The sequence below is a fragment of the Parvularcula oceani genome (assembly GCF_000733125.1).
GTDB classification, from domain to species: Bacteria; Pseudomonadota; Alphaproteobacteria; order Caulobacterales; family Parvularculaceae; genus Parvularcula; species Parvularcula oceani.
The window spans coordinates 1-57,671 of record NZ_JPHU01000013.1 but is presented as its reverse complement, the minus strand read 5'-3'; the positions used below and the strand labels follow the sequence as shown (position 1 = coordinate 57,671).

General features: G+C 69.2%; 44 protein-coding genes, 1 tRNA gene and 2 pseudogenes (1 of these 47 running past the window's edge). 25 read left to right on the top strand and 22 right to left on the bottom strand.

What is annotated here, in order from left to right; translation table 11 throughout:
• The 5 genes from IE88_RS0113095 to IE88_RS17520 form a co-directional block, all read left to right on the top strand.
• Positions 1 to 2,822 carry the 3' portion of an alpha-1,4-glucan--maltose-1-phosphate maltosyltransferase gene (locus IE88_RS0113095; RefSeq protein ID WP_202900506.1) on the top strand. Its footprint begins 469 nt before the window's first position, so 2,822 of the gene's 3,291 nt are visible here — the last part of the coding sequence; its start codon lies beyond the left edge, outside the window; the stop codon is at positions 2,820 to 2,822.
• Positions 2,819 to 6,037: a maltose alpha-D-glucosyltransferase gene (gene treS, locus IE88_RS0113090; RefSeq protein ID WP_031555188.1), complete on the top strand. Its 3,219-nt coding sequence runs from the start codon at positions 2,819 to 2,821 to the stop codon at positions 6,035 to 6,037. The genes IE88_RS0113095 and treS overlap by 4 nt, the downstream gene beginning before the upstream one ends.
• Positions 6,038 to 6,078: 41 nt before the next feature.
• Positions 6,079 to 8,244 carry a 1,4-alpha-glucan branching protein GlgB gene (glgB, locus tag IE88_RS0113085; RefSeq protein WP_031555186.1) on the top strand — a complete coding sequence of 722 codons (2,166 nt, stop codon included), beginning with the start codon at positions 6,079 to 6,081 and terminating at the stop codon, positions 8,242 to 8,244.
• A gap of 91 nt (positions 8,245 to 8,335) precedes the next feature.
• Positions 8,336 to 11,164, top strand: coding sequence for a S8 family peptidase (locus IE88_RS0113080; protein ID WP_031555184.1), 2,829 nt, complete (start codon positions 8,336 to 8,338; stop codon positions 11,162 to 11,164).
• 102 nt (positions 11,165 to 11,266) lie between these two features.
• Positions 11,267 to 13,720: an ATP-binding protein gene (locus IE88_RS17520; protein ID WP_051882187.1), complete on the top strand. Its 2,454-nt coding sequence runs from the start codon at positions 11,267 to 11,269 to the stop codon at positions 13,718 to 13,720.
• A gap of 30 nt (positions 13,721 to 13,750) precedes the next feature.
• Here IE88_RS17520 and IE88_RS0113070 read toward each other — a convergent pair whose 3' ends face one another.
• The 5 genes from IE88_RS0113070 to IE88_RS0113050 all read right to left on the bottom strand — a co-directional run bounded on the left by IE88_RS0113070 (position 13,751) and on the right by IE88_RS0113050 (position 19,188).
• Positions 13,751 to 14,740 (bottom strand): ParB/RepB/Spo0J family partition protein, encoded by a 990-nt coding sequence (locus IE88_RS0113070; protein WP_051882185.1) that lies wholly within the window; start codon positions 14,738 to 14,740, stop codon positions 13,751 to 13,753.
• A 79-nt stretch (positions 14,741 to 14,819) separates the two neighbouring features.
• Complete coding sequence (locus IE88_RS0113065; RefSeq protein WP_031555180.1) at positions 14,820 to 16,043, bottom strand: AAA family ATPase; 1,224 nt, start codon at positions 16,041 to 16,043, stop codon at positions 14,820 to 14,822.
• Positions 16,044 to 16,275: 232 nt separating this feature from the next.
• A complete protein-coding gene (locus IE88_RS0113060) occupies positions 16,276 to 16,638 on the bottom strand; it encodes a response regulator (RefSeq protein WP_031555179.1) in 363 nt (120 codons plus the stop codon).
• The gene (locus IE88_RS17515) at positions 16,628 to 18,034 is read right to left on the bottom strand and encodes a sensor histidine kinase (protein ID WP_051882183.1); all 1,407 of its coding nucleotides are present in this window, start codon (positions 18,032 to 18,034) and stop codon (positions 16,628 to 16,630) included. The genes IE88_RS0113060 and IE88_RS17515 overlap by 11 nt, the downstream gene beginning before the upstream one ends.
• Before the next feature lie 167 nt (positions 18,035 to 18,201).
• A complete protein-coding gene (locus tag IE88_RS0113050; RefSeq protein WP_031555175.1) occupies positions 18,202 to 19,188 on the bottom strand; it encodes an LLM class flavin-dependent oxidoreductase in 987 nt (328 codons plus the stop codon).
• Between the two features lie 745 nt (positions 19,189 to 19,933).
• Between IE88_RS0113050 and IE88_RS0113045 the strand changes: the two genes are divergently transcribed.
• The 7 genes from IE88_RS0113045 (at position 19,934) to ftsZ (ending at position 26,888) form a co-directional block, all read left to right on the top strand.
• On the top strand, positions 19,934 to 21,049 hold the full coding sequence (locus tag IE88_RS0113045; protein ID WP_081871670.1) for a replication initiator protein A: 1,116 nt from the start codon (positions 19,934 to 19,936) through the stop codon (positions 21,047 to 21,049).
• Between the two features lie 106 nt (positions 21,050 to 21,155).
• A complete protein-coding gene (locus IE88_RS0113040; protein ID WP_051882181.1) occupies positions 21,156 to 22,142 on the top strand; it encodes a PAS domain S-box protein in 987 nt (328 codons plus the stop codon).
• 138 nt (positions 22,143 to 22,280) lie between these two features.
• Positions 22,281 to 23,441, top strand: coding sequence for a bifunctional 2-methylcitrate synthase/citrate synthase (locus IE88_RS0113035; RefSeq protein WP_031555169.1), 1,161 nt, complete (start codon positions 22,281 to 22,283; stop codon positions 23,439 to 23,441).
• Between the two features lie 106 nt (positions 23,442 to 23,547).
• Positions 23,548 to 24,069, top strand: coding sequence for a hypothetical protein (locus tag IE88_RS0113030; protein ID WP_031555167.1), 522 nt, complete (start codon positions 23,548 to 23,550; stop codon positions 24,067 to 24,069).
• Positions 24,069 to 24,380, top strand: coding sequence for a PRC-barrel domain-containing protein (locus IE88_RS0113025; RefSeq protein ID WP_031555166.1), 312 nt, complete (start codon positions 24,069 to 24,071; stop codon positions 24,378 to 24,380). Before IE88_RS0113030 ends, IE88_RS0113025 begins: the two co-directional genes overlap by 1 nt.
• Positions 24,381 to 24,640: 260 nt before the next feature.
• Positions 24,641 to 25,267 carry an EF-hand domain-containing protein gene (locus tag IE88_RS0113020; protein WP_031555164.1) on the top strand — a complete coding sequence of 209 codons (627 nt, stop codon included), beginning with the start codon at positions 24,641 to 24,643 and terminating at the stop codon, positions 25,265 to 25,267.
• Positions 25,268 to 25,439: 172 nt separating this feature from the next.
• The gene (gene ftsZ, locus IE88_RS0113015) at positions 25,440 to 26,888 is read left to right on the top strand and encodes a cell division protein FtsZ (protein WP_031555162.1); all 1,449 of its coding nucleotides are present in this window, start codon (positions 25,440 to 25,442) and stop codon (positions 26,886 to 26,888) included.
• A gap of 309 nt (positions 26,889 to 27,197) precedes the next feature.
• Here the strand turns inward: ftsZ and IE88_RS0113010 are convergent, their stop codons facing one another.
• From IE88_RS0113010 to tpiA, 6 genes are all read right to left on the bottom strand, one after another.
• The gene (locus IE88_RS0113010) at positions 27,198 to 27,620 is read right to left on the bottom strand and encodes a VOC family protein (protein ID WP_031555160.1); all 423 of its coding nucleotides are present in this window, start codon (positions 27,618 to 27,620) and stop codon (positions 27,198 to 27,200) included.
• A gap of 159 nt (positions 27,621 to 27,779) precedes the next feature.
• Positions 27,780 to 30,485 (bottom strand): cation-translocating P-type ATPase, encoded by a 2,706-nt coding sequence (locus IE88_RS0113005; RefSeq protein ID WP_051882179.1) that lies wholly within the window; start codon positions 30,483 to 30,485, stop codon positions 27,780 to 27,782.
• 104 nt (positions 30,486 to 30,589) lie between these two features.
• Positions 30,590 to 30,665, bottom strand: a tRNA-Val gene (locus tag IE88_RS0113000).
• A gap of 42 nt (positions 30,666 to 30,707) precedes the next feature.
• A complete protein-coding gene (gene secG / locus IE88_RS17510) occupies positions 30,708 to 31,160 on the bottom strand; it encodes a preprotein translocase subunit SecG (RefSeq protein WP_051882176.1) in 453 nt (150 codons plus the stop codon).
• 108 nt (positions 31,161 to 31,268) lie between these two features.
• Positions 31,269 to 32,387 (bottom strand): PAS domain-containing protein, encoded by a 1,119-nt coding sequence (locus IE88_RS0112990; protein ID WP_051882175.1) that lies wholly within the window; start codon positions 32,385 to 32,387, stop codon positions 31,269 to 31,271.
• Between the two features lie 167 nt (positions 32,388 to 32,554).
• Positions 32,555 to 33,265, bottom strand: a complete 711-nt coding sequence (gene tpiA, locus IE88_RS0112985; protein WP_031555152.1) for a triose-phosphate isomerase — start codon at positions 33,263 to 33,265, stop codon at positions 32,555 to 32,557.
• A gap of 85 nt (positions 33,266 to 33,350) precedes the next feature.
• Between tpiA and IE88_RS16720 the strand changes: the two genes are divergently transcribed.
• The 4 genes from IE88_RS16720 to IE88_RS0112965 all read left to right on the top strand — a co-directional run bounded on the left by IE88_RS16720 (position 33,351) and on the right by IE88_RS0112965 (position 39,470).
• Positions 33,351 to 35,216 (top strand): peptidylprolyl isomerase, encoded by a 1,866-nt coding sequence (locus tag IE88_RS16720; RefSeq protein ID WP_036767272.1) that lies wholly within the window; start codon positions 33,351 to 33,353, stop codon positions 35,214 to 35,216.
• On the top strand, positions 35,209 to 36,732 hold the full coding sequence (gene trpE, locus IE88_RS0112975; protein ID WP_031555150.1) for an anthranilate synthase component I: 1,524 nt from the start codon (positions 35,209 to 35,211) through the stop codon (positions 36,730 to 36,732). Before IE88_RS16720 ends, trpE begins: the two co-directional genes overlap by 8 nt.
• Positions 36,733 to 36,906: 174 nt before the next feature.
• Positions 36,907 to 38,304 (top strand): PRC-barrel domain-containing protein, encoded by a 1,398-nt coding sequence (locus tag IE88_RS0112970; RefSeq protein WP_031555148.1) that lies wholly within the window; start codon positions 36,907 to 36,909, stop codon positions 38,302 to 38,304.
• A gap of 179 nt (positions 38,305 to 38,483) precedes the next feature.
• Positions 38,484 to 39,470, top strand: coding sequence for a lipid A deacylase LpxR family protein (locus IE88_RS0112965; protein WP_051882174.1), 987 nt, complete (start codon positions 38,484 to 38,486; stop codon positions 39,468 to 39,470).
• Here the strand turns inward: IE88_RS0112965 and IE88_RS0112960 are convergent.
• The 4 genes from IE88_RS0112960 to IE88_RS0112945 are packed head-to-tail and all read right to left on the bottom strand — an operon-like array spanning position 39,454 to position 44,055.
• Positions 39,454 to 40,977: a class I adenylate-forming enzyme family protein gene (locus IE88_RS0112960; protein ID WP_031555144.1), complete on the bottom strand. Its 1,524-nt coding sequence runs from the start codon at positions 40,975 to 40,977 to the stop codon at positions 39,454 to 39,456. The genes IE88_RS0112965 and IE88_RS0112960 overlap by 17 nt on opposite strands.
• Positions 40,974 to 41,786, bottom strand: a complete 813-nt coding sequence (locus IE88_RS0112955; protein WP_031555142.1) for a crotonase/enoyl-CoA hydratase family protein — start codon at positions 41,784 to 41,786, stop codon at positions 40,974 to 40,976. Before IE88_RS0112955 ends, IE88_RS0112960 begins: the two co-directional genes overlap by 4 nt.
• A gap of 53 nt (positions 41,787 to 41,839) precedes the next feature.
• Positions 41,840 to 42,217, bottom strand: coding sequence for a response regulator (locus tag IE88_RS0112950; protein WP_031555140.1), 378 nt, complete (start codon positions 42,215 to 42,217; stop codon positions 41,840 to 41,842).
• Positions 42,214 to 44,055, bottom strand: a complete 1,842-nt coding sequence (locus IE88_RS0112945; RefSeq protein WP_081871667.1) for a PAS domain-containing sensor histidine kinase — start codon at positions 44,053 to 44,055, stop codon at positions 42,214 to 42,216. The genes IE88_RS0112950 and IE88_RS0112945 overlap by 4 nt, the downstream gene beginning before the upstream one ends.
• A gap of 119 nt (positions 44,056 to 44,174) precedes the next feature.
• On the opposite strand from IE88_RS0112945, the gene IE88_RS18980 reads away from it, so the two are divergent.
• Complete coding sequence (locus IE88_RS18980; protein WP_081871666.1) at positions 44,175 to 44,930, top strand: DUF998 domain-containing protein; 756 nt, start codon at positions 44,175 to 44,177, stop codon at positions 44,928 to 44,930.
• 348 nt (positions 44,931 to 45,278) lie between these two features.
• Here the strand turns inward: IE88_RS18980 and IE88_RS16715 are convergent.
• The 6 genes and pseudogenes from IE88_RS16715 to IE88_RS16710 all read right to left on the bottom strand — a co-directional run.
• A pseudogene (locus tag IE88_RS16715) lies at positions 45,279 to 46,544 on the bottom strand (acyl-CoA dehydrogenase family protein); the annotation flags it as partial.
• A gap of 82 nt (positions 46,545 to 46,626) precedes the next feature.
• Positions 46,627 to 47,079: a Mut7-C RNAse domain-containing protein gene (locus IE88_RS0112930; protein ID WP_031555135.1), complete on the bottom strand. Its 453-nt coding sequence runs from the start codon at positions 47,077 to 47,079 to the stop codon at positions 46,627 to 46,629.
• Between the two features lie 6 nt (positions 47,080 to 47,085).
• On the bottom strand, positions 47,086 to 48,294 hold the full coding sequence (locus IE88_RS0112925; RefSeq protein WP_031555133.1) for a molybdopterin molybdotransferase MoeA: 1,209 nt from the start codon (positions 48,292 to 48,294) through the stop codon (positions 47,086 to 47,088).
• Between the two features lie 26 nt (positions 48,295 to 48,320).
• Complete coding sequence (locus IE88_RS0112920) at positions 48,321 to 50,525, bottom strand: xanthine dehydrogenase family protein molybdopterin-binding subunit (protein WP_051882170.1); 2,205 nt, start codon at positions 50,523 to 50,525, stop codon at positions 48,321 to 48,323.
• 11 nt (positions 50,526 to 50,536) lie between these two features.
• A complete protein-coding gene (locus IE88_RS0112915) occupies positions 50,537 to 51,532 on the bottom strand; it encodes an FAD binding domain-containing protein (protein ID WP_031555131.1) in 996 nt (331 codons plus the stop codon).
• Between the two features lies 1 nt (position 51,533).
• A complete protein-coding gene (locus tag IE88_RS16710; RefSeq protein WP_031555130.1) occupies positions 51,534 to 52,130 on the bottom strand; it encodes a (2Fe-2S)-binding protein in 597 nt (198 codons plus the stop codon).
• Positions 52,131 to 52,277: 147 nt separating this feature from the next.
• Between IE88_RS16710 and IE88_RS0112905 the strand changes: the two genes are divergently transcribed.
• The 8 genes from IE88_RS0112905 to moaC all read left to right on the top strand — a co-directional run bounded on the left by IE88_RS0112905 (position 52,278) and on the right by moaC (position 57,444).
• Entirely contained in the window at positions 52,278 to 53,195 is a 918-nt protein-coding gene (locus tag IE88_RS0112905; protein ID WP_031555128.1) for an XdhC family protein, read from the top strand.
• Positions 53,192 to 53,767, top strand: coding sequence for an NTP transferase domain-containing protein (locus IE88_RS17505; protein ID WP_051882167.1), 576 nt, complete (start codon positions 53,192 to 53,194; stop codon positions 53,765 to 53,767). Before IE88_RS0112905 ends, IE88_RS17505 begins: the two co-directional genes overlap by 4 nt.
• The gene (locus tag IE88_RS0112895) at positions 53,764 to 54,546 is read left to right on the top strand and encodes a sulfite exporter TauE/SafE family protein (protein ID WP_031555123.1); all 783 of its coding nucleotides are present in this window, start codon (positions 53,764 to 53,766) and stop codon (positions 54,544 to 54,546) included. Before IE88_RS17505 ends, IE88_RS0112895 begins: the two co-directional genes overlap by 4 nt.
• Positions 54,547 to 54,650: 104 nt before the next feature.
• Positions 54,651 to 55,715, top strand: coding sequence for a GTP 3',8-cyclase MoaA (gene moaA / locus IE88_RS0112890; protein ID WP_031555121.1), 1,065 nt, complete (start codon positions 54,651 to 54,653; stop codon positions 55,713 to 55,715).
• Positions 55,716 to 55,717: 2 nt separating this feature from the next.
• Positions 55,718 to 55,963, top strand: coding sequence for a MoaD/ThiS family protein (locus tag IE88_RS0112885; RefSeq protein WP_031555119.1), 246 nt, complete (start codon positions 55,718 to 55,720; stop codon positions 55,961 to 55,963).
• A 1-nt stretch (position 55,964) separates the two neighbouring features.
• A complete protein-coding gene (locus tag IE88_RS0112880; protein WP_031555117.1) occupies positions 55,965 to 56,435 on the top strand; it encodes a molybdenum cofactor biosynthesis protein MoaE in 471 nt (156 codons plus the stop codon).
• Positions 56,432 to 56,965 (top strand): molybdenum cofactor biosynthesis protein B, encoded by a 534-nt coding sequence (gene moaB / locus IE88_RS0112875; protein ID WP_031555115.1) that lies wholly within the window; start codon positions 56,432 to 56,434, stop codon positions 56,963 to 56,965. Before IE88_RS0112880 ends, moaB begins: the two co-directional genes overlap by 4 nt.
• Positions 56,962 to 57,444: a cyclic pyranopterin monophosphate synthase MoaC gene (gene moaC / locus IE88_RS0112870; RefSeq protein WP_031555114.1), complete on the top strand. Its 483-nt coding sequence runs from the start codon at positions 56,962 to 56,964 to the stop codon at positions 57,442 to 57,444. Before moaB ends, moaC begins: the two co-directional genes overlap by 4 nt.
• A gap of 10 nt (positions 57,445 to 57,454) precedes the next feature.
• Here moaC and IE88_RS18415 read toward each other — a convergent pair.
• A pseudogene (locus IE88_RS18415) lies at positions 57,455 to 57,671 on the bottom strand (PAS domain S-box protein); the annotation flags it as partial.

Genomic DNA, 57,671 nt, shown 5'->3' with positions numbered 1-57,671 from the left:
ATCCGCGCCAGCCGGGCAATCGCGACGTGCGCCGCGTGCTGGCCGAGCGGCCCGAACTGCACGAGGCGCTGGCGCAGTGGATCGCCGGCCGCGCGGCCCCCCTCTTCGAAGCGGGCGCAGCCGGCGTGCGCATCCCCGACCTCCAGCACGGATCGCCCTCGCTGTGGCAGGCGGTCGTGTCGGCCCTGCGCGCGAAGAAGGACGATGCCTGCATCATCGGCGACGGCCTCGGCGGCGCCTTCGCCGCGACGCAGGCCGCCGATGGCGCTGGCTTCGACTATCTTCTGGATTCCGGCGCATGGTGGGACGGCCGCGCCAGCTGGTTCCTCGACCAGCGCGACACCCTGTCGACCAGGACGATCGGCTTTCCCGAAGCGCCCGAAGGCGACGATCTCGCCGGGCGGGCCGGCAGCGAGGACCTTGCCGGCATGGCTGCGCGAAGAACGGCGCGGGCGATCCTGTCATCGGAGGCCGTGCTGGTCCCGCAGCGCCTGATCGAGAAGGCGGCGGAGGGCTTTGCGGACGCGCTGCGGAGCCTTCTCGCCCTGCGGGCGCAGACGGCATGGCTGGACGAGAAAGGCCCGCTCCTGCGCGCGGGCGCGGACGGCGCGCTCCTGCGCACCGACACCGATCCGCGCTTCGCCGGCCAGGCGCTCGCCCTCGCCAACCCCTCCCAGGAGGGGGACGTGCTGACAGTGGCCAGCGCCCGCTTCGACGCCTTCGAGCCGGCCTCGGGCACGGGGCTCCTTCGCGGCGAGACCCGCACCACGAAAAACGACAAGGCGCCACCCGACAGGGCCGCCGCCAAGACGCTCGAAGTCTTGGCCCATGCGCGCGTGGCGGTCGAGAGCATCCATCCGGTGATCGATGGCGGGCGCTTCCCGGCCAAGCGCATCGTCGGGGACCGACTGGTCGTCGGCGCCGACATCTTCGCGGACGGCCATGACATTCTGGCCGCGGACATTCTCCTGACCGAGCATGGCGACAAGCAGCCTTCGCGCCATCCCATGGCGAAGGGCGTCAATGACCGCTGGTCGGGCGAGGCCGTGCTGCACCGCATGGGCCGCGCCCGCTTCGAGATCGAAGCCTGGCGCGACCTCTATGCGAGCTGGCTTTCCGAGGTTCAGAAGAAGCAGGGCGCGGGGCAGAACATCGCGCTCGAGGCGATGGAGGGGCGGAGCATCGTCCTGCGCTCGCTCGACCATGCCAAGGCGAACAAGCTCGACGCGGAGGAAAAGCGTCTCGCCCAGGCGGTGACCGACGGCCTCGAGGAGGCCGGCGATGCGACCGATGCGCTGATGGCCGTCCTGACCATGCCCGGCCTCAAGGAGCTCATCCGCCGCCATGGCGAGCGCAATGGCGCGACCCGTTCGGACGCTTTCGAGGTGGTCGTCGACCGCCGGCAGGCGCGTTTCTCGTCATGGTACGAGATGTTTCCGCGCAGCCAGTCGGGCAGTGCGGATCGCCACGGCAATTTCGACGACGTCATCGCCAAGCTGCCTTACGTGAAGGATCTCGGCTACGACGTCCTCTATTTCCCGCCGATCCACCCGATCGGGCGGACCAACATGAAGGGCAAGAACAACACGCTGACGCCCGACGAGCACGATGTGGGCAGCCCCTATGCCATCGGCTCTGAGGCGGGCGGCCATGACGCGATTCACCCCGAACTCGGCACGCTCGAGGATTTCGACCGGCTGGTGAAGGCCGCGGCCGAGCACGGCCTGGAGATCGCGCTCGATTTCGCGATCCAGTGCAGCCCCGACCACCCCTGGCTCAAGGAGCATCCCGAGTGGTTCGACTGGCGGCCAGACGGCACGATCAAATACGCCGAGAACCCGCCCAAGAAATACGAGGACATCGTCAACGTCCACTTCTACCGCGATGCCCTGCCGAGCCTTTGGTACGCGCTGCGCGACGTGGTCCTGTTCTGGTGCGAGCGGGGGGTGCGGATCTTCCGCGTCGACAATCCGCATACCAAGCCCTATCCGTTCTGGGAATGGATGATCGCCGAAGTGAAGGCGCGCTTCCCCGACGCCCTCTTCCTGTCGGAGGCCTTCACCCGGCCCAAGGTGATGAAGCGCCTCGCCAAGCTCGGCTTCACGCAGAGCTATACCTATTACACCTGGCGGAACACCAAGCACGAGCTGACCGAATATGTCCGTGAGCTGACGGAAACGGACACGCGCGAGGTGATGAACCCGAACTTCTTCGTCAATACGCCGGACATCAATCCGATCCCGCTCCAGACGAACAACCGGGCCGCGCATATCGCGCGAACCTGGCTCGCAGGGACGCTCGCCAGCTCCTACGGCCTCTATAACGGCATCGAGATCGTCGAGAGCACGGTCCTGCCCGGCAAGGAGGAATATCTCGATTCCGAGAAATACGAGATCCGCGTCTGGGACATGGACCGTCCGGGGCACATCAAGGACGACATCCGCCTCCTGAACCGGCTGCGCATGCGCCATCCCGCGCTTCAGGACCATGTCACCGTGCGCTTCCTGACGGCGTGGAACGACCAGGTGATCTGGTTCGCAAAGCGCACGCCGGATTTGTCCGACTATCTCCTGTTCGCGGTCACCTTCGACTATGAGCGCGAGCGGCGCGCCTCCTGCGAGCTGCCCTTGTGGGAGTTCGGCCTGCCCGATGACGGCTCGATCGCCGCGCGCGACCTCGTCAGCGGGAACGATTTCACCTGGCACGGCAAGATGCAGGACATCACGCTGGGGCCCGACCGGCCCTATGCAGCCTTCCAGCTGTTCGGACCGAGAAAAGACGACGCGCCGGCGCTGTATAATGATTTGAGGGGTGAGGAATGATCGATCGCACGCAAACCGACTGGTACAAGGACGCGATCATCTACCAGACGCATGTGAAGGCCTATGCCGATTCCAACAATGACGGGATCGGCGACTTCCGCGGCCTGACCTCCAAGCTCGACTATATTCAGGAGCTCGGCGCGACGGCGATCTGGCTTCTGCCCTTCTACCCCTCGCCTCTGCGCGATGACGGCTATGACATCGCCGACTATTCGGGCGTCAATCCGTCCTACGGCAATGTCGAGGATCTGCGCGAGTTCATCGAGGCGGCGCATGAGCGGGGCCTGCGGGTCATCACCGAGCTCGTCATCAACCACACTTCGGACCAGCACGAATGGTTCCAGAGGGCGCGGCGCGCCCCCAAGGGCAGCCCCGAGCGCGACTGGTATGTGTGGTCGGACGATCCGCACAAATTCCCCGAGACGCGGATCATCTTCCTCGACACCGAGCCCTCCAACTGGAGCTGGGACCCGGTGGCCCAGCAATATTACTGGCACCGCTTCTTCCACCACCAGCCGGACCTCAATTTCGACAATCCGGAAGTGCTCAAGGCGGTCATCGACACGATGCATTACTGGCTCGAAGCCGGGGTGGACGGCCTTCGGCTCGACGCGATCCCCTATCTCATCGAGCGGGAGGGCACGAACAACGAGAACCTTCCCGAGACCCACGACATCCTCAAGAAGATCCGCGCGGAGGTCGATGCCCGCTGGCCCGACCGCATGCTGCTGGCCGAAGCCAATCAGTGGCCGGAGGATACGGCGGAATATTTCGGCGATGGCGACGAGTGCCACATGGCGTTCCACTTCCCCCTCATGCCGCGCATGTACATGGCCGTGGCGCAGGAGGACCGCCACCCGATCACCGACATCATGCGCCAGACCCCGCAGATCCCCGAAGGGACGCAATGGGCGATCTTCCTGCGCAATCACGACGAGCTGACGCTCGAAATGGTGACCTCGCAGGAGCGGGACTATCTGTGGCGCACCTATGCCGAGGACGAGCGGGCCCGGATCAATCTGGGGATCCGCAGGCGGCTCGCCCCGCTCCTGGGGAATGACCGCCGCAAGATCGAGCTGATGAACGGGCTCCTTCTCTCCATGCCCGGAACGCCGGTCCTCTATTACGGCGACGAGATCGGCATGGGAGACAACATCTATATGGGCGACCGCGACGGCGTCAGGACGCCCATGCAATGGTCGCCAGACCGCAATGGCGGCTTCTCCCGCGCCGATCCGCAAAGGCTCTACAGCCAGCCGATCCGCGATGCGATCTACGGCTACGAGGCGGTGAACGTCGAGGCGCAGTCGGCGAACCCCGCGAGCCTTCTCAACTGGACCCGCCGCGCCCTCGCCATCCGCAAGAACCTCAAGGCCTTCAGCCGGGGGACCCTGCGGTTCCTGATGCCGCGCAACCGGCGCGTCCTCGCTTATCTGCGCGAGCATGACGGCGAGACGATCCTCTGCGTCGTCAACCTGTCGAGCCGCGCCCAGTCGGTGGAACTCGACCTTCAGGAATTCGAGCATGCCGTGCCGGTGGAACTCGCCGGGCGCTCCGCTTTCCCGCCGGTCGGCCAGCTTCCCTATCTTCTCACCATGCCGGGCTACGGCTTCTACTGGTTCCGGCTGACAGAGGAGGCCGAGATGCCCTCATGGCACGAAGCCCTGCCAGAGCAGATTCCCGATCTCGCCACCGCCGTCCTGCGCAAGGGCGAGGCCCGTCTCGATCAGGGCGCGGCGCGCCAGACGCTGGAGGGCGACAGCCTCCGGGCCTTCCTGCCCAATCAGCGCTGGTTCGCGACCAAGAGCGAGACGATCGACAGCGTGCGCATCCACGAGATCGGCGCCATCGGCGGCGGCAAGGAGCCCGTTCACCTGCTGACGGCAGACGTGGCGGCGGGCGACAGCCAGACGCGCTATTTCGTGCCGCTGACCGCGCCCGACGACGAGAGCGGCGGACCCATCCCGGCCTATTGGGTGGCGAAGCTGCGGCGCACGGCCGAGGTCATGCCGCTTTACGACGCGCTGTCCGATGACAGCCTCGCATGCGCCGCGCTCGACGCCATGCGCGAGGAGGCCACGGCCGGGCGCGTGCAGTTCCGCAAGACGCGGCGCCTCGACGAGGCGGAGCTGGCCGAGGACGCCGAGGTGCGCCGCCTGCTCGGCGAGCAGAGCAATTCCTCGGTGATGATGGGCCGCACGGCGATCCTCAAGGGCATCCGCCAGCTTCATTCGGGCATCCACCCCGAGGTCGAGGTGAGCCGCTTCCTCACCGAAGTGGCAGGTTATGAGCACAGCCCCGCGCTTCTGGGCTGGGCCGAGATCGCTGGCGACACGCCGGACGACAGCACGGCGCTCATGGTGCTGCATGCCTTCGTCGAGAACCAGGGCGATGCCTGGACCCGCTTCACGGACAATCTCGTCCGGCGGCTCGAGGCCGAGCATGTCGGCGAGGACGGCGTCAGGAACGAGGCGGACTTCCCGCCTCCGCCCGTGCACGACCCCTTCCGCACGCTGGGCCGCAGGATCGGCGAGCTTCATGCGGCCTTCCGCACCGAGACCGACGATCCCGCCTTCGCGCCCGAACAGGTGACGAAGGACGACCTCGCCCATTGGCGCGACGGGGCCAGGGCCTTCGCCGAGCAGGCGCTGGCGGCCGGACGGGACGAGGACATGGGCGCCCTGCGGGCCCGCAGGGACGACATCTTCCGCGTCATCGACGCCGTCGCCGCGATGGAGCCGAAGGGCGTGAAAACGCGCGTCCACGGCGACCTGCATCTCGGCCAGGTCCTCGTCGCGCAGGACGATTTCTACGTCCTCGACTTCGAGGGGGAGCCGCGGCGGGCGCTGGCCGACCGCCGGCGCAAGACCTCGCCCCTGCGCGATGTCGCTGGCATGATCCGCAGCTTCGACTATGCCGCCGCCTTCGCCGCCCGCCGGGCGATCGAAGCGGGCCTCGTCGATGCGGGCGAGGCGCAGGCCGAGGCGCTGCGCTGGCGCGACGAGGCGGGCATGGGCTTCCTCAAGGGCTATTACGCGGCCGTCGAAGCGGCGGGCGTGCGCGAGCCGGACCATGCCTATGAGCACGCGCTCCTGCGCTTCTTCACGCTCGAAAAGGCGCTCTACGAGGTCGGCTACGAGGCGGATAACCGCCCCGACTGGCTGCCGATCCCCGCGGGCGGCGTTCTGAGCATTCTCGACGGAGAGGAGGGCTGAGGCCCTCCCCTCCTCCATTCGATCTCGAAAGGAGCCTCCCCATGGACGCTTCCGGTTCCCCACTCGACCCGGCCTTCCAGGCCCTCGCTTCGGCCACGCATGGCGATCCCTTCGCGATTCTCGGACCGCATGACGGGGTGGTGAGGGTCTTCCTGCCCCAGGCGCAGCGCGCCTTCCTTCTGATGCAGGGCCGCGAGACGGAGATGGCGCGCATTCACGGCGAGGGCGTCTTCGAGGCCCCGCATAACGGTCTGCGCGAGAGCTACCGCATCGCCTGGGAAGCGGGCGGGCAGCGCCATGAGATAGAAGACCCCTACCGCTTCGGCCCGCTCCTCGGTGAGTTCGACGTCTACCTTCTGGCCGAGGGCCGCCATCAGCGCGCCTATGAGGTGATGGGCGCGCATCCGCGAAAGCACGAAGGCGTGGACGGCGTGAGCTTCGCCGTCTGGGCGCCGGGCGCGGCCCGCGTTTCGGTCGTCGGCGCCTTCAATGACTGGGATGGCCGTCGCCACCCGATGCGCGCGCGCCGCGAATGCGGCGTTTGGGAGATCTTCGTGCCCGGCCTCGAAGAGGGCGTGCCCTATAAATACGAGATCCTCTCGGGCGATCACCGCCTCCTGCCGCTCAAGGCCGACCCTTACGCCTTCTCGATGGAGATGCGGCCCAATACCGCCTCCATCGTGCACGAGCCGCCGGCGCTGGCGCCCGATGCGAACTGGACCCGCGAGCGGGCGGCCCGCGCCGCGATCGACGCGCCGGTCTCGGTCTATGAGGTGCATCTGGGTTCTTGGATGCGCGGCGACGGCAATGCCTATCTGACCTATGACGAGCTGGCCGAGCGCCTGATCCCTTACGCGACCGAGATGGGCTTCACCCATCTCGAATTCCTGCCGGTTTCCGAGCATCCCTTCGACGGCTCCTGGGGCTATCAGCCGATCGGCCTTTACGCGCCGACTTCGCGCCACGGCGATCCGGATGCGTTCGGGCGCCTCGTCGAGGCCTGCCACGAGGCGGGGATCGGGGTGATCCTCGACTGGGTGCCGGGGCACTTTCCGACGGATGTGCACGGCCTCGGCGAGTTCGACGGCACGCATCTCTACGAGCATGCGGACCCGCGCCAGGGCTTCCATCAGGACTGGAACACGCTGATCTACAATTTCGGGCGCACGGAGGTCGCGAACTTCCTGACGACCAACGCCCTGTTCTGGTTCGACCGCTACCGGATCGACGGCATCCGCGTCGATGCCGTCGCCTCCATGCTCTATCTCGACTATTCGCGCGAGGCGGATCAGTGGGTGCCGAACAAATATGGCGGCCGCGAGAACCTCGAAGCGATCGAGTTCCTGCAGTCGACCAATTTCGCCGGCCACGCCAATTTCGGCGGCATCATCACCATCGCGGAGGAATCGACCGCCTGGCCCGGCGTGTCCCAGCCCACCGAGGAAGGAGGCCTCGGCTTCGACTACAAATGGAACATGGGCTGGATGCACGACACGCTGCAATTCATGCAGACCGATCCGCTCTACCGGAAGCATCACCACGACCAGATGACCTTCGGCCTGGTCTATGCCTTCTCCGAGAAGTTCGTCCTGCCGCTCAGCCATGACGAAGTCGTGCACGGCAAGGGCTCGCTGCTCGGCAAGATGCCCGGCGACCGCTGGCAGAAATTCGCCAATCTGCGCGCCTATTTCGGCTTCATGTGGGGGCATCCCGGCAAGAAGCTTCTCTTCATGGGCGGCGAGTTCGGGCAGGAGCGCGAGTGGAACCACGACCAGTCGCTCGACTGGCACCTGCTCGACGCGCCCGAGCACAGGGGGCTGCAAAAGCTCGTTTCAGACCTCAACGCGGTCTACCGGAAATATCCCGGCCTTCATCAGCGGGACACGAAGCCCGAGGGCTTCCAGTGGATCGTTGGCGACGACCGCGACAATTCCGTCTTCGCCTTCCTGCGCCACGGGGAGAGCGGCACCGATCCGGTGCTCGTCATTTCGAACATGACGCCCAATGTCGTGCAGGACTACGCGCTCGGCGTGCCCTGCGGCGGGCGCTGGCGCCGCATCCTGTCGACCGACGATGCGGGCTATGGCGGCTCGAATGTCGGAGAGGCGGAGGCCGAGGCGGTCCCCGAGGAGCGCCACGGCCAGAACCAGTCCTTGAAGATCACGCTGCCGCCGCTGGCGACGATCTTCCTGACACCGGAGGCATAAGCTTACCCGCCGTTAACCACGTTCGTTTGCGGCGGGTAAACATGAATTGGGTTTCATGATCCTCGACTGTTTATCGAGGATCGCCAATCCAATGAAATCTGTTCTCTCCACCGGGGTCGCCGCTCTTGCGCTGCTGTCGGCGTCCGCCGGCGCTCAAGAGGCCCTGGTCGCCTATCCGGCCGCGGATATGGGGCCCGTCGGCAATAGCAGCAATTTTGCCATCGAGGCCGAGTGGGGCGATATCGAACCGTTCTGGGGGGACATCGAGCCTTTCTGGGGCGATATCGAGCCGTTCTGGGGAGACATTGATCCCTTCGGCACCGTCGACCCGCGCTGGGGGGACATCGATCCCTTCTGGGGCGATATCGAGCCCTTCTGGGGAGACATCGATCCGTTCGGCACTGTCGACCCGCGCTGGGGGGACATCGATCCTTTCTGGGGTGATATCGAGCCCTTCTGGGGAGATATCGAACCGTTCTGGGGCGATATCGAACCCTTTTGGGACGGCACCATGGACCGCGTCTTCACCGATGACGAGGTGAGTCTGGCCGCCGGAAAGCTCGGCGAGCTCTTCGACAGAGCCGAGGGCGTCTTCGGCCAGGCGATCGAGGTGCGGACGGGCTCGGCCTATCAGGACGCCTTCGTCGACCCGCTCCTGGCCCGCTACGGCATCGACCTTTCGGAGCCTGCGACGCTCGGCGCCCTCTCCCCGCGCGCGCGCAGCCGCTTCTTCCTCGATTTCTACGACGGCCTGATGAACTATTCCGGCCGGGACCGCTTCGACTGGTGGATGGGGATGGTCGGCTGGTCGCCGCGCCTCGCCCAGGAACAGAACAGCGGGCACAGGCCGGTGATCGGCCTCATCGACAGCACGATCGGCGCGGGCGCCAGCACGCTGGGCCGCGTGACCTATTCTGGCGGCTATGTCGACGATCTCGACAATGTCGCGACCGGCCACGGCACCGCCGTCGCCTCGCTGATCGCCGCCCCGCATGACTGGCAGGGCACGATGGGCATGGTCCCGAATGCCGACCTCGCCGTCTGGAATCCCTATGACGAGACCGGCACCACGAATTGGTGGGACGTCACGCGCGGCCTGCGCAAGCTGCGCCGCGAAGGCGCCCATGTGGTGAACCTGTCGCTGGGCGTCGAGGACCAGGTCCTCGACCAGGACTGGGCCTACGCGCTCAGCCCGCAAATGCGCTATGACGACCTCGTCGTGGTCAAGGCCGCGGGCAATGACGGCGCTCTCGGCAAGAGCAGCTTCTGGTGGAACAGCGGCGCCAATGACGGCCTGCTCCTCGTGGGCAGCGTCAATGCCGCCGGAGAGATCTCCGACTTCTCCAACCGCCCCGGAACGGCGTGCATGACCGGCTTCTTCGGCTGCCGCCCGGGCGAGCGGCTGATGGATCATTTCCTCGTCGCGCCGGGCGAGCTCATCCTGACCGATGACGGCGCGGGCGGCACGCGGCGCCTCAGCGGCACCTCCATGGCCGCGCCGCTGGTCACCGGCACGGTCGCCCTCCTCCAGTCGCGCTGGCCGTGGCTGGAGAACCACGCGGCCACCACGGCGCAGATCGTGCTGCGCAGCGCGACCGATCTCGGCGCGCCCGGCGTGGACCCGGTCTATGGCTGGGGCCTCTTGAACGTCGAGGCGGCGCAATCGCCGCTCAGCTTCGATGCCCTCACCTTCCGCACCCGGCCGCGGGGCGGCCGGACGATCGGGACGCAGTCCCTGCGCGATGCCCTGATCACGGACGGCCTTCTCGCGCGGCTGGCGGATTCCGAGGATGCGGTCCTCTATGCCTATGAGAGCGTGGGCGACACCTTCCGCGACTTCGCGATTCCCCTTTCGACGCGGGTGAGCGGCACGCAGGTGACGACCGCAGGCGGGCGGCAGCCCGTGCAGTCCCATCTTTACCGCCGCCTCGAGGACTGGGCGATGGGCGCGGGCTTCGCAGAGGCGCCGGTCACGCTGACGGAGGAGCGGCCGGGCTATTCGCTGGCCCTGACCTCCGGTGTGGACGCCCAGGGCCAGCAGACCGGCAGCGTCACGCTGACGAGCGAGGGGGGCCTCGGCTTCACCCTGGGCGCGGGCGCGAATGCGCCGGGCTCGCTGCTCTTCGATGCGGCGCGCGACGTCAGCGGGCAGGCCGGCAGCGTCATGCCGGTCGCAGGCTTCGCCTCGGGCGGCACCTATGCGGCCGCCTCGATGCCGGCGGGCGCGCTCGGCGCCCTCAGCTTCGCGGTCAGCGCCAATGATCCGCATGAAGGCCGCTTCGGCTTCGATGACGATCCGACGCGCGATACATTCGCGGTGGAAGGCTATGAGGCGCGGGCGACCAGCCTGTCCCTGAGCCGGCCGCTTCTGGGCGGCGCGTTCGGCCTGTCCTATCAGCGCCTCGACGAGGCCAACGGCGTTCTGGGCACCCAAGGGGCCGGCGCGCTGTCGCTGTCGGGCGGCGCGGTGACCCGGGCGGTGACGGCGGAATTCGCAGCGCCGGAAATCCGCGGCATCACCTTCGGCCTCACGGCCACGGCGGGCATGACCCGGGCCGAGGCGCAGAGCGGCGTTCTCGCCCTCGCCGAGGAAGGCGTCCAGAGCCGGGCCTTCGCGCTGCGCGCCAGCACCGGGACCCTGCTGCGGCCCGGCGACCGCCTGACCCTGACGGCGAGCCAGCCTCTGAGCGTGACCGCCGGCGCGGTGACCCTCTCCTCCTACGAGGTGACGGACCGGCAGACCGGCGAGCGCGCCTTCGTGGACAGGACCTTGGAGCTCGGCGGCGCGGTCCCGCTGCTGATCGAGGCGGATTACGCGCTTCCCCTCCTGCCCGGCAGAGTGAACCTGTCGGCCGTGACGGCCTATGAGGCCGAGCGCGAGGAAGGCCAGCTCGGCCTGTCCCTGTCAGCGAAATTCTGAACGCCTCGTGCGGCGGGGAGGACCTCCCCGCCGCATTCTCTTGAGAATACTTCAACGCATTGGTTGTAAGCCCGGGGTTCGACCCGTTTCAGGCAGGGAAGAATGATCGGCCTTCTGCAAAGAACGACCCGAAGAGCGGTTCTCGTCTTCGCGCTGCTTGCGGCCCTTCCCGCCGCCGCGGCCGAGATCGGCGCGCAGGTCGAGGAGGCGAAGGCCTCCATGATGAAGGATCCGGCCCATTCCCTGCTGCTCGCGGAGGAGCTCAACGCGACGCCCGGCCTGACGGCTGTCGAGGAAGCGACCATTCTCTGGCTGCGCGCCGAGGCGCTTTTCCGCATGAACCGGGCCTCGGAGGCAGAGGCCTTCGCGGCGCGCGGCCTCGACCTCCTGGACGATTTCCTCGCGCCCAAGCTGCGCGGCGACCTCCTGCTGACCCAGGGCCGGATCGCCCGGCAGGCCGGCGAGGTGGCCGATGCGCTCGCTTACTATCACGAGGCCTACGACCTCTACGACCAGGCCGGCGAGACCCGCAGCCAGGCCGTCGTGCTGCAGACGATCGGCTCGCTCTACAACGGCGCCCATGCCTATGCCCGCGCCCTCGACTACTATGCGCGGGCCGAAAAGGCGCATCAGGGCGACCCGATGCTCACCCTCTCCTCCCTCAACAATCAGGCCAATGCGCTGAAGGCGCTGGGCCGCCATGGCCGCGCTCTGGCCATGTTCCGCCGGGCCCTGGCCATGGCGGAGGCGCTCGATAGCGAATTCCTGCAGGCGCGCGTCCTGACCAATATCGCATCGGTCCAGACGGCGGCCGGCGTCTATTCGGATGCCGCGACGAGCATCGAGAACGCTCTCGCCATCGCGGAACGCGCCGACATGCCGGGCTGGTCGGACTTCCTCTACGGGGTGCGGGCCCAGCTTTCGGCGGCGGCCGGGGACGAGGCCGAGGCGCTCGCCGATCTCAGGCGGGTCTTCGCCGGCAAGGACCTGTCGGAGACGCCGCCGCGCTATCTCGAATTCCATGCGCTCGGCAGCCGTCTTCTCGAGGACATCGACCCGGCCGCGGCCTATGACCACCTCGAAGCCTTCGTGCGGCTCGACACGGCGGCGCGGGACGCCGCGGCCTCCGCAAATCTGGCGCTGAGCGCCGCCGAATTCGACTTCGCCAGCCAGGCGCTCGAGATCCAGCGGCTGGAGACCGCGGGCCTGCGCGACCGGCTGGCAAGGGCGGAGGCCGAACGCCAGCAGCAGCGCATCAAGGTGATCGCTCTTTCCGCAAGCCTCGGCGTCCTCCTGCTGACGGGCCTGATCGTCATCCGCGTCCAGCGCGGCCATCACAGCCGCCTCGAGGCGGTGAACGCCGAGCTGTCGGCGAGCCATGAGGAACTGACCGAGACCAATGCCGCGCTGATGGCGGCCAATGAAGCGAAGATGCGCTTCCTCGCCGCCACCAGCCACGAAATCCGCACGCCGCTCAACGGAATCATCGGCATGACCGAGGTCGTGCTGCGCGACATGCCGCCCGCCGATCCGAACCGTCCGCGCATCCGCATCGCGAACGAGGCGGGGGAGAGCCTTCTCGCCATCGTCAACGACCTCCTCGACATGGCGAAGATCGAGCGGAACGAGACCGAGATCCTTCCCGCCGAAACGGATCTGACGGCGATGTTCGAAAGCCTCCTAGGGCTCTGGGAGCGGCCCGCCGAGGACCGGGGCATCGGCCTCTATGCCGAGGTGGAGGACTGCCCCGCCAGCGCCGTCATCGACGAGAAGCACGTCCGCCAGATCGTCAACAACCTGCTGAACAACGCGATCAAGTTCACCGAGGAAGGCAGCGTCCGCCTCTCTGCCCATTGCCGCGACGAGCGGCTCGTCATCGCCGTCCAGGACACCGGGATCGGCATCGACGAGGCCGATCAGGAGCGGATCTTCGAGATGTTCGAGCAGGCGTCGAGCGGGGCGAGCCGCCGCTATGGCGGAACCGGCCTCGGCCTTGCGATCTGCCGGCGCCTGGCGCGGCTGATGGGCGGCGAGATCGCCGTCGAGAGCGTGCCCGGCGAAGGCTCGACCTTCTCCCTCGCCCTGCCGCTGGTGGATGCGCGGCGTCCTGCCGTGCAGCCGCCGCTGCCCGCCCGCCCCCTCTCGCCGCGGAGCCTCCAGGATCTGCGCGTGCTGGTGGCGGAGGACAATGAGGTCAACCAGATGGTCGTCCGCGCCTATCTGGCCAAGCATGTCGCCTCCATCGCCATCGTTTCGGACGGGCAGGAGGCAGTGGATGCCGTGCGGACGGGAGAATACGATCTCGTCCTCATGGACAAGCAGATGCCGCGCCTCGACGGGCTCGAAGCGACCCGCGAGATCCGCGCCATGGACGGGCCTCTCGGCGAGGTCCCGATCATCGCGGTGACGGCGGATGCCTTCCAGGGCGCCAAGGACGAGATGCTGGCCGCCGGCTGCGACGGCTTCGTCGCCAAGCCCCTGTCCGAGGTCCATATCGTCGAAGCGATCGAGACGGTGCTGGCCGCGCGGCGGTCGGTGGAGCGCCACGTCGCCTGAGCCGCGCCCGCGGGGCGGAGGCGCCCGCGATCAGGCGCCGAGTTCGTCCCGCAGCTCCGCCATCAGGAGTTCGAGCGCGGCGAGGCGGTCTCTGGGGATGGTCACGACGACGCTGCGCGCCCGGTCCTCGACCCGGAACAGCACCTTGCCGCTCTCATCTTTGCGCGTGCGGGCGGCCGAGGCCTCGCCCTCTCCCGACGCCGCGCGCTTGAGCCTGGAGAGCACCGCGCGGGGCTCGAGCGGCGCCTGCCCCCGCGCCCGGCGCTCCTCCTGCTCGCCCGCGAGGCGCTCCGCCTCGGCGATGAGGCGCGATTTCGCCGCCGGCTCCGAGAGCAGTGGGTAGAGTTCGGATGCGTGCTTGATCCCGAGCGAGCGGACATCGCCATAGGCCGACACCACGGCATCGGGCAGCTCCGCGATCCGCACGAAGCGTGAGAGCCAGGTCCGGTCGACGCCGATCCGCTCGGCCATCAGCTTGCGGTTGCCGCCATAGAAATCCGTCAGCGCGCGGGCATAGTCGGCGGAGCGCTCATAGTCGGAGATGTCCTCCCGGTCCCGGTTCTCGGCGTCGGAGACCCGGAAGGCCTCCTCGTCCGACATGTCCCGCACATCGACCAGGTAGCGGATATCCGAATGCTCTTCGGCGCGCAGATGGCTGACGGCGAAATGGCGCCGGGCGCCGCAGATGACCTCGAAATCATGGTCGGGGTCGTTCGCGACCGGGCGCACGATGGCGGGCATTTCCTGGCGGCCGAGCGCCTTCATGCTGTCGATCAGGCTGGCGCAGTTCTGCGCGTTCAGGAGGTCGTAGATGCGGTTATGCCGCGCCCACATGCGGCAGCGCGCCGGGTCGACGAGGCGGATCTTGCCGTTCTGCAGGCGGCCGCTTTCGAGGTCCTGGAGCAGGCCTTCGCGCGTCGCGGCATAGGCGCGCTTCTTGGGCTGCGGCGCGGCCTCTCCGCCTTCGAGTTGCGCTGCGATGGCGTCGGCGAGAGCGAGGGAGCGTTTGCGAGGCGGCATGAGCGGAGTCCTTTTTGGGGGTGTGCACCGGTGCACGCGGTCTGGCGGGGGTGTGCACGGGTGCACACCCTTTCGTCTCTCAGGCGATTCCTTCGGCGCGCAGGGACTGGCGATGGCTGGGCCAGGTGCGGCGGATGAGGATTTCGAGGTCGCGCATGACGGCGTCGAGATTGTTGCGGCAGCGCTTATGGGTCTGCGTCCTGGCGCCCGAATGCTCGTAGACGGTGCGCATCTCGACCGAAGCGGTGTCGAATTCCGCCGAATCGAGCAGCGCCGTCGGCAGGATGTCCCGCCCGAAGCCGCGCCCCATGACCTCGCGCATCGCCTCATGCGCGCCCTTGCTCTCCACCACCTTGGTGGCGAGGAGGCTGACGAATGCATAGGAGACGTCGAGCCCGAGCGTCTCGACCAGGCTCTCGACCACCTCTTCGAGCATGGAGAGATAGGCGGCGGTCGAGGCGAAATCGATCGAACTCGGCGGAGTCGGGATCAGGATGGCATTGGCCGCCTGAAGCACCGAAAGGGAGATCATGCCGAGCGCGGGCGGCGGGTCGATCACCACCACGTCATAGCCCTCGGCGATCTCCCGCAGGCCGGTCTTCATGCGCGACAGCATGGCGACATTGCCCTTCACCTGCTGGGAGAGAATGTACTCCGCCGAGTAGAGCCCCAGATTGGCCGGGATCAGGTCGAGCCCGTCCCAATGCGTGCCCCGCGCGGCGTAATGCAGGCCATCGGCGCGGTCGCCGATCAGATAGGGCAGCAGCGTGTCCTCGACCTCGATGTCCCGGTCGGGGTTGAAGCCGAACAGCGTCGTGGTGGAGGCCTGGCTGTCCGCATCGACGATCAGGACACGATAGCCTTGTTCCGCGAGGTGCTGCGCAGTGTGCGCGGCGATGGTGGATTTGCCGACGCCGCCCTTGAAGTTCTGCACGGCGAGCAGGACCGGCTCGTCGCTCGCCGACCGCCAGGGCCTGCGCCCGAAATGGTCCCGCATCCGGTTCACATCGGCCAGGGAATAGCCGAGGCGCTGCCCCGAGGGCCGGAATTCCGGCTCCGGTAGCTGTCCGGCGGCCTCGGCGCGCCGGATGGCGTCGACCGACTTGCCGATCATCGCCGCGACATCGGTCAGCTTGTAGCGCCGGCCGCCATTCGCCTGCTCCCGCTCGCCCGCGAGGGTCCGCATGGAGCCGATGATCGTGTCCGCCACCCTTGCGAGTCGGCGGATCTGCTCGAGCGAGTTCTCGGGAGAGGGCGCTGCGCTGTCGGGGGAGACATCTTCTGGGCGGATAGTCGCGGACATGGGGCGCTCCTCGCAGCGTTCACACGCCATTAACCAAGGCAGAAGTTAAGTCCGCGTTAACGATTCGCGGCGCTTCGGTCCAGTATGACCGGTATAACCGCAGCATAGAGCGCCTAAGATTTCCACATTCAGGAGTGGATTGTTTCACGTGAAGCGCTCCGGCATGGAATGCGCCCTCGCCGGCCCGACGCTTTCCGCCTTCAACCATCGTCTTGGCGGCGGGTGGCCGCCGCTATGAGAACGCTTCGACGAGATCGTCGAGGCGGATCGGCTTGATCAGGATGCGATAGGGATTGTCTTCCCTGATCCTCGCCATGGTGGGCGGCTCGTTCGACCCCGTCACGAAGATGATCTTCATCTGCGGATAATGATCGTGAGCGGCCTGCGCCACCTCGACGCCGTCGCGCTTTCCCTGGAGGCGCACATCCATCAGGACATGGGTGGGACGCGACTCCTCGATCAGCGCCGTCGCGGCTTCGGCCTTCGCCGCGGTTCCCAGCACCTCGACCCCGATCTGGCGGCACAGCCGCGCCAGGTCCTGCGCGATCAGGAACTCGTCCTCGACGATTACGACCGTCCTGGCCTCAGCCATCATAGGTTCTGTCCTCGAATGTAGCGGATGGAATGGTGATCAGGACCCGCGTGCCCTGTTCGGCGCGGACATCCATCTGCCCGTCGAGCTGGGCGACGAGCCCCTCGATGAGCTGGGTGCCGATCCCGCCGCCGGAGCCGGGCTCGTAGCCGACACCGTCATCGGCGACGAGCAGCACCCCTTCGCCGCCAGGCTTGCGGGAGAAGCCGACCCGCACCTCGCCGGCGGCGGTGCCGGGGAAGGCGTGCTTGAGCGCATTGGTGACGAGTTCGTTGACGAGGAGGCCCAGCGTCACGGTCGTCTCGACATGCAGGCGCCCGCGCTCCGCCTCGACCGCAATGGGCGGCCGCTCGCCGTTTTCCGCATGCGCGCCCGCGATATTGCCGCAGAGCTCGCGAAGGAAATCCTGAACATCGACCTCGGATGGCACGCGGGCCGACAGGAGCAGGCGGTGGACGATCCCCAGCGCCTCGACCCGCTGGACCGTGGCGTCGATCGTGCGCTGGGCGGTCGCGTCTTCGGTCTGGTCCCGGCCCAGGCGCAGGAGCGCGGTGGTCATCTGCAGATTGTTCTTCACCCGGTGATAGACCTCGCGCAGCAGGAGCTCCCGGTCTGCGAGCGCGGCGTGCAGGTCTCCCTCGATCCTGTTCTGCACGAAGGCGCTTCGCAGAACGGCGACGGAGAGCAGGACGATCATGACGATCGCCAGCACGCTCAGCCGGAAATTCGCGCTGAAGGCGCCGAGCCCCGTCGCCCAGAGCGCGAGGAGGCAGAGGAGGAAAGGCAGGATCAGCGTGCCGGGCAGGAGGCGCCTAGCAGAAGCGCTGCCGCCGCCATCGCCCGCCAGCACCTGGATCCAGCCATGGTCCGGGACCGAAAGAAGAAGCGCGAGGAAAAGGGCCGCGAAGGCCAGCGCCGTATGGACCGCCATCGCGGTGAACAGGGAGACTTCGTAAAGCGCGGCCGCATCGAAGGCGTAGCCCGTCAGCGCGATGCAGGCGAGAACGAGCCCCGTCGTCGCGGCGATCGTGAAGGCGAGATCCTCGCGTCCTTCCGGGGGTCGCGGGCGCATGACGCAGAAGCTCGCCAGCAGGAAGCAGAAGGCGGTCGCGGTCGCCGTGCCCGCATTGGGGTAATCCCCGCTCGCCGACAGAACCAGGCCCTCGAGCCCGCTCGTATGCAGGACGGTGCTGACGGCGAGATTGAGCAGCGCCAGCGTGAAGACGAGCAGCCCCGCCGCCCGCCGAAGCCTCGTTCCCGTCTCGGGGCGGGCCTGGCGCAGGCACAGGACGCCCCCCAGAAGCACGAAGGACAGAGCGGTCGTGGGCACCATGGCCGCGAAATCGGGCCGGACCCGCCGCAGCGCGTCGCTGCCGAACGTCCAGCCGCCCAGCAGCACGAGAGCGCCGATCCCCGCCGACAGCCCGCCAGCGCCAATGCGGCTCGGCGCAAATGCATCTCGGTCCTCGGACTTATCGAAGCCATGGCCGCTTTCCCGTCAGGTGAAGATCGCCTTTGTCCTCGCTTGAAGCTAAACTGGATGCAACATAAGTAAAATCGGCGCCCCTACAGGGACCGCAGAGCCTCGGCCGCGATGCTGAAGGAGCGCTTGCGGGCGGCCGGGTCGTGAATGCTGCTCGAAAGGATCAGCTCCTCGGGCCTGTAGCGGGCGATCAGCGCCGCGAGCTGGTCGTGCACCTCCTCCTTGGAGCCTGTGGCGGACACCGAGAGCGCCTTTCGCACCGATGACAGCACCTCCGGCGCGGCCTTGCGCTCGAAATCCCCGTCCGGGCGGGGGAGGGGGCCCGGATGCCCCGAGACGAGATTGGCGAAGGCCTGCTCGGCGGAGCTGCGCAGATAGCGCGCCTCTTCGGCCGTCTCCGCGGCGAAGACGTTCACCGCCAGCATGAAGCGTGGCGCCTCGGCAGACTCCGATGGCGTGAAGCTCTGCCGGTAGACGTCGAGCGCCGCGCCCAGCGCTCCCGGCGCGAAGTGGGAGGCGAAGGCGTAGGGAAGTCCCAGATGCGCGGCGAGCTGCGCGCCGTAGAGGCTCGAGCCGAGGATCCAGAGCGGCACGCGGCTGCCCGATCCCGGCACGGCGCGGATCGCCTGGCCCGGTTCGGCAGGGGCGAGAAGGTGAAGCAGCTCCTGGACGTCCTGCGGGAAGCGGTCATTCGCCGTCTGGCCGCGCCGCAGGGCGCGCAGGGTCGCCATGTCGCCGCCGGGCGCCCGGCCGAGGCCCAGATCCACTCTGTCCCCGTAAAGCGCGTGCAGCGTGCCGAACTGCTCGGCGACGGCGAGCGGGCTGTGATTGGGCAGCATGACGCCGCCCGCGCCGATGCGGATCCGCGTGGTCTTCGCGCCGATATGCGAAAGCGCCACGGCGGTCGCGGCGCTGGCCACGCCGGTCATGTTGTGGTGCTCGGCCATCCAGAAGCGGGCATAGCCTTCCGCCTCGGCATGGGCGGCGAGTTCGGCGGACGCGGCGAGCGCCTGCGCGGCGTCGCCGCCTTCTGCGATGGGCGCGAGATCGAGGACGGAAAAGGGAATCATGGCGCGGCTTCCTGCGGCTCCGGGCTTTCGCAGATAGGAAGCCTGCGCCAGGGACCAAGCGCGGCAGTGAGCGGGCGATTCCGGCGCGTCCCGCCAGCGCTTCCTTTCCTCTTGTGGAAAACCGCGCTCGTGCAATCGCGGACAGCGTTTTCCGGCGCTTCGTGCGATGACGGATGGCCGCTCGTGTCTACACGGACAGGCACTTCGTGGCATCGCGGATGCCGCTTCGTGACAACGCGGACGGCGTCCGCGAAATTCAGTCGCGATTCCAGCGGCTTCCGCTGCCGTTAACGACTCTAACCCTTCTAACCAGGAATCTAATCCCCGCTGCGCGGGCGGGGGTTACCCTTCGGGGGATGTGAGGGAAGGATGCGGGACCATTCGTGCTTTGAAGGACCGAATCGGCGGGGCGGCCGGAACCGTTCCCGGTGCAAAACGAACGCCGCGATTCGGGGTTGATCGAATCGCGGACTCGGTCAGTCCCCGAAAGCACGACCGAGTCGCGCCTCCGGGGCAGGGCGGCTCGCCGATTCGTCCCCGATTGCACGAATCACCGCTCGTCTGCCTCGAAATGGGGGAAACTAAGGACTCCGCGAGCCTCTCAGAGGTGCATAGGCTCGTGCTTACGGGGACGGATCCCCGAAAGCACGACTCCGACGACTCGACTCCGGCCCCGCTTGAGTCAGTTTGGGTCGTTAACGAACCGGTCCCTCGTGTTTACGGGGACGAAGACGGAGACGGCCCGATGCAGCTCGCCTTGCCCGAACTCGACAGCCCGCTGCACGGCAAGGTGAAGGGCGAACGGTCCGTCATGGCCTTTCCCTTCTTCGCCCTGTCCAAGGGACGGCGCATGCAGCCGATCACCTATCAGGACGAGCATGTCACGATCGAGGTGAGGCCGTCGCAGACCGGCTGCGCGACGATCTACGACAAGGAGATCCTGCTCTATATCGCCAGCCTCCTCGTCGCGCAGATGCGCCGCTGCGAGACGCCCTCGCAGGAATACGCCTTCACCGCGCATGATTTCCTGCGGGTGATCGGGGGGAACCGCTCGGCGCGCAGCTATAGCCGCATCCAGGGCGCGCTGGAGCGCCTCCAGGGCACGCAGATCAAGACCAATATCGAGGCCGGCGGCGAGGGCGAGGACGGCTATTTCTCCTGGGTCTCCGAGGCCAAGATGTCCTATTCCAAGGACGCGAACGGCAAGAAGCGCCTGACCGCGGTCAAGGTCCGCCTGTGCGACTGGCTCTACCGGGCGCTGATCAAGGATCAGAAGATCCTGACCTACGACCTCTCCTATTTCTCGCTCAGCCCGATCGAGCGGCGCCTCTACGAGATCGCGCGCGTGCATTGCGGCCAGCAGCGCTTCTTCCATGTCGGCCTCGAAAAGCTTCAGCGCAAAGTCGGTTCCGAGGACCGCACCGCGAAGTTCAAGGCGGCGCTGCGCGATGTCTGCGACCGGCAGTCGATCCCGGAATACGACGTGCAGATCGTCGAGGTGCCCGATTGCGACGGCGCGCGGCTGATCCAGTCCGAGGGCTTCAAGCCGCAGATCACCAAGCGCACGCCCATCGTCCTCTTCACGCCCAAGGGCCGCCCGGCGCGGGGCGCCTCGCGCGCCGAGGTTCTGCCGCCGCCGGCCTCCCTGCCCGAAGCGCGGGTGGCGCGGGAGTCCGATTTCCTCGTCTCGCCGGAGACACTGACCAAGGCGGGCCGCATGTTTCCCGGGCATGACAAGTATTTCGTGCTCGAGGAATGGAAGCGCTGGGGCGCCGACAAGGAGCCGCCGCGCAATGCGGATGCGGCCTTCCTCGCCTTCTTCACCACCTATGCGCGGAACAATCCGCTGGCCTCGGCCTGAAGACGAAGAAGAAGCCTTCCCTCCCGATCACGAATAGTTCAAGCTGCCTTTCGGGCATGAAGGGGGTGTGGGGCCGGGCGCTTCCTTCCATGAAGGGGAGGCGGGGATGCTGTCCGACCGGCGCATCCAGGACGAGGCCGATGTGCGGCGCGTTCTGCAATCAGCCATGGATCAGGCGCATGAAGCCATGATCCTGACCGAATACGCGCCGCTCGACGAGCCGGGACCGCGGATCCAGTGGGTCAGCCGGGGGTTCGAGGACATGACCGGCTACGCGGCCGAAGAGGTGATCGGGAAGACGCCCCGTATCCTGCACGGCCCCGGCACCGAACGCGCCGTTCTGGACCGGGTGCGGGCAGCGCTCGAGCGGGGCGAGCCGGTGAATGCGCAGACGACCAACTACAAGGCCGACGGCACGCCCTTCCAGCTCGAATGGTCGATCACGCCGGTCACCGACGCCGGCGGCAGGCCCACCCATTGGCTGTCCGTGCAGCGCGACGTCACCGAGCGGGAGGAGGCGCTGGCGCAGGTCCGCCTCCTGCGCGACGAGCTGAGCCACAGGCTCAAGAACATCTTCGCGATTCTCACCTCGCTTCTCGCCCAGCTTCCGCGGGACGGCCTGACCGCCGACGAATTCGCCGAGCGCTTGAACGAGCGCCTGCAGGCCATGGCGCGCGCCCATGACGTCGTGTTCGGCGACGGCCAGAAGGGGGCGCCCATGGACGAACTCGCCCATGCCGTGATCGATCCCCTGATTTGCGAGGGCCGGTTCACTGCCCAGGGCCCGCATGTCGCGCTTCCCGCGCACAGGGCGGTGTCGATGGCGCTGATGCTGCACGAGCTTGGCACGAACGCGGCCAAATACGGCGCGCTGTCCGGGCCGCGCGGCCGGGTGGTCCTCAGCTGGGCCTGCGAGAATGGCTGCCTGACCTTCGAATGGCGCGAGAGCGGCGGCCCGCCCGTCTCGCCGCCTGGCCGCAGGGGCTTCGGCTCGCAGCTGATCGAGCCGCTCCTGCGGATGGGCAGCCGGGAGGATGCGGGCCTCTTTTTCGAGGAGGAGGGCGTCGTCTGCCGCGGCGGGATGATGGTCTGAGGGCTCCGCCTCGGGTCCGGACGGCGGCCCCGCTTCCACCGTCCCTGTCCGCAGGCTGCGCTTCTGCCCGCTGAGCGGCTTCTTTCCTCTTGCCGCTCCTGCGTGGTAGCTCGCGCGCAACAAGGGAAAGGAAACGACATGGCAGACAGTGACGTCCGCTACGGGCTGGCCGGGGTTCTGGCCGACGACACGGCGATCTCTAAGGTGGTGCCGGAGACGAACTCGCTGACCTATCGGGGCTATGCGGTGCAGGACCTCGCCACCCGCGGCAGCTTCGAGGAGACGGCCTATCTGATCTGGAACGGCGAGCTGCCGACCAAGGCGCAGCTCGAGGAGTTCCGCAGGAAAGAGCGCGAGGAGCGCGGGATCTCCGACGACCTCAAAAACGTCATCGCCTCCTTCAACAAGGACGCGCACCCCATGGACATGGTGCGCACCTCGCTGAGCTATCAGGGCCAGGAAGACCGCGAGGCCGATCTGGGCTCCGGCATGTCGAAAGACGGGTTCGACGAGGAAGCGCTTCGGCGCATCGCGCTCAGGATGTATGCGCGCCTTCCCGAAATGGTCGCGGCCGAATACCGCCACCGCCAGGGCGCGCAGGCCATTCCGGCCGACCCCGCCCTCACATGGTCGGAGAACTTCTTCCACATGTGCTTCGGCGAGGTGCCGGCGCCCGAAGTCGTCAAATGCTTCGATGTGTCGATGGTCCTCTATGCCGAGCACAGCTTCAACGCCTCGACCTTCACCGCCCGGGTGATCGCCTCGACGACCTCCGACATCTACTCGGCCTGCGTCGGCGGGATCGGCGCGCTCAAGGGGCCGCTGCATGGCGGCGCCAACGAGGCGGTGATGCACATGCTCAAGGAGGTCGGCGAGCCGGACAAGGCGCGCGACTGGATGCTCACCGCGCTCAAGGAGAAGCGCAAGATCATGGGCTTCGGCCACAGGGTCTATCGCTCGGGCGACAGCCGGGTGCCGACCATGACCGACTATTTCAAGAAGATGGTCGATACGGTCGACACGGACGAGGCGCGCAAATACTGGGAGATGTCGCGCATCCTCGACGACACCATGGTCGAGGCGAAGGGCATCTATCCCAATCTCGATTTCCCCGCGGGGCCGGCCTATTACCTGATGGGCTTCCCGATCCCGATGTTCACGCCGCTCTTCGTCCTCAGCCGGATCACGGGCTGGACGGCGCATGTGATCGAGCAGCTTTCAAACAACAAGCTGATCCGCCCGCTCTCGGCCTATAACGGCGAGAGCCAGCGCGATTTCCTGCCCATCGAAGAGCGGTGATATCCGCGCTGAGCAGCGGGAATCTTCCGGCGGACGGAACAATTCCCGCGCTCAGCGGTTCCTCTCTGGAGGCGGCAATTCGCCGCGAGAACGAGAGGAACGCTTCATGGCTGAAATCCCCGTAACCAAGAAGTCGGGAGTCCCCTGGTGGGTCTGGGCGATCGTGGCGGCGATCGTGCTGATCCTGCTGTTCTGGTGGCTTGGCGGTGACGACGACGAGGTCGCCGAACTCGAAACGGTCGACAGCGACGCCATCGTGGTCGCGGATGTCGATGCGGGCCCGATCACCGACATCACCACCATCGAGACGGCCACCGATCCCACGACCCTCGCCGGCCGCTCGGTCGAGCTGACGGCCGTCGATGTCGGCCCCGTGGTCGGCGACCGCACCTTCACCGTGATGGACGATGCGGGCGGCGAACTCTTCGTCGTGCTCGATCAGGTGCCGACGCCGGGCACGCCGACGGAAGGCCGCTATGACATCAACCCCGACCAGGTGATCGACATCTCCGGCACGCTGCGCGAGGTCCGCAACGGCATGATCGACGGCGAACGCATCGAAGACATGCCCCGGGGCACGCAAGTCTATCTCTGGGCGCAGACCGCAGACATCGAGGAGCGTTCGTAATGGCTGAAGTTCACGACCATTCCCATCTCAGGAAGTTCTCCGAGCTGTCCGGCTGGAAGCTCGAGGAAGGGCATCAGGACATCCGCAACATGCCGCTCGTCGCGCCCGACGGCGCCTCGCTCGGCCGGATCGACGACCTTCTGGTGGACGAGGGCGCGGAACGCGTCGCCGCCGTCCGCCTCGAAGACGGCCGCACGGTCGCTGTCGAGCCGCTGGAAATCCAGGACGACCGCGTGATCGACCATGGCGCGGGCCATGTGCACGCGGCGGATGCGCGGACCTATAACGCCAAGACGGTCCGCACCGCCTGAACCACCGCGCCATCGCGGTTCAGCAGGACGGCCCCCGCTTTGCGGGGGCCGTTTCCGTTTGGCCTTCAAGAGCAGTTCTCTTTTCCAGAATGCAATGTTTCTGACAGGAAATTGTATAATCGAATAGTTGAAGAACAGATCGCGGCATCTTCGCCGCAAACATGGCGGACAAATCGTAAATACCGCCATCTTTCGCCAAGACGTCTTCCTACCTCATTGTCGAGCCCCGAAACGGGCGAGCCGAATGGAGGAGTTTCGAGATGAAGACGCTTGCCATGACCACCGCCGCCGCACTGGCCCTGTCCGCCGCCGCCTTCGCGCAGGAACAGCCGGCGCAGGAGGCCCCCTCCGTCCAGCCGGTCGCACCCGCCACCGTGGATGCGGGCGATATTCCCTCCGTCGATGCGCGCGCCGCGCAGGCCGGCATCCTTTCGGAGAACGGCACGCCGGTCGACCCGACCATCCCGGCTGAGATCGCCGAGACGCCGGAAACGCGAAGGGCCGAGGCGAGCCTCGGCGAGGAGGCCGCTCTTTTCGAGGCCCGCAACGAATTCGCCGAGGCGGACAAGGATGGCGACGAGCAGCTGACCCGAGAGGAATTCGTCACCGCGATGGAAACGACTGTCGGCGCCGAGGGAGAGGCGGCGAGCGAGGAGGCGCAGGCTCAGGGTGAAGAGCCTGCGCCCCGAAGCGACCTCGATGCTTCTGACTATCTCGTCGCGAAATTCGCGATGATCGCGGGGGATGACGGGACGCTCACCCTCGAAGAGCTCGAGGACGCCCGCCGCACCGATTTCGCCGATGCGGACCGGAACGGGGACGAGGTGCTCGAAGGCGAAGAGGTGACCGAATACGCTCAGCGCAAGGCGGGCCGCGACACCTATTGAGTCCTTGGCGCCTCGTCCGGACCGGCCCCCCGGGATCCTTGTCCCGGGGGCTTTTTTTGCCCGGGCGTCCGAAAAAAGCGCGATTGGTTAACGGCGTTAACGCTGCGCTAACCTCTGTGTCCGATGTTTTAACCCTGACACCTGCCCAACACGCGAACCTCGAAGGATCGTCATGCCGCTCAACCTGACAGCCGACCCCGCAGACCTCAGCCCGCGCATCACCGTGATCGGTGTGGGCGGCGCCGGCGGCAATGCCGTCAACAACATGATCGAAGCCTCGCTCGAAGGCGTCGAATTCGTCTGCGCCAACACCGACGCCCAGGCCGTGGCGCTGAACCGCGCGGGCCACAAGCTCCAGCTCGGCACCGGCGTGACGCAAGGGCTCGGCGCCGGCTCGCGGCCCCAGATCGGCGAGGCCGCCGCGGAAGAATCGATCGACGAGGTCATGAGCCTGATCGAGGGCTCGAACATGCTCTTCATCACCGCCGGCATGGGCGGCGGCACGGGCACGGGCGCCGCGCCGGTGATCGCCAAGGCCGCGCGCGAGCTCGGCATCCTGACGGTCGGCGTCGTCACCAAGCCCTTCCACTTCGAAGGCGCGCGCCGCATGCGCATCGCCGAGGAAGGCATCGAGGAGCTGCAGCGCCATGTCGATACGCTGCTGATCATCCCCAACCAGAACCTGTTCCGCCTCGCCGACGAGAACACCACCTTCCAGGACGCCTTCGGCATGGCCGACGAGGTGCTGCATGCGGGCGTGCGCGGCATCACCGACCTGATGATCGTTCCGGGCCTGATCAATCTCGACTTCGCCGATGTCCGCGCGGTCATGTCCGAAATGGGCAAGGCCATGATGGGTACGGGCGAGGCGTCGGGCGACGACCGCGCCAGCGCCGCCGCCGCCGCCGCGATCTCCAACCCGCTCCTGGACGAGACCTCCATGCAGGGCGCCAAGGGCGTGCTGATCAACATCACGGGCGGCCTCGACATGAAGCTGTTCGAAGTCGACGAGGCGGCCAACCGCATCCGCTCCGAAGTCGACCCGGACGCCAACATCATCGTCGGCTCGACCTTCAACCAGGAGCTCCAGGGCACGATGCGCGTCTCGGTCGTCGCGACCGGCATCGAGCGCTCGGCCGAAGAGGGCGCGGCGCCCGGCATTCCCGGCGGCCGTCCGGCCGTGATCCGCGAGATCGCGCAGCCGGCAGCCGAGACGCCTGCTCCGGCCCCCGCCGAAGAGCCCGCGCCGCAGCCCGTCGCCGAAGCGCCGGTCCAGGCCGAGCCCGAAGCGGAAGTTCCGGCGCCCGCCGCCTTCGCCCCGCAACCGGCCGAGAATCCCGTCGGCGACGTCCATGACCGCATCCGCCGCATGCTGACCGAGGACGACGCGACCCCGATCCGCAAGGACCTCAAGCCCGCGCAGCAAAGGGCGAACCCCTTCCGCACCGGCCGCCAGGGCAGCCCGCTCGACGCCGCGGTCGGCGCGCTGAAGGACGCCTTCGCCAACCGGACCCCGGCGCCGCAGACCGCCGCCCCGTCCCGCCCCCGCGCCGACAAGAACGTCTTCGGCGAGGGCAGCGACGACCTCGAAATCCCCGCCTTCCTGCGCCGTCACAATTAAGACGCGAAGGGGCGCTCTAGCCCCTTCCGGGCAGAGCGGAGAGACCCGGTGCTGGGCAGGCGCCGGGTCTCTTTCTTTTTTGGCTGACGCCTGCGGCGACGGCGCGGAGCGCCGGCTCGCTCCTGGACGTCGCTCGCTCCGCGGGAGCGGGGTGCGCGGGTGGCGGGCGCGTAGCGGGTGTAGGGTGGATCGTGATCCACCATGCGTCGGTACGGTTGGCGCTGCTGCGCGAGGGCAGGCAGTCTCCACGTCACCGATGTCCGGAGGGGTGGAGACTCTGCTGCCGGGTGAGGGCGGTGCCGCAGCCGCTCAGTTCGCCGAGGCCGTCGCGAACATCCAGCGATAGCCCGAGGGGTCCGCGACCTCGTAGCTGCGGTCGCCCCAGAACTGATCCTTCGGCGGACCGCCAACCTTCGCCCCTGCGGCCTTGGCGGTCTCGTAATGCGCATCGACGTCGGGCACATAGACATAGAAGGTCAGGGGCCAGACGCCTCCCATCGCTCCTGGCGCCTTCTCGCCGCCTTCCGTCACACCTTCGGGCGCGGCCATGAAGATGACCTGCTCCTGATGGGTCCACTCCGTGTGCACGATCCCCTTCTCCTCGTCCTCCATCTTGCCCGTCAGGGAGAAGCCGAAGGCGTCGCGGTAGAACGCGATGCTCTCCTGCATGTCCGCGACGGTGAGATAGGCGGAGAACCAGGCGGCCTGGTCGGGTTTGATGGTCGTGGTCATGACAGGGCCTCCGGCTGCTGGGCCCGATGATATCGCGGGCCGCGATCCGGACGTGAGTCCTTACAACAGACAGAGTGCAGGCGACGGGTCCGCCAGCAATTCGGACCGTGTGGAGCAAGGGGCGGAGATCGTGGCGCGACGGTGATCCCCTTCCGCCTCCTACGCCCCCGGAATGCGGAACCGCCGGAAGAGCGCCTTTTCGAGCTCGAGGACGGTGAACAGCACTGCGCCGATGCCGATGATGGCCGCGCCCTCGGCGAGGCCGACCGGCCTCGTGTCGAAGACGGCCTGGAGCGGCGGGAAATAGGTGAAGGCGAGCTGCGCTGCGATGACCGCGCCAACCGCGATCAGCACGGCCGGCGTTCCCACGACGCCGCGCCAGCTCAGCGACCCGCCGCTCAGGAAGCGGACATTGAAGAGATAGAAGATCTCGGCGACGACCAGCATGTTCACCGCCAGCGTCCTCGCGGCCGCGACGTCCCGGCCCCTGTCGAGCGCCAAGAAGAAGACGAGCAGCACGGCGCCCGTGAACAGGCTCGCCACCAGCCCCACCCGCCAGAGGAGGAAGCCCGAGAGGAGCGGCGCGTCGCGCTTTCTCGGCGGGCGCGTCATGGCGCTTCCCTCTGCGGGCTCGAAGGCGAGGGCGAGGCCCAGCGTGACGGCGGTGACGAGGTTCACCCACAGGATCTGCGTCGCCGTCATGGGCAGGGTGAAGCCCAGGAGGATCGCCAGGATGATGGTGATCGCCTCGCCGCCATTGGTGGGCAGGGTCCAGGCGATCACCTTGCGGATGTTCTCGTAGACCGTCCGCCCCTCCCGCACGGCGGCGACGATGGAGGCGAAATTGTCGTCGAGCAGCACCATCTCGGCCGCCTCCCGCGCGGCCTCCGTGCCGCTGCGTCCCATGGCGGTGCCGACATCGGCCTGCTTGAGGGAGGGCGCGTCGTTCACGCCGTCGCCGGTCATCGCCACGACGAGGCGGTGGGACTGAAGCGCCCTGACGATGCGCAGCTTATGCTCCGGCGCGGCGCGGGCGAAGACCGACACCCGCAGCACGGCCTCCTTCAGCGCGTCGTCGTCCATCGCCTCGATCTGCGTGCCGGTCAGGGCCTCGGGCGCATCGGCGAGGTCGAGCTGGCGGGCGATGGCGGTGGCCGTCGCCGCGTGGTCGCCGGTGATCATCTTCACCGCGATGCCCGCCGCGCGGGCCTCGGCGATGGCGGTTCTCGCCTCCTCTCGCGGCGGATCGACGAAGCCCATCAGCCCCAGCATCGTCGCGCCGGAAAGCGCCTCCGGCGTCAGATGCGCGGTGCCGGGCGGCAGCTCGGTCATCGCGAAGGCGAGAAGGCGCTCTCCGCGCTCGGCGGCGCGCGCCATACCGTCCTGCCAGGGCCCCATATCGGCATTCGCGCAGAGGCTCAGCACCGCCTCGGGCGCGCCCTTGATGAAGGCGGTCGGCACCCCTTCTGGGCTTCGATGCAGGGTCGCCATATAGCGATAGGCGGCGTCGAAGGGGATTTCGTCGAGGCGGGGCCAGTCCCGCGCCGCCTCCGGCAGGCCGGCCTTTGCGCCCAGCGCGAGAAGCGCGCCCTCCATCGGATCGCCGATGACGGACCACAGGCCGTCTTCCTCTTTCAGCCGGGCGTCGTTGCACAACAGGCCGCAGCGGACGAGGCGCTCTGTCCGCGCTCGGGCTTCGCCGCCTTCGGGGATGCCGAGGGCCCCTTCGGGTGCATAGCCGCCGCCGCTGACGGGCACCTCTTCCTCGCCGGTGAGGAGGCGGGCCACGGTCATTTCGTTGCGCGTCAGCGTGCCGGTCTTGTCGGTGCAGATGACGCTGGTCGCGCCCAGCGTCTCGACGGCGGGAAGGCGGCGGATCACGGCATTGCGCGCGGCCATGCGCTGTACGCCGATGGCGAGGGTGATGGTGATGACCGCCGGCAGGCCCTCGGGAATCGCGCCCACGGCGACGGCGACCACGGCGATCAGCGCCTCGACCCAGCCAAAGCCGCGCAGATGGACGGCGAAGGCGAAGAGCGCGGCGCCGAACAGGCCGATGATGAGCGTCAGCCACCGGCCGAAGCGGTCGATCTGGCGAAGGAGCGGCGTGACCAGCCTGGGCACGGATCGCAGCATGCCGCTGATCTTGCCGATCTCGGTCGCCGTGCCCGTGGCGACGACCACGCCCGTGCCCCGGCCCCGGGTGACGAGCGTTCCCGAATAGGCGAGGGCGGTCCTGTCGGCGAGCGCCGCCTCGGCGGGCACCGGCGCCGCATCCTTCTCGGCGGCGACGGCCTCGCCGGTCAGGGCGGCCTCCTCGATGGCGAGGCCGCGCGCCTTGATGAGGCGCAGATCGGCGGGGACGCGGTCGCCCGCCTCGATGATGACGATGTCGCCGGGAACGAGATCGGCGACGGGGACCGCGTGCCTCTCCTCGCCGCGAAGACAGATGGCCTCGGGCGAGACGAGCTCGTCCATGCCCGCCAGCGCCTTCTCGGCGCGGCCTTCCTGAACGAAGCCGACCACGGCGTTCACGAGGACCACGAACAGGATCACCACGGCATCGACGACGTGGTCCAGGACGAAGGCCGCGCCGGCCGCGGCCAGCAGGAAATAGATGAGCGCGTTGCGGAACTGCGCCGCGAAGCGCCGCCAGGCCGGCGTGGCGGGAGGCGCGGGAAGCGCGTTCGGCCCGAACCGCTTCGCGCGTTCGGCCGCTTCGGTCGCGGTCAGGCCGGTCTCGCGGCTCTTCAGCTCCGCGAGGGCGTCTTCGGCGGACAGAGCGTGCCAGGCCCGCTCCGGCCCCGCCGCCTCCCCGGCGAGGAACGCGTTCTCGCGCTCGTGAGGGGTCTGCCTTGCGTCCACCGGCGCCTCCCGCCGTCACCTCGAATGCGGTCGCGCGGATGCTCTCCGATCATGCCGCCGGGCGCAATCGCGGGGCGGCATGAAGCGGCCCTTCAGGAGGGGGGTGGTGGGCGGTGACGGGTTCGAACCGCCGACATCCTCGGTGTAAACGAGACGCTCTACCAGCTGAGCTAACCGCCCCAAGCCCTCGCGTTACGCCGCGAGGGGGAAGGTGTTCAAGGCTTACTCGCCTTCGGGCGCGGCGCCCTCGGGCTCGAGCCCCGCATCGTCGAGATCGGGAACCGCCGCTTCGGGCGCGCCGGCCTCGTCGGGCAGGGCCGGGGCTTCCTGCACTTCGGGATCGTCCGTGCCGAAGACGTCGAGCACGTCCTCCTGGCGCAGATCGCCAGCATCGATGGCGCGGCTCGTGCCGTCCTCGCCGGTCAGGTCGCGGAAGATCTCGTCCTGATCGACGCCCCGGTCGGCGGTGAGGGCGAGGGCGAGGGAGGTCGCGAAGAACAGGCCGCCGAGCGCCGTCGTGGTGCGGGTCAGCGCATTGGCCGCGCCGCGCCCCGACATGAAGCCGCCGCCCCCGCCGCTCATGCCGAGCGCGCCGCCTTCGGAGCGCTGCAGCAGCACGACGCCGATGAGGGCGATCACGATGATCGTGTGGATGGCGAGAAGGATGGCGGTCATGGCGGAGCCTGGGATTCTGCGTGGGAGGCGCCCGAAGGGCCAAGCGGACGCCTGTTACGGGCTGGAACGCTTTCGCGCAAGGCGGGGCGGACCGGCCCGTCCCTGGCTTCAGGAGGGCACGCCGTCCTCGTCCAGGTCGATGGCGATGCGCGTGCCTTCGGGGCCGGAGCGCACGTCGAGCGTCGCGCCGAGCACTTTCGTCAGGCCGAGGACGATACTGCCGCCGAGGCCCGAATTGCCGCCCGCGCTCGTGGTATCGAGGCTGCCGCCCTCCTCTTCGGCGCGGCCCTGCTGCTCCGGGATCGAGGCAGAGGCATATGGCCAGTCGCTGCCCTCCGGCAGGCCGATGCCGTTATCCTCGACGATCAACCGCGCCGTGCCGCTGTCCAGGCGCTGGAAGCGCACCGTCACCAAGCCTTCCCCGCGCCCCTCGAAGGCATGTTCGAACGTGTTCGTCAGCAGCTCGGTCAGGAGGAGGCCCAGGCGCCCGGCCGCATTGACCGAGAGCCTGACGCTCTGGCAGTCGATCTTCATCCTGACGTCGGGTCGCCCGCTAATACTGCCCACGACATTCGCCACGCGGCTCAGATAGGCGCCTGCCGCGACGGTCTCGGTGTCGTCCTCGTCGCCCGGGGCGAGCATGGCATCATAAAGAAGAGCGAGGGCCTCCACGCGATGCGCCAGCGCGTTGAAGGACTCCTGCGTCAGCTCCCGCGTCGCATGCAGCCTGATCAGGCTGACGACCATGGCGAGGTGGTTCTTCACGCGGTGCTGCAATTCGCGCAGCATGACGACGGAGGGCGTGGAATGCTCCGGCCGGCTTCCTCCGCCGGTCTCCTCTTCCTCCCCGTCCGGCTCGTCCGCCACCGCGCGCTGGACGGCGAAGAATGCCGTCAGCGATCCGTTCTCGTCCTCGACCGGCGAGATCAGGACCTGGTTCCGGAACGGGGTGCCGTCGGCCTTGTAGTTGAGGATGCGGACATCGAATTCGCGTCGTGCCGCGAGCCCTTCATGAATGCGCTCTATGTCGCGCTCGTCCGTGTTCTCGCCCTGCAGGAAGCGGCAATTCCGCCCCATCGCGTATTCCCGGCTGTATTCGGTCAGGCTGACGAAGCCCTGATTGACGTAGACGATCGGATTGTCGTCCTGGGTAGGGTCCGTGATCACGATACCGACCGATGCGCGGTCGAGCGCATGACGCACCGTCTGTGGGCTGGCCTTCGACACGGTCTCTCTCCTCCCCCCGGCCAGCGGCGGCCGCCTGTCCTCAAGGCCGGCTCCGTCGCGCCCTCTCCCCGAGGACTTTACCTTGCGGGCGGCCCGTTTCAACGCCTCCGCATCCCTTGCCGGGGCAGGCAGGCCGCCGCTGGCCCGCACCGCAAGGGCCGACCGCTTCAGGCCGCCGAGATGATGCCGTAGAAATCTTCCGCCTTGAGGCTCGCGCCGCCGACCAGCGCCCCGTCGACATCGTCGAGGCCCAGGATCGCTTTCGCATTGGCCGGCTTGACCGAGCCGCCATAGAGCAGGCGCACGCCCGGGCCCGCGACCTCCCGCATCAAGCGGTGCATCGCGGCGATGTCGGCCTCTTCGGGCACGAGGCCCGTGCCGATGGCCCAGACGGGTTCATAGGCGACCACGAATTCGCCCTCCGGCAGCGAGCCTTCGAGCTGGCCGCGCACGACCGCCTCGGCCCGGCCCGCCTCGCGCTCGTCCCTGGTCTCGCCGACGCAGACGATGGGCATCAGGCCCGCGCGCTGCGCCGCTTCCGCCTTCGCCTTCACGGCCGCATCCGTCTCGCCGAAATCCGCGCGGCGCTCGGAATGGCCGACGATGACATAGGTGGCGCCCGCATCGGCCAGCATCTCGGCGCTGATGCAGCCCGTATGCGCGCCGCATTCCTTCTCGTGGCAATCCTGTCCGCCAAGGGCGATGCCCGCAGCCCGCGCCTTTGGTTCGAGAACCGAAACGAGCGTCGCCGGCGGGCAGACGAGCACGTCGGCCTTCGCCCTGTCGGCCTCGGTCAGCTTCGCGCCCAGCGCCTCGATCTCCGCGGCGGCCGCGGCCAGACCGTTCATCTTCCAATTGCCTGCGATCAGCTTCTTCACTGCGCAATCCTCCCGTTTCGGCCGGTCTTGCCAAGTCCGGGCCGCTTAGCCAAACCCTGTCGGCCGCAGACCAGCCGAGACCGCGATGATCAGCTCCTTCCGCTCCCTGCTCGAAGGCCCCGGCAAGTGGGTCGTCGTCGTCCTGCTCGTGCTCGCCTTCGCCTTTTTCGGCGTGCCGCAGCTCGACAATTTCCGCAGCCAGGACGCGCTGCGCGTCGGCGACGAGGCCTATTCCGCCCGCGAGGTCGAGGCCGAGTTCTCCCGCGCCCTGCGGCAGGTCCAGGCACAAAACGAGCGCGCGGTCACCCGCAGCGAGGCGATCGAGGCGGGGCTTCTCGAGCAGACGATCGAGGGGCTGGTCACCCGCGCCCTGATCGGCGAGGCGGCCGACGCGCTGGGCCTCGTCGCCACCGACGAGATGGTGCAGCGCTATCTGCGCGATCAGGACGCCTTCGCGAACCCGCAGACCGGCGAGTTCGACGCGCAGGTCCTCCAGCTGATCCTCCAGCAGAACCAGATGACCCCGGCGCAGTTCCGCGAGGAGGTTCGCGAGGACATCGTGCGCGGCCAGCTGGTCGAGGCGGTCGGCACCAATGCCCGGGCGCCGCGCGCTCTGGTCGACTACCTCCTCCTGCGCCAGAACGAAGAGCGCGAGGTGCGCCTCGCCCGCCTGCCCGCCGAGGCGGCCCCCGAGGCGGACGAGGCCGCGCTGCAAAGCTTCTATGCCGAGAACGCCGCCCGCTATCGCAGCCCCGAGACGCGCAGCTTCCGCGCCCTGATCGTCTCCGAAGAGGCGCTGATGGAGGGGATCGACGTGCCCGAGGACGAGGTCCGGGCGCTTTATGACGCGCGGGCCGCCTATCTCGGCGAGCCCGAGACCCGCAGCTATCGCCAGGCGGTCTTTCCCGATGCCGAGGCCGCCGAGGCCGCGCGCGAGCGGATCGCGGCCGGAGGAGACTTCGCCGCCATCGCCCGGGAGCTCGGCGCGAGCGTGACCGTGGCCGAGGACCGCACCGAGGGCGGCATCGTCGACGATGCCGTCGCCGAGGCGGTGTTCTCGGCCGAGGCGCCGGGGCTGCAAGGCCCCGTCCAGGGCCTGGTCGGCCCGGTGCTGGCGGAGGTCACGCAGATCACGCCGGGCACGCAGGTGAGCTTCGAGGAGGCGCGCGAGGATCTCGCCGCCGAGCTTCGCGCCGAAGAGGCCCGCACCCTGCTGCTCGACACGGTGGAGGCGGTCGAGATCGCGCGCGACAGCGGCGCGACCCTCGAAGAGGCCGCCGAGGCCGCGGGGCTGCCCGCGCCCGAAAGCTACGGCCCGGTCGACCGGGACCTCTTCACGCCCGAAGGCGCGATCGAGGACGTGCCCGGCGCCGTCGCCCGCACCGCCTTCACCCTGTCCGAAGGCGATGAATCCGAGGCGGTGGAACTCGACCAGCCGGGCTATGCCTTCGTCGCGCTCGACCGGGTGACGCCCGCCGCGACCCGCCCCTTCGAGGCGGTCGAGGCCGAGGTCCGCGCCGATTACGCCGAAGAGGCGCAGAGGACCGCCCTCACCCGCGCCGTCGCCGGCTTCGAGGAGCGTCTGGAAGCGGGCGAAAGCTTCGAGGCCGCCGCAGAGGCCGCGGGCGCCGAGGTCGAGACCCGCACGGTCTCGGCCGCGGACGGCGAAAGCGGCCTGCCGCCCGCCTTCCTGCCCGAGCTCTTCTCCGCCCGCCTCGGCACTCTGGTCACAGAGCCCCAGCCGCAGGGGAACGAGGCGCTGGTCGCCATGGTCGACGAGATCCGCTTCGGCAGCGATCCGCGCGCCGCCGCTCTGGCGACGAGCTATCGGGGCCAGCTCGGCCAGGAGCTCAGCCAGGAACTCGTCCAGCGCTATCTCCAGGCGCTTCAGGCCGAAGAGGGCGTGCGCCGCAACGAGGCGGTGATCCAGCAGCAGTTCTCCGATGGCTGACACGGACGGCTTCCTCGCGCCGCAGCCCGCCTATGAAGATTTCGCGAGCGCCTATCGGGCGGGAAAACCCCAACTCGTCTGGCGGCGCGTGGCGGGCGATCTCGACACGCCGGTCTCGGCCTATCTCAAGCTTTCGCGCGGCGAGGCGGACACCTTCCTCCTCGAATCCGTCGAAGGCGGAGAGCAGCTCGGGCGCTATTCCACCATCGGCTCGCGCCCCGACCTCGTCTGGCGCGCCTCCGGCGAGCAAGCCGAGATCAACCGCACGCCGCAGAGCGATCCTTGCGCCTTCGCGGCCGAGGACCTGCCCACCCGCGCCTCGCTGGACCGCCTGCTGACCGAGTCCGAGATCCCGCTCGACCCCGAGACGCAGCACCGCCTGCCGCCCATGGCCGCCGGGGTGTTCGGCTATTTCGGCTATGACTTCGTGCGGCTGGTCGAGCGCCTGCCGAACCGGCCCGATGACGAGCTGGGCCTGCCCGACGGCTATTTCGTCCGCCCGACGCTTCTTGCGACCTTCGACAACGTCAAGCGCGAGGTGATCCTCGTCACCCCCGTAAGGCCCGCAGCGGGCGTGAGCGCGGAAGAGGCCTACGAGGCGGCGGGCGCGCGGCTGGACGAAGGCCTGACCGCGCTCGCCACGCCCCTTCCGGCGGAGGCCGCCGCGACGACGCAAGGCGGCCCCGAGCCCGAATTCACGTCCAACATGGCGCCGGAGGCGTATTGCGCCCTCGCCGAGCGGGCCAAGGAGTACATACGCGCGGGCGACATCTTCCAGGTCGTGCTCAGCCAGCGCTTCTCGGCGGACTATTCGGGCGATCCCTTCTTCGTGTACCGCCAGCTGCGCCGCCTCAACCCCTCGCCCTTCCTCTTCTACCTCAATTTCCGGCCCGTCAGCCTTCTGGGCGCGAGCCCCGAGATCCTGGTTCGGGTCCGGAACGGCGACGTCACGATCAGGCCCATCGCCGGTACCCGGCCGCGCGGGAAGACGAAGGAAGAGGACGAGGCGCTGGAGGCCGAACTTCTCGCCGACCCCAAGGAACGCGCCGAGCACCTGATGCTTCTCGATCTCGGCCGGAACGATGTCGGCCGCGCCGCCGAGATCGGCAGCGTCCGCCCGACCGAGACCTTCGCGATCGAGCGCTACAGCCATGTCATGCATATCGTCTCGAACGTGACGGGGCGTTTGCGCAAAGACCTCCGCCCCCTCGACGCGCTTGCCGCGGGCTTTCCCGCGGGCACGCTGACGGGCGCGCCCAAGATCCGCGCCATGCAGATCATCGACGAGCTGGAACCCGTCAGCCGCGGCCCCTATGGCGGCTGCATCGGCTATTTCGGCGCCGATGGCGGCATCGACACCTGCATCGGCCTGCGCATGGCGGTCGCGGCGGAAGGCAGGATCCACGTCCAGGCGGGCGCCGGGATCGTGGTGGATTCGGTGCCCGAGGCGGAGCACCGCGAATGCCTGGCCAAGGCCGGCGCGCTGATGGAGGCGGTGAAGCGGGCCGTCGGGTGAGGACGCGCACCCGCTCGCCGCGCACCCTTTGCGGGAGCGCGGCGCGCCCCTCGCCCGCTATGGGTGCGGGATGCTGCCGGCACCCCCTTGGCCGTGGAACGATCGTCCTGCCCGGGCGTTACCCGAAGCAAGCGGGCGCACCGACGCCCGGCAATGCTTCGGCGAGGGGATGACATGATCCGCAAGACAGAATTCCACACCCGCACCGCGCTCCTGCTCGGCGCCAGCCTGCTGGCCGCCCCCGGCATCGCAGCCGCGCAGGACACCGCGCCAGAGCCCGTCGACGAATGCGTCGACCTCTATATCTTCGTGGACGAGTCCGACGACTACGTGCTCGACGACGAGCCCGAGATCGTGGCGCTGATCGAGGAGAACGAGGCGCCGGGCTGCGAACGCGCCCTCCAGCGCCTGCAACGCGAGGCGAGCCTCCTCCAGACCGAGGACGAGGACGAGGCAGAGGCGGAGATGCTCGTCCAGGAGGACGAGGAGGAGATCGTCCGCGACGTCGAGCGGGAGACCGAGACCGCGACCCGCCGCGTGCAGGAAGAGGTCCAGATCGAGGAGACGGTCACCGTGCAGGGCGTCGTCGACGTCGCCAGCGGCGTGCCCACGGTCGAGGTCGACCAGCAGGCGGCCGAGGTCTCGGTCCGCGAGCAGGCGCCGCGCGTCACCGTCACCAGCCGCCAGGGCGAGATCGTGGTGCGCGAGGCGCCGCCGCGCATCCGGGTCGAGATGCCCCAGCCGATCATCACGATCGAGCAGGACGCGCCCGAGATCGTCATCACCATGCCCGACCCGGACGTGAACGTGGAGACGAACCCGCCCCAGGTCGAAGTGCGCCAGCCCGAACCCCGCATCCGCGTGGCCGTGCCCGATCCGCTCGTCGATCTCGACCTCCAGGCCGTCGCCGGTGCCGAAGACGGCGAGGTCGAGACCCGCTTCAGCCGCCAGGACACGCCCGCCCCCGAAGCGCGCGACGGCATGCGCCTCGTTCCCCGCGCCGAAGCGGGCACGGATGCGAATGTCTATGTCACCGAGGCCGAGCCGAACGTCGAGATGGCGGGCGGCGATGCGGCCCCCGAAATCTCCGTCGAGACGGCGGAGCCCAGCGTCCGCTTCGTCGATGCCGAGCCCGAGATCGAGCTCGCCGGCGAGGAGCCCCGGGTCGAATATCGCCGCGTCGGCGAGCCGCGCGTGACCTTCGAACAGGCCGCCGCGCCGCGCCAGGGCATGATGGATGCGGACGAGGCGCCTGTCTCGCAGGCCGGCGCCGTGGCGATCTATACGGTGGGCGACCTCACCGGCATGGATGTTGTCGGCTCCGATGGCGACGATCTCGGCACGCTGAGCCGCTTCGTGCGGACCAATGGACAGGTCTATGCGATCCTCACCGCCGGCGGCTTCCTCGGCCTCGGCGAAAAGGAAGTGCCGCTTCCGCTGTCGAGCCTGAGCATCGGCGAGGATGAGATCATCGCCCGCGGCCTGACCGAGGATGCGATCGAAGAGGTCGAGGAGCAGGACATCCCCTCGCGGCTCGATCTGGGCGACGACGAACAGATCGACATCGACTGAGACCTCACGATCTTTGAACGGAGGGCCGCGGCGGGAACGCCGCGGCCCTTCGTCGTTTCGCGAGCGATCGGCGCCGCAGCGCCTCTTCGCACTTGCCGCATTCGGCGCGAGCGCCAGTTTGGTGTGTGACCGAGGGTGCCGGAGCGTGCCCGACCGCAACGGGCTCATGGGGCACGATCATGAAATACGCCATTGCCGCGCTGGCGGGCCTTGCCGCCGCCGCCGACCTTTCGTCCGCCGCCGCGCAGGAAGGGGAGGGCGGCACGCTGTCGCTCCTCTACGAGAACGACCTCTTCAGCACGACGGACAGGAATTACACGAACGGCGTGCGGGCGGCATGGATCACGCCGCCCGCGCCCCCCTCGGGCGTTGCGGGCGCGTTCGGGCAGCTCGTGGATGAGGGCGGCGCGATGCAGGTCCGGCGCGGCTATGCCATCGGGCACTCGATCTACACGCCGCGCGACACGCTCGCCGTCCGGCCGCTGCCCGACCAGCACCCTTACGCCGCCTACGGCTATATCGAATATGCGGCGATCGCCGAGCAGGCCGGGCGGCTCGACCGCCTCACCGTGCAGCTCGGCATTGTCGGCCCGTCAGCGGGCGGAGAATGGATCCAGAACGAGGTGCACGACATCTTCGGCGACGAAGACGTCAATGGCTGGCAGAACCAGATCGGCGACGAGTTCGGCGTCACGGTCTCCTATGACCGCAAGCTGCGCGCGCTCGTGGCGAATGCCGGCAACGGGGTGGGCTTCGACCTGACGCCGAGCTTCGGCGCGACGGCGGGGAATTTCCGCACCAATGCCTATGCCGGCCTCATGGCCCGCATCGGCTCGGATCTCGGCGAGACCTATGGCCCGCCCCGCGTGCGCCCCTCGCTCGCGGGCGCGGGCATCCTCGCGCCGGGCGACGGCTTCGCCTGGTCGGTCTTCGCAGGGGTGCAGGGCCGGGCGGTCGCCCATGACATCGTGCTCGACGGAAGCTTCCTCGACGAGGGCGATCCTTCCGTGGACAGCAACACCTTCGTGGGCGACATCCAGGCCGGCTTCACCCTGCAATATGCCAACGCGCAGATCGCCTGGACCTATGTGATCCGTTCGGAGACCTTCGAGACCCAGGACAGCGCGCAGGAATTCGGCGCGCTGAGCTTCAGCTACCGCTTCTGAGGCTCGCCCTCACCGCCTTGCGGTCGAGCTTGCCGACGGCCGTCTTGGGAATGGCTTGCGCGAAGACCACCCGCCGCGGCTTCTTGTAGGAGGCGAGGGCGGAGGCGGCATGGGCGATCAATTCGCCTTCGTCCGGATCGTGCCCTGCGCGCGGAACGACCACGGCGCAGACCGCCTCGACCCATTTGTCGTCCGGCACGCCCACCACGACGCATTCGGCAACGCCCGGATGGCCGGAGAGGACGTCCTCCACCTCTCGCGGATAGACGTTGTAGCCGCCGGTGACGATCATGTCCGAGGTGCGGTCCTTGAGGGTCAGGAAGCCCGCTTCGTCGAAGACGCCGACATCCCGCGTGCGCAGCCAGCCGCCCGGCAGGCGCGTCTCGGCATTGAGGTCGTCGGCATCGTGATAGCCCGCCATCATGGAGGGCGACCGCACGGCGATCTCGCCGGGCTCGCCGCCTGGCACATCCGCCCCGTCCTCGCCGACGAGCCGGATCTCGACATCCACGGCGGGCTGGCCGCAGGCGCCCAGACGGTCGCCCTCATGGTGCTCGGGGCGCAGGACGGCGATGCAGAGGGGGCATTCGGTCTGGCCGTAATACTGCCAGAAGCGCTCGCGGCCCCAGGCCTTCATCGCCCGCTCGATGACCGGGCGGGGCATGGGCGAGGCGCCGTAGATGACCTGGCGCAGATGCTCTGGCCGGTTCTCGAAATCGGGGCGGTCCAGCAGCATTTGCAGCATTGTGGGGACGAGGTTGATCGCGGTGATCTTCTCGTCGCGAAGAACGCCAAGATAGGTCGAAGGGTCGAAGCCCGGCAGGATCACCGTCCGCGCGCCTCTCAGCCAGAAGGGCAGGACGAAGACGCCGCTCGCATGAATGAGCGATGCGGCATGCGCCATGGCGTCGCCCGGTTCCGGCGAGATCAGGTTCGCCATCACATTGCGGCAGATCCCGGCATAGGAGCTCTGCGTGTGCTGGGCCGCCTTGAGCGTGCCGGTCGTGCCGGAGGTGAAGAGGGTGAGGACGACGTCGTCGGGCGCGGTCCCGACAATGGGCGCGGTCCGAGGCGCCGTTTCGGCCGCGGCGAGAAGATCCTGGCCGTCATCGCACTGTCCGAGGGCATGCAGGCTGAGCTGCGGGATCTCCTGTTTCAGCGCGCCTGCCCGCTCTGAGAGCGAGGGCTCGAAGATCAGGCGTTCGCAGCCCGTCTGGGAGAGCATGGCCGCATGCTCGCGCAGGGACAGGCGGGCATTGAGCGGCACGCGGTTCAGCCCTGCCTTCACGCAGGCGAAATCGAGCGGCACGCTGAGAAGCGAATTGCCCGCGAGGAGGGCGACGCGCTCTCCCCGCGCCGCGCCCGCTCCGATCAGCGCATGGGCGAGGGCATTGGCGAGCGCGTTCACCTGAGAAAAGGTCCGGCTCTCTCCTTCGAAGGTGACGGCGACCCTGTCGGCATGGGCGCGCGCGCCGCGTTCGATCAACTCCCTATAGGTCACCGTCACGCTTCTTCTCCCTCGTCTTTTTCGTTCTCGAAACGTCCGTGCCGCCCCGCTCCGGCAGCGAAGCGGGCGGCGCCGGGAACGGCTTCTTCCTCGATCACCGCATAGGCGGCCGCGCCCTCGGCCTGAAGCGCCGCATCGAGGGACAGGTCCCATTGGCGATAGGCCGAGAGGCGATCCGCGCGCAGGCATTTCTGCGGGAAGGCCGCGATCTGCCGGGCGAGCGCCTGCGCCGCTTCCAGCGCCTCGCCGTCCGCGACCACGCGGTCGGCGAGGCCGATGCGCGCGGCCTCCTCCGCATCCACCGGGCGGCCCGTCAGAATCATGTCCATCGCCCGGCCATGGCCCACGATCCGGGGTAGGCGGACCGTGCCGCCATCGATCAGCGGCACGCCCCAGCGGCGGCAGAAGACGCCGAAGACGGCGCTCCGTTCGGCCACCCGCATGTCGCAGAACAGCGCGAGCTCCAGGCCCCCCGCCACCGCATGGCCCGAGATGGCGGCGATGACGGGCTTTGAGAGAAGCATGCGCGTCGGCCCCATCGGCCCCGGCCCCGCGCCCGCCGGGTCCACGGCATTGCGCTTTTCGGGATCGCCCAGGACGGAGAGGTCCGCGCCCGCGCAGAACGTGCCGCCGGCGCCGTGCAGGACCGCGACGGACAGCGCGGCGTCAGCCTCGAAGGCTTCGAAGGCGGCGCGCAGGGCGCTCGCGGTCTTTCCGTCCACCGCATTGCGCTTGTCCGGCCTGTCGATCGTGATCGTCAGGATGCCGTCCGCCGTTTCCGTGCGGATGCCCGCCTCGTCGCTGCTCATGCGCGTTCCTCTATCGTTTTTTTCGAAGAGGTCAGCACATCGCGCGCCCCGCGTCAGCCGCCTCCGTCCTCGAACAGGGCTTTCGCGACCGCCGCCATGGTCACGGGCTTGGACAGGACGGGTGCTGCGGCATGGGCTTCGGGCACGGCCCCCGGATCGTAGCCGGTGACGAAGACGAAGGGCACGCCGCGCGCCCGCAGCGCCTCGGCCACGGGATAGACGCGCTCTCCGCCCAGATTGATGTCGAGGACGGCGCCGTCCGGCGCAGGCTCGGCCTCTTCGAGGGCCCGCAGCGCCCGCGCCACGCTGGGGGCGGGGCCGAGGATTTCCGCGCCTTCGGCTTCGAGGCTCTGGACGAGCGCGGCGGCGACGAACCAGTCATCCTCCACCACGAGCAGGCGCCGTCCGGACAGGAACGCGGACAGGCTCATCCCGCGACCTCGCCATGCTTGCGCTTGTGCAGGGGCAGTTCGAGCAGGCAGAGAAGCCCGTCCTCGCGCAGGTCGAACGTGGTCCGCGCGCCGGAGCTGTAGGGCAGGGCCCGCTCGATCAGCTCGCGGCCATAGCCGACCCTGGTTTTGGCGGCCCCGTCGACCGTCACGCCCGTCTCCGCCCATTCGATCCTGAGGCGGCGGTCCCCGCCGCCTTCGGCGCCCAGGGTCCAGCTGACCCGAAGGCGGCCCTCCTCCTGCGCCAGCGCGCCGTGCTTGAGCGCATTGGTCGCCAGCTCGTGAAGGGCGAGGGCGAGCGTCTGCACGCTCGTCCGCCGCAGCTTCACCCGGGGACCGGACATGCCGATCCTGCTTTGCGCCGCCTTCGGACCGAGCGCGTCGAATTCCAGGGTCAGGAGCTTTCTGAGCGTGATCGGCTCGATGTCGGAGCGGGCGAGTAGGCCCTGGACCCGCGACAGAGCCTGAAGGCGCTGGCCGAACGCGTCCGCGAAGGCTTGGGGCTCGGGCGCGGTCCGCGCCGTTTGGCGCGCCAGGCTCGCCACCACGGTGATCAGGTTGCGCGTGCGGTGCTGAAGCTCGGCGACCATGACCGCCTGCGCGTCCTGAAGCGTGCGCAGCTCGTGGATGTCGGTCGAGGTGCCGACCCATTCGAGGACCGTGCCGTCCGGCGCGTTCACCGGCAATGCACGGGTCTGGCACCAGCGGGCATCATCGTCCGGGGCGTGGCGGATCCTGACCGCGATATCGAGAAGGCCGTCGGACTGAGCGCGCTTCCACGCCGCGGCCACCCGCGCATGATCGCCCGGATGCAGGCTCGCCGTCCAGCCGCGGCCCAGAAGCTCCTCCGCGGGCCGGCCGGTATAGGCCTCCCATTGCGGGCTGACCCACAGCCAGTCGCCATCCACGTCGCTGCGCCAGACGAGCTGCGGCATGCCTTCGATCAGCACGCGCTGGCGCAGCTCGATCTCCTCGAGCCTGATCTGGGTCTCCTTGCGGGCGGTGATGTCGCTGGCGGCGCCGAACCATTCGGCGATCTCGCCCCGCGCATCGAGGATCGGAACCGCCCGCGACAGGGTCCAGCCGACGCTGCCATCGAGGCGCCGCACGCGATGTTCCAGCTCGAAGACGGCCTTGTCGCGGATCGCGGCGTCGATCGCTCCGCCGACCTGCGCCTGATCCTCGGCGAAGATGTATTCGTCCAGCCAGGAGGTCTTGGTGGCGGTGGCGTCGGGAATGAATCCCTTGCCCTCCAGCGACCACATCTCGGTCCAGTCCGGGCTCATCCTGTAGGTGATCTCGGCGCTGGCCGTGATCAGGGCGCGCAGCCGCGCCTCGCTGTCCGACAGGCCCGTCTCCGCCCGGTGCTGCGCGGTCACCTCGACCACGGTGACGAGAACGCCGGCGATCCGGCCGCCATCGTCGCGCAGCGGGCTGTAGGTGAGGTCGAACCACGCCTCCCGCATCTCCCCGTTCCGCCTGAGGAGAAGGTTCTGATGCTCATAGGAGCGCGACGCACCGGCGAGGACCGCCTCGTAGATCGGTCCGGCGAAATCCCACACTTCGGGCCAGCAGGCGCGGGTGGCCTGCCCGAGCCCCTGGGGGTGCTTGTCGCCCATGATGACGCGATAGCCGTCATTGTAGATCTGGGTGAGGTCATCGCCCCACAGCACGATCATCGGGAGCGGGTTGTCGAGAATGAGGTCGGTGACCGCCTTGAGCGAGGCTTGCCAGCCCGGCAGGGGGCCGAGCGGCGTTGCGCGCCAGTCGTGCCGCTGCACGAGGCCGCGCATCCTGTGATCCGCCGCGCCTGGGCTCATGGGCCGCGCACCTCCCCTCCGTTCGGGCCTGCATTGTTCTCTGGCAACACCGCAAAGGAGGCGCCGTTCGGCGCCCGCGCATTAAAGCCGCGCGATCTTAGGCATTTAGGCTGCGCCGGATGAGCGCTTGGCGCCGCGCTGGGCCGGGCGGGGCAGGCATGTTACCTCTTCGTCAGGAACGGGAGGATGCGGTGGCGGGATCGAAGAGCGGCATGGCGCGCAAGCGCGGCGAGATCGACGAGGCCCTGCGCCGGCGCTGGGGGTGGACGCCCTATCGCCTGATCGCGGGGGCGGCGCTGTTCGCCTGCGGCTTCGTCCTCGCCTGCGACGTCGCGATGTGGTTCGTGGTGGATGGCTACGACCCGGTCGGACAGACGATCAGCGAACTCGCGGCAGGGCCGCATCACTGGATTCAGGATGCGGGCATCCTGGTCTTCGCCTGCGGCCTCCTGGCGCTGGCGGCGGGTCTCGTCCTGCGGGGCGAGGGCGACGGGCTGTCATGGACGATGCGCGGCGCGCTGGTGCTGCTCGCGGCGGACGTCATGCTGATCGCGCTGTGGAACGAATACGGCGACGGCGAAGCGGGCGGCCCTGTCCTGCATCTGTGGTTCGTCGGCGCACTCTACGTCCTCGTCGGCCTGATCTTGTGGCTCGGCACTTCCGTGCCGCCTGCGCAGGGCGACCGGCTGGCACGGGCAGGCAAGGCCGCGGCGGTCGTCTGGGCGCTCGCCGCGCCTTTTCTCTTCGTGGTGCCGGACGGGGTGGAGGGCGCCTATGAGCGGGTCCTCGCCCTCATCATGCTCGGCGCCGTCGCGACCGCCGCCTGGCAGCTCTACCGCGCGCCGGGCGCGGCCCGTTCGAGCAGCGCCGCCTGATCGACGCTTTCGGCCACGTCGCCATAGGCGAGGCCGGAGCGCGAGGGGTCGAGCCTCTGCGCGCAGAAGCCCTCGAAGACGAAATCCGGCGCGCAGGCGCGCAGGGCCGCGCCCTGGAGCGCGAGAGCGAGGTCGCGCACGAAGCCGCGCGCGCCCGCCTCGGTCAAAGCGCCCGAGCGGATTTTTTTCCTCGAGCCTGTCGGCATGGGCGTCATAGCGCTCGTCGAGGCCGCGCGCCCTGCCGATTTCTCCGGCCACGGCCTTGAGGCTCTCGGGCTCGCGCGCGGCGGCGCGCAGTACGTCGAGCGCGATGACATTGCCAGAGCCCTCCCAGACCGCGTTGAGCGGCGACTGGCGGTAAAGGCGCGGCATGGGGCCTTCCTCGACGAAGCCCGCCCCGCCATGCGCCTCCAGCGCCTCGTAGACGAGGCCCGGCTGGCGCTTGCAGATCCAGTATTTCGCCGCCGGCGTGGCGAGGCGGATGAAGGCGGCCTCATGGGGATCGCTTCCCGCCCGGTCGAAGCCCGCGGCGAGGCGCAGAGAGAGGGCGGTCGCCGCCTCGCTTTCGATGACGAGGTCGCAGAGGACGGCGCGCATGGCGGGCTGGTCGATCAGCGCCTTCTGGAAGGCGCGCCTGTGCCGCGCATGCCAGAGGGCGTGGGACAGGGCGATGCGCATCCCGCCCGCCGAACCGAGCGCGCAGTCGAGGCGGGTATGTTGCACCATCGAAATGATGTTGCGCACGCCTCGGCCTTCCTCGCCGATCCTCTGCGCATAGGCGCCGTGATATTCGATCTCGGAGGAGGCGTTGGAGCGGTCGCCGAGCTTGTCCTTGAGCCGCATGATATGCATCGGGTTCCGCTCGCCGGACGGCGTCCAGCGGGGCACGAGGAAGCAGGTCAGGCCCGCCTCGGTCTGGGCGAGGGTGAGGAAGGCGTCGCACATGGGCGCCGAGCAGAACCATTTGTGCCCCGTCAGCCGGTAGCTGCCATCGGGCTGTTCCTCCGCCCGGGTCGTGTTGGCGCGCACGTCCGAGCCGCCCTGCTTCTCGGTCATCGCCATGCCGATCGTCACGCCGCGCTTCTGGTCGGCGGGAATGACGCGCGGGTCATAGGCGGCGGCTTCGATCCGGGGCACCCATTCCCCGGCCAGGGCGGGCTCGGCCTTCAGCGCAGGCACGGCGGCATAGGTCATCGACATGGGGCAGCACACGCCCGCATCCGCCCCCGTCATCAGGATCATCAGCGCGCCGTGAAGAAGGTTGCCAGCCTCCTGCGTCGCGCCGGCGGCCGAGAGGCCCGCTTCGAGGCCGAGCGCCATCAGCGCGTGATAGGCGGGGTGGAACTCGACCTCGTCGATCCTGTGGCCATAGCGGTCGAAGGCGCGCAGCCTGGGCGGGTTCTCGTTCGCCTGCCGCGCCCAGTCCTGCACCTCCGCGCTGCCGCAGCGGGCGCCGAATTCGGACAGGCGGCCCGCATGCATGCCGCCGCCGAACGCCTCGACCGCGCCGCGAAGGGCCGCATCCCCTTCCCACAGATCGACGTCCTCGAAGGGCGGCGGCTGATTGGTGACCTCGTGGGTGCCAAGCTCGGTATGCGGCCTGATGCTCGCCATGTCTGTCCTCCAAGGCGTCTTTGCCGCGAAGGGTAGCACAGCAGCGACGAGGGCGCCGCGTCCTGAGGTCGCCGCTCCGCCCTCAGCCGTTCCGGGCCAGGCGCTCCAGCCGCTCGGACATGCGGCGGACATGGCTGCCCGGCCAATAGAGGCGGCCGCAATCGGGGCAGGCGCGGAACGGGCCAGGCAGGCCGCGCGCCTGCGGCGGGACCGCATCCCTCTCCTCGCGGGTGGCGGGACGCAGGGGCGCGTTGTCGACGACGCAGCGGGTGAAGGGCGCGGCGCGCCAGTCAAGGCCCGTCCGCTCGCCGAGATCGCGCGCCTGGTCCTCGACCCTGTCCTCGGTCAGGAGCACTGCGCGGCCCGCTCGCCCGGCGAGGCGCCGGTCGCGGGTGACGAGCAGGCGGTCCTCCGCCTCGGCCAGCGCGAGGATATCCGCATCCTGCGTTCCCGGCTCGGCCAGCGCCGTGTCATCCCCCGCCGCGCGCAGCCAGCGGGCGAGGCCTACGAGCATCTCGTCGCAGAACAGCCGCATCGCGGCTCAGAGCGTGCCGAAGAGAAGGACCGGAACGGGATCGCCCGCTTCGGCGGCCGGGGCGCGGGCCGGGCGGCGCAGAAGCGCGTTCGAGGCGGCGAAGGGCGTCAGCAGCGAGGTGTCCTGCCTCGCCTGGGGCGCAGCCTCGAGCACCCCGTCCGCGCCCACGGCGATGCGCGCCCGCATATAGTGCTCGCGCGGGCTGCCGGGGGGCAGGGCCCGGGTGAGGCGGGCCGTCAGCATCCTGTTCGCGCGCGCCGCATCCCGCCCCGTCAGCGCGTGAATGAGCGGCTTGAGGAACAAGAGGGCGCAGGCGAGCGAGGAGGAGGGATTGCCGGGCAGGCCGAGCGCACAGCCCGCTTCGCCCTTGGCGAACCAGACGGGTTTTCCGGGCCGGACCGCGACGCGCTCGAAGACGAGGTCGTAGCGCGCTTTCGCCTCGGCCCGGACGAAGTCGTAATCCCCGACGCTGGCGCCGCCGATCGGGACGGCGACATCCGCCCCGGCTCGCGCGGCCTCGTCGAAGCGCGCGCCCACGGCCTCCGGGCTGTCGCCCGCCCGGCCGAGGTGGAGGGGATCGCCGCCGAAGCTGCGGATCAGGCCCGGCAGGGCATAGGGCGTGGAATTCACCGCCTGCCCCGGCCCCGGCGCCTCGCCCGGCTCGACCAGCTCGTCGCCATTGGCGAAGAGGGCGATGCGGGGGCGCTTGTGGACGGCGACCGAAGCCAGGCCCGCCGCAGCGAGGAGGGCGAGGTCGACCGGCCCGAGGGCGGTGCCCTCGGGCAGCAGCGTCTCGCCATCGGAGAAATCCCCGCCCGCGGGCCGCACGAAGCGGGCTTCGGGCTGCTCTTCGGTGAGGGTGATCGCCCCGTCCTCGCGGGCGGCCTCTTCCTGGATGACGACGTGATCGGCGCCCTGGGGCAGGACGCTGCCGGTGAAGAGGCGGACGGCCTCGCCCTCGGCCACGGAGCCCGCGAAGGGGCGCCCGGCGGGCGCCTCTCCGATCACGGTGAAGCGCGTGCCGGCGGGGCAGGGATGGGGGCGGCGGACGGCATAGCCGTCCATCGCCGAGACGGCGCGCGCGGGATGGGTCAGGCGCGCGCGCGCGGGCTCGGCGAGGACGCGGCCCTCGGCCTCTGCCAGCGGCACGGTCTCGGCAGGCAGCGCCCGCGCTGTCCGCGCGATCCGCTCCAGCGCCTCGTCGACGGCGATCATCGTGCCTCGCTTCCCGCTCCGCCGGCCTATGCGGGGAGCAGCTTCTCCATCCGGATGGGCAGGTCGCGCACCCGGACGCCGGTCGCATGATAGACCGCATTGGCGATGGCCGCAGAGGTGCCGACGCAGCCGAGCTCGCCGATGCCCTTCACGCCCGCCGGGTTCACCTGCTTGTCCACCTCGGGAACGATGATCGCCTCGAGCTCCTGGACGTCCGCATTCACCGGCACGAGATATTCGGCGAGATTGTCGTTCATATAGGCGCCATAGCGCGGGTCGAGTTCGGTCTCTTCGTGCAGGGCCGAGCCGATGCCCCAGATCATGCCGCCCAGAAGCTGGCTGCGCGCCGTCTTCTCGTTCATGATCCGGCCCGCGGCGAAGGCGCCGATGAGGCGGGGCACGCGGATTTCCCGCGTATATTTGTTGATCCGCACCTCGCAGAACTCGGCGCCGAAGGCGAAGGCGCAGAAATCCTTCTGCGCGCCGCCGACGATCCGCACGTCGCCGTCATAATGGGCCCGCAGGGCCTCGGCGCCCGTCTGGAGCGGCGTCCATTCGGCATATTCCTCGATGAAGGGGCGGCCCGACGCCTTCATGCGTTCGGCGGGCGTGCTCCCTTCGCTCGTCTCGGCCGCGAGGCGCTCGGCGATGCGGTCGCAGGCCTGCTCGATGCAGGAGATCGAGGAGGCCGTGGTGATCGAGCCGCCCGAGATCGGCCCCGGCGGCAGTTCGGTATCGCCGAGCTCGACCGTGACGGCGGAGACCGGCACGCCGAGCTTGTCCGCCACCGATTGCGCGAAGATCGTATAGACGCCCGTGCCCACATCGTGCGCGGCGGTCATCACGCGGGCGCGGCCATCGCCCGACAGGGTCACCCGCGCCGTGGCGGGCGACATCTGCGTGGGATAGGTCGCGGTGGCGACGCCCCAACCGATCAGCTCGTCGCCATCGGTCATCGAGCCGACTTCCGGCGAATAGCGGTCCCAGCCGAAGCGCTCTCCGGCCGCCTCATAGCATTCGACGAGGCTGCGCGAGGTGAAGGGCGTGCCCGTCACCGGGTCCTTCTGGGTATCGTTCTGCACCCGGAACTGCACGGGGTCCGTGCCGGTCTTGCGCGCCAGCTCGTCGATGGCGGATTCGAGCGCGAAGAAATAGGGCACTTCGGGCGGGGCGCGCATGAAGCCCGGCGTCTGCCGGTCGGCATGGACGGCCAGCACATTGCTTCCGTAGTCCGAGAAATCGTACATCCGCACCGTGTTCTCGGTCCCGCGCACGAGATAGGTGTCGGGCCGCGAGGTCAGCTCGCGCCCGGTATGCTCATAGGGGCCGAGATGCCCCTGTTCGTCCGCGCCCATCCGCACCGCATGGGCGGTCTCGGCGCGGAAGGAGCCGACCGTGTAGCAGGCCTCGCGCGAGCACATGAGCTGCACGGGACGGCCGAGCTCGCGCGAGGCGCCGGCGACGAGGCTGACGAAATTCATCAGCATGCCCTTGCCGCCGAAGGCCCCGCCGACGAAGGGGCTGATCACCCGGATGCGCGAACGCTCGATGCCGAGCTCGTGGGACAGGCCCTTCTGGAATCCGTAGACGAATTGCGAGGGCGTCCAGACGGTCAGGTTCTCGCCGTTCCATTGCGCGGCGGCGCCATAGAGCTCCATCGCGTTGTGGTGCTGGGCGGGCGTCGTGTATTCCGCCTCATGCGTCGTCGCGGCCCGGCTCATGGCGGCCTGCGCATCCCCGGTGGCGATGGCGGTCATGCCCTCGGGATCCTCGACCTCGGCCCCTTCGGCATCGAGGGTCGCTGCGGGCGCTTCGGCCGCATAGGACACCTTCACCTTCGCCGCCGCCTCGCGCGCCGCCACCAGTGTGTCGGCGACGACCAGAGCGACGATCTCGCCGTGGTAATAGACCCGGTCGTCCTGGAGCGGCAGCCAGGAGCGCGCGCCCGTCCCGCCCGCGCCGAAGAAGCGGGGCGACTGGCGCTGGGGCGCATTCTCGTGGGTGTAGATCCTGCGCACGCCCGGCACGGCCTCGGCCTCCGCGAGGTCGAAGCCCGTCACCCGGCCCCTGCCGATGGTCGCCAGCACGAGTTCGGAGTGGAGCGCGTTGGGCAGCGCGAAATCGAGCGAATAGCGCGCATCGCCCGTCACCTTGAGCCGGCCGTCGATCCGGTCATGCGGCTTGCCGATGCGGTCGGTCTGTCCGCGGTTTTCCTGCACTGTGTAAGGCATGTCCCGCTCCCTCAGCTCAACCTGGCCGTCTCGAGAAGCGCCCGGGCCACGGTGCGCTGTCCGAGCGGTATCTTGAAGTCGTTATGCCCCCAGCCGCGCGCGCCCTCGAAGGCGATCGCGCCGGCCTGCATGGCGGTCTCTTCGCTGAGGGCCTTGCCGCGCAGGAACGCCTCCGCCTCCCGCGCGCGCCAGGGCGTGGTGGCGACGCCGGACAGGCCGATCCGCGCCTCGCGCACGCTGTCCCCGTCCATATCGAGCGCGACCGCCGCGCCCGTATTGGCGAAGGCGTAGGATTCGCGGTCGCGCACCTTGAGGTAATAGGAGCGCCGCGCCCATGAGGGCACGGTCAGCTCGATCGCGGTGATCAGCTCGTCGTCCTCGAGCACCGTCTCGCGGGCGGGGGCGTCGCCGGGCAGGCGGTGAAGCTTGCCAAGCTCGATGGCCCGTCCGCGCCGTCCGCGGCGGGTCTCGACCACGGCATCGAAGAGGATCGCCGCATTGGCCCAGTCGCCCGGATAGTTGGCGATGCAGTTCTCGGATGTTCCGAGTACGGCGAGAAGGCGGTTATAGCCGCCGACGGCATCGCAGCCCGAGCCCGGCTCGCGCTTGTTGCAGGCCTTGGAGACGTCGCGGAAATAGGGGCAGCGCGTGCGCTGGAGGAGGTTGCCGCCGAGCGTCGCCACATTGCGAAGCTGGGGCGAAGCCGCCTTCCACAGGGCCTGCGACAGGACCGGCGCGCCCTCCTTGAAGGCGGGGTGCTCTGCGGCCTGCGCCATGGTCACGCGGGCGCCGAGGCGGACGGTTTCGCCATCCGTCTCGATCTCGTCCATTCCGAGCGCCTGGATGTCGGTCAGCTGCTCGGGGCGCAGGACATCGAGCTTCATCAGGTCGATCAGCGTGGTGCCGCCGGCGAGCCAGGCGCCGCCCTGTCCGGCGACGCCCATCGGCGTAACGATGTCGGTGGCGTCCCGCACATTCTTGGGGCGGGCATAGGCGAATGGGCGCATCTCAGGCCTCCCCGTCGATCTTGTCGCGGGCTTCCTGCACGGCGGCGACGATGCCCTTATAGGCGGCGCAGCGGCAGATATTGCCCGACATGTATTCGCGGATCTCCGCCTCGTCCGAGGCGTGACCCTCCTTCACGCAGGCCACGGCCGAGACGATCTGGCCCGGCGTGCAATAGCCGCACTGGAAGGCGTCGTGCTCGATGAAGGCGGCCTGCATGGGGTGGAGGTCGCCGTTCGGGCTCGCCAGCCCCTCGATGGTCGTCACCTCGCGGCCCGAGGCGGCGACGGCGAGGGTGAGGCAGGAATTCACGCGCGTCCCGTCGATCATCACGGTGCAGGCGCCGCATTGGCCGTGATTGCAGCCGACCTTGGTGCCGGTCAGGTCGAGGCGCTCTCGCAATGCGTCGAGCAGCGTCACGCGCGGGTCGAGCATCATCTCGTAGGGCTTGCCGTTCACGTTCAGCGTGACGGGCACGCGGGTGCCCGCCTCGGCCTCCTGCGCCTTCGCCTGGGAGCCCACGAGGGCGGCGCCGCCGCCGAGGGCGCCTGTCTGGAGGAAGCCCCGGCGCGAAATGCCGGTGGGTTCGTCGTCGCTCATGTCGGCCTCGCTGGAATGGTCGCCTTGGTCGGCATCAGGATCAGCATGTGGCGCGGCGGGAGGGGCTGGCCACTCTTTCGCGCAGGAAGCGGAAAGTTTTCGCTCCTGCGCCTCGACCATACGCGCCGAAAGCCTAGTCTTGCTTCGATGAGCTTAGCCGATGCCGCCCCGGAGGACGTCCTCTCCTTCGCGATCCGTTCTCTCGCCGAAGGGCCCTGCGCGCTCGGCGTGGTCGCCGAGACCGTAGGCGGCGGGGTGCGCGCGCCGGGCGCGCTCTTCGCCGTGCGCGGGGACGGCGCGATGGCGGGCTATGTCTCCAATGGCTGCGTCGATGCCGATATCGCCGAGCAGGCGCTCGGCGCGCTGGCGGAGGAGGCGCCCCGGCGCCTGCGCTACGGCGAAGGCTCGCCCTTCACCGATGTGCGCCTGCCCTGCGGCGGCGCCGTCGAAGTGCTGATCGCGCCGCATCCTTGCCGCGAAGAGCTGGAGGCCGCGCTGAGCGCCTTGCACTCCCGCTCGCCGGTCGGCCTGCATTTCCCCCCGGATGGGACCGTCGCGCATGCGAGGGCGGGCGCGGCGGAGAACGGCTTCGCCGCGCAGCTCCTCCCGCGGCTGCGCCTGCGGGTGGTGGGGCGCGGGGCGGAGCCCGTGGCGCTCATGCGCGTGGCGCGCGCGGCGGGCTTCGCGCTGTCCTGCTGGTCGCCGGACGAGGACGTGCTGGCAGAGGCCGGGCGGCTCGGCGCCGAAGAGCGCCATGCCCTCCTGACGCCGCAGCGCCTGCCGGAGGAGGCGGACGATCCGCGCACGGCGGTGGTCCTCCTCTTCCACGATCATGACTGGGAGCCGCCGGTGCTGGCGCAGGCGCTGGCGGGCCGGGCCTTCTATATCGGCGCGCTCGGCAGTCGCAGGGCGCAGGCGGCGCGGCGCCAGGCGCTCGAGGAGATGGGCGTGGAGGAGGCGATGATCGGAAGGCTGCACGGCCCGATCGGGCTCGTGCCCTCCTTGCGCGACGCGCCCGCTGTGGCGGTGTCCATCCTGGCCGAAATCATCGCGGCGGCACGGTGAGCGGCACGCTGAGCGTCATTCTCGCCGCAGGGCTGTCGCGCCGCTTCGGCGCGGACGACAAGCTCGGCGCGCCTCTGGGCGACGCGCCCCTCCTGCTCCATGCGCTGCGCGCCGCCAGGGCGGCGGGACCGGGCGCGCTCCTCTGCATCGCGAGCGAACGGGGCGCGGCCCGCGACCTCTGCGAGGCCGAAGGCGTGAGCGCCATCGTCAATCCCGATCCGGGCCGCGGTCTCGGCAGCTCGGTCGCGCTCGCCGCCGATGCGGCGCGGAAGCGGGGCGCCGCGCGCCTCCTTCTCACGCTCGGCGATACGCCGCGCGTCGATGCGGACCTTCTGCGCGCGGTCGAGGCGGCGGCGCGGGCGGCGGGCTCGGCCTGCACGATCTGCGACGGAATCCGCCGCCCGCCCGCCTGTTTCGGATCGGAAAGCTTCGAGGCGCTCTGCGGGCTTTCGGGCGAAGAGGGCGCGCGGAGCCTCTTGCGCGGCGTGCCCGCCCAGGGCCTCGTTCCCGCGCCTGCGGCCCTTCTCGCCGATATCGACCGGCCCGGTGATCTCGAGGCGCTCGCCCGATGAGCCTTCTTCTCGCGCTTCTCTTCGCGGCCACCGCGCTTCTTTACGCCTCGGTCGGCTTCGGCGGCGGCTCGACCTACAACGCGCTGCTGGTGCTGGCCGAGACCGATTACCGGGTGCTGCCGAGCATCGCCCTTTGCTGCAATATCGTGGTGGTCACCGGCGGGGTCTGGCGCTTCGCGCGGGCCGGGCACATCCCGTGGCTGCGCGTCCTGCCGCTCGGCCTCCTCTCCGTGCCGATGGCCTGGATCGGCGGGCGGATCGTGGTGCCCGAGACCGTCTTCATCGGGCTCCTGGGCGGCTCGCTCCTCCTTGCGGGCCTCCTCCTCCTGCGCCCGGTGCGCGCGCCGCGGCCGCTGGGCGCGGCGCAGGCGGCGCGGCGGCGCAGGGCGGCGTGGACCGAGCCTGCGCTGGGCGCCGGGCTCGGGCTCCTGTCCGGCGTTGTGGGAATCGGCGGGGGCATCTTCCTCGCGCCGGTCCTGCACCTTTTCCGCTGGGGGCCGGGCCGGGCCATCGCGGGAACGGCGGCGCTCTTCATCCTGGTCAATTCGGCGGCGGGGCTCGGCGGGCAGATGACCAAGCTCTCGCAGACCGGCGGCCTGTCCGAGGCGTTCTCCTACTGGCCGCTCCTGCCGGCCGTGCTGATCGGCGGGCAGATCGGATCGCATCTCGGCGCCCGCGTCCTGCCCGAGGCGGTGCTGCGGCGGCTGACGGCGCTGCTCGTGCTTTTCGTCGCCCTGCGGCTCCTCCTGCGCTTCGCCCGCCTTCTGGGCGCAGGCTGAGCGCGGACATTGGACGCGGCCGGCGCGAGGGCTAACTGGGCAGAGGCCGCCACAGAAGAAGCGACACCCCTCTGCATGCACAATCCCCCCGCCTGCACCGCCTGATGCTGGATATCGCCACACGAGACGAGATTTCGCCCGCGAGCGAAGCGCCCGCCGCACCCTCCGGGCCGCGCCCGCTGCGGGACCCGTTCGGCCGCACGATCACTTATCTGCGCCTGTCGGTGACCGACCGCTGCGACCTGCGCTGCACCTATTGCATGCCCGAGCGCATGCGCTTCCTGCCCAAGCGCGACCTTCTGAGCCTCGAGGAGCTCGAGGCCGTGGCCGATGCCTTCATCCGGCGCGGCGTGCGCCGCCTGCGCATCACGGGCGGCGAGCCCCTGGTACGTCCCGGCCTCCCCGGCCTGATCGCGCGCCTGTCCCGGCATCTCGGCAGCGGGGCGCTCGACGAGATCACTCTGACCACCAATGCGACGCAGCTCGATCGCCATGCCGAGGCGCTGGCGGCGGCGGGGGTGCGCAGGATCAACGTCTCGCTCGACAGCCTGAACCCCGAGACCTATCGCCGGGTCACGCGCGGCGGCGATCTGTTCCGCGCGCTGTCCGGCATCGCCGCGGCGAAGGCGGCGGGCATCGCGGTCAAGCTCAACGCCGTGGCGCTCAAGCACGACAATGCCGAGGATCTGCCGGAGCTCGTCGAATGGGCGCATGCCGAGGGGCATGCCGTCACCCTGATCGAGGTCATGCCCACGGCCGAGACGGGCGAGGACCGCCGCTCGCAGTTCCTGCCGCTCCTCGCGGTGCGCGAGGCGCTGGAAGACCGCTTCACCCTGACCCCGCTGGCGGCCCGCACGGGCGGCCCCGCGCGCTATGTCCGCGTCGAGGAGACCGGCGGCACTCTGGGCTTCATCACGCCGCTGACCGAGAATTTCTGCGCCGGGTGCAACCGGGTCCGCGTGACCTGCACCGGCAAGCTCGCGCTCTGCCTGGGGCAGGAGGAGGGGGCCGATCTGCGCCCCGCTCTGCGCGGCGGGCGGCCGGGCCCCGCGCTCGACCGCGCGCTCGACGACGCCCTCCTGCGAAAGCCCGAGCGCCACGGCTTCGAGGAGGCGCAGGCCGAGGGCCGCGCGGCCGTCGGGCGGCACATGAACGTGACGGGAGGCTGAGGATGACGCGCATCCTGTTCTTCGGACGGCTCTCCGACCTCGCCGAGGCGGAGGACGTGTCCCTGCCCGCCGATGTCACGGATACGGAGGCGCTGCGCGGCTGGCTGTCGGCGCGCGATGCGCGGCTCGGCGAAGCGCTGGCGCGGCCCGGCATCAAGGTGGCGCTCAACCAGGCGATCCTTCCCGCGCCCGCGCCCGTAGGCCCCGGCGACGAGGTGGCCTTCCTCTCTCCGCTCAGCGGGGGCTGAGATGGCCCGCATCGACGCGCGGGTGACACGAAACCCGTTCGATCCCGAAACGGAGGAGGCAGCGTTTCGCGCTTCGCTGGTCCGCTCGGGCGCGCTCGTCGCCTTCACCGGCATGGTCAGGGGCGAGGACGGATCTGATCCGGTCACCGCGCTCGAATTGCAGCATTACCCCGGTATGACCGAGGCGGCGATGCGCGAGCGGGCGGAGGCGGTGGCGGCGCGCTTCGATCTCGAAGCGGTCCTCGCCGTGCACAGGGTGGGGCGGCTTGCGCCCGGAGAGCCCATCGTGCTCGTCGCCTGCGCGGCGCCCCACCGGCGGGCGGCCTTCGAGGCGGCGGACATGCTGATGGATTTCCTCAAGAGCCGCGCGCCCTTCTGGAAGAAGGAACACCGCGAGAGCGGCCCGGTCTGGATCGAGCCGCGCAGCGAGGATTACGAGGACGCCCGGCGCTGGGACGAAGGAACACCATGAGCGGATCAACAGGCGAAACGCGGGATTTCAAGCCGGTCAGGATCGCGGTCCTCACCGTCTCGGACACCCGGACGCTGGAAACGGACACCTCCGGCGCGACGCTGGCCGAGCGCCTTCAGGCGGACGGCCATCATCTAGCGGACCGCAGGATCGTGCCCGACGACGCGGTGACGATCGGGCGGACCGTGCAGGGCTGGATCGAGGACGAGAGCGTGGATGTCGTCATCACGACGGGCGGCACGGGGCTGACCGGGCGCGACGTGACGGTGGAGGCGGTGACACCCCTCTTCGACAAGACGATCGACGGCTTCTCGGTCATCTTCCACCAGGTCAGCTATCAGAGCGTCGGCCTCTCGACGATGCAATCGCGCGCCTGCGCGGGGCTTGCGGGGGGCACTTTCGTCTTCTGCCTGCCGGGAAGCCGGGGGGCGGTGAAGGATGGCTGGGACGAGGTGATCCGCCACCAGCTCGACAGCCGCTACCGCCCCTGCAACCTGGTCGAGCTGATGCCGCGCCTGTCCGAGCGATGACCGGCAAGCTCACCCATGTCGACGAGGCCGGGCGGGCGCGCATGGTCGATGTCTCGGACAAGCCCGAGACCGCGCGCAGGGCGCTGGCGAGCGGGGCCCTGCGCATGGCGCCAGAAACGCTGGCGCTCGCTCTCGGCGGCAAGGCCAAGAAGGGCGATCCCCTCGCCGTGGCCGAGCTTGCGGGCGTTATGGCGGCCAAGCGGACGGCCGATCTCATCCCGCTCTGCCACCCCCTGCCGCTTTCCTCGGTCCGCGTGCGGGTCGAGCCCGACGAGGCGCTGCCCGGCCTGCGCGTCACCGCGGAGGCGCGCACAACGGGCCGAACCGGCGTCGAGATGGAAGCGCTCACGGCCGTCTCCGTCGCCTGCCTCACCGCCTATGACATGCTCAAGGCGGCGGACCGGGGCATGGTGATCGAGGCGGTGCGGGTCGAGGAAAAGGCCGGCGGGGCGTCGGGGGACTGGACGCGGGAGAGCTGAGCGCCGTGCCTCAGCCGAGCGGGAACCAGAGGCGCACGGCGAGGCCGTCATCCCCGAACTCCCGCTCCAGGCCGCCGCCGAGCTGGCGCGCCGCGCCGGCGGTCATGCGCGTGCCGAACCCTTCTCTCTGCGGCGCCGCCAGATCGGCCAGCCCGGTCTCTTTCCACTCGATATGCACGACGCCGCACGGGCCGCCGGGGCGCACCCGCCAGCTCACCTCGACCTTG

Coding starts and splice junctions, on each gene's coding strand:
- IE88_RS0113040 (WP_051882181.1), top strand. CDS start 21,156: ATGCTGTCCGACCGGCGCATCCAGGACGAGGCCGATGTGCGGCGCGTT.
- IE88_RS0113030 (WP_031555167.1), top strand. CDS start 23,548: ATGGCTGAAATCCCCGTAACCAAGAAGTCGGGAGTCCCCTGGTGGGTC.
- IE88_RS0113080 (WP_031555184.1), top strand. CDS start 8,336: ATGAAATCTGTTCTCTCCACCGGGGTCGCCGCTCTTGCGCTGCTGTCG.
- IE88_RS0112895 (WP_031555123.1), top strand. CDS start 53,764: ATGAGCCTTCTTCTCGCGCTTCTCTTCGCGGCCACCGCGCTTCTTTAC.
- moaC (WP_031555114.1), top strand. CDS start 56,962: ATGACCGGCAAGCTCACCCATGTCGACGAGGCCGGGCGGGCGCGCATG.
- IE88_RS16720 (WP_036767272.1), top strand. CDS start 33,351: ATGATCAGCTCCTTCCGCTCCCTGCTCGAAGGCCCCGGCAAGTGGGTC.
- IE88_RS0113050 (WP_031555175.1), bottom strand. CDS start 19,188: ATGATTCCCTTTTCCGTCCTCGATCTCGCGCCCATCGCAGAAGGCGGC.
- IE88_RS0113065 (WP_031555180.1), bottom strand. CDS start 16,043: ATGTCCGCGACTATCCGCCCAGAAGATGTCTCCCCCGACAGCGCAGCG.
- treS (WP_031555188.1), top strand. CDS start 2,819: ATGATCGATCGCACGCAAACCGACTGGTACAAGGACGCGATCATCTAC.
- IE88_RS17520 (WP_051882187.1), top strand. CDS start 11,267: ATGATCGGCCTTCTGCAAAGAACGACCCGAAGAGCGGTTCTCGTCTTC.
- moaB (WP_031555115.1), top strand. CDS start 56,432: ATGAGCGGATCAACAGGCGAAACGCGGGATTTCAAGCCGGTCAGGATC.
- IE88_RS0113060 (WP_031555179.1), bottom strand. CDS start 16,638: ATGATGGCTGAGGCCAGGACGGTCGTAATCGTCGAGGACGAGTTCCTG.
- IE88_RS0112880 (WP_031555117.1), top strand. CDS start 55,965: ATGGCCCGCATCGACGCGCGGGTGACACGAAACCCGTTCGATCCCGAA.
- IE88_RS0112920 (WP_051882170.1), bottom strand. CDS start 50,525: ATGCCTTACACAGTGCAGGAAAACCGCGGACAGACCGACCGCATCGGC.
- IE88_RS0112955 (WP_031555142.1), bottom strand. CDS start 41,786: ATGAGCAGCGACGAGGCGGGCATCCGCACGGAAACGGCGGACGGCATC.
- IE88_RS0112905 (WP_031555128.1), top strand. CDS start 52,278: ATGAGCTTAGCCGATGCCGCCCCGGAGGACGTCCTCTCCTTCGCGATC.
- IE88_RS18980 (WP_081871666.1), top strand. CDS start 44,175: ATGAGCGCTTGGCGCCGCGCTGGGCCGGGCGGGGCAGGCATGTTACCT.
- IE88_RS0113020 (WP_031555164.1), top strand. CDS start 24,641: ATGAAGACGCTTGCCATGACCACCGCCGCCGCACTGGCCCTGTCCGCC.
- IE88_RS0112915 (WP_031555131.1), bottom strand. CDS start 51,532: ATGCGCCCATTCGCCTATGCCCGCCCCAAGAATGTGCGGGACGCCACC.
- IE88_RS0112950 (WP_031555140.1), bottom strand. CDS start 42,217: ATGAGCCTGTCCGCGTTCCTGTCCGGACGGCGCCTGCTCGTGGTGGAG.
- IE88_RS0113035 (WP_031555169.1), top strand. CDS start 22,281: ATGGCAGACAGTGACGTCCGCTACGGGCTGGCCGGGGTTCTGGCCGAC.
- ftsZ (WP_031555162.1), top strand. CDS start 25,440: ATGCCGCTCAACCTGACAGCCGACCCCGCAGACCTCAGCCCGCGCATC.
- IE88_RS0112885 (WP_031555119.1), top strand. CDS start 55,718: ATGACGCGCATCCTGTTCTTCGGACGGCTCTCCGACCTCGCCGAGGCG.
- IE88_RS0112945 (WP_081871667.1), bottom strand. CDS start 44,055: ATGAGCCCAGGCGCGGCGGATCACAGGATGCGCGGCCTCGTGCAGCGG.
- IE88_RS0112925 (WP_031555133.1), bottom strand. CDS start 48,294: ATGATCGCCGTCGACGAGGCGCTGGAGCGGATCGCGCGGACAGCGCGG.
- IE88_RS0113010 (WP_031555160.1), bottom strand. CDS start 27,620: ATGACCACGACCATCAAACCCGACCAGGCCGCCTGGTTCTCCGCCTAT.
- IE88_RS0112965 (WP_051882174.1), top strand. CDS start 38,484: ATGAAATACGCCATTGCCGCGCTGGCGGGCCTTGCCGCCGCCGCCGAC.
- IE88_RS0113045 (WP_081871670.1), top strand. CDS start 19,934: ATGCAGCTCGCCTTGCCCGAACTCGACAGCCCGCTGCACGGCAAGGTG.
- IE88_RS0112930 (WP_031555135.1), bottom strand. CDS start 47,079: ATGCGGCTGTTCTGCGACGAGATGCTCGTAGGCCTCGCCCGCTGGCTG.
- IE88_RS0113070 (WP_051882185.1), bottom strand. CDS start 14,740: ATGCCGCCTCGCAAACGCTCCCTCGCTCTCGCCGACGCCATCGCAGCG.
- secG (WP_051882176.1), bottom strand. CDS start 31,160: ATGACCGCCATCCTTCTCGCCATCCACACGATCATCGTGATCGCCCTC.
- IE88_RS0112970 (WP_031555148.1), top strand. CDS start 36,907: ATGATCCGCAAGACAGAATTCCACACCCGCACCGCGCTCCTGCTCGGC.
- IE88_RS16710 (WP_031555130.1), bottom strand. CDS start 52,130: ATGAGCGACGACGAACCCACCGGCATTTCGCGCCGGGGCTTCCTCCAG.
- IE88_RS0113025 (WP_031555166.1), top strand. CDS start 24,069: ATGGCTGAAGTTCACGACCATTCCCATCTCAGGAAGTTCTCCGAGCTG.
- trpE (WP_031555150.1), top strand. CDS start 35,209: ATGGCTGACACGGACGGCTTCCTCGCGCCGCAGCCCGCCTATGAAGAT.
- moaA (WP_031555121.1), top strand. CDS start 54,651: ATGCTGGATATCGCCACACGAGACGAGATTTCGCCCGCGAGCGAAGCG.
- glgB (WP_031555186.1), top strand. CDS start 6,079: ATGGACGCTTCCGGTTCCCCACTCGACCCGGCCTTCCAGGCCCTCGCT.